The following is a 57,671-nucleotide window of genomic DNA, read 5'->3' as shown; positions in this document are numbered from 1 at the left end:
AGAGGGATATCAGCCGCGTATTGAGTCAGCATTACAAAATTGATTGCTGGGAATGCAGCACGCTCGAAGCCGTCAAATGCAGGAACGAATGCACGCGTGATTTGACGCGCACGGTCAGCACGGTAGTTCATGAAGATAACTGCATCGCCATCTTGCATGATTGCGTCTTCTTGACCTTCCGCTTTAATAGCTGTTGCTTTAACGAACTCATCGTTTTCGTCACGAGCGTAAGCCGCTTCTAGACCAGCAACCGCTGTTTCTGCAGTGAACTCAGCTTTCGCTTGAGTTAGAAGATCGTAAGCAACTTGAACACGATCCCAGTTGTTGTCACGGTCCATTGCATAGTAACGACCAACTAGAGAAGCAACACGACCTTTACCTAGTTTCGCAAATAGATCTTGGAAACGTTGTAGTGAGTTTTCGGCACTACGTGGTGGCGTATCACGACCGTCTAGGAAGCAGTGTAGGTAGATCTTTTCAGCGCCACGAGCTGCAGCCATTTCAACGGCTGCATAGATGTGGTCTTCGTGAGAGTGAACACCACCTGGAGACATAAGACCCATGATGTGTACTGCTTTTTCAGCTTTTACTGCAGAATCGATAGCTTCTACTAGTGCCGCTGTCTCAGCAAATTCACCATCAGCGATAGACTTAGTGATGCGAGTTAGATCTTGGTATACAACGCGACCTGCACCGATGTTGGTGTGACCAACTTCTGAGTTACCCATTTGACCATCAGGTAGACCAACGTCCATGCCTGAAGCAGAGATAAGAGTGTGTGGGTTATTCGCAATCAGTGCATCCATTACTGGTGTTTTAGCATTTGCAATTGCGTTACTTGCTGTGTCTTCACGGTAACCGTAACCGTCAAGGATAACTAGAGCCAATGGCTTCTTAGCAGACATAGTGATGACCTCATCAAATTTAAGTAACTTTCGGTGTAGAGCTTCGCTGCTCCATCTAACCTTGAAACAAAACTAGCGTAATTTTACTACACTTTTTAACCAAAACTGTAGGTTAAGATCAAATAATGTTTGCGATTTATTGTTGCTATCTTACAAGTTAGCAAGCAATCCGACCTAGTCAGCAAACGTGTTCCACAAGCATAGTCACTTTCAAGATGCTTTGTACGACCACCGAAATACTTTGTTGAAAAACTTTTTGTTGTAACCCATTGTGCGCTTTTTCGACCAGAAGTGAAGTCAATTACGCCGATTGAATTGATAGGAGGAAGTGATAATAAGATTGCATGAATGACTAGCTTCAACCAGTTTGCTGGGAGCGCTTAGATCTCAATTATTCGTTAGAAAATTTTAACCCTCTCGCCTAAGGCGGCTATCCCCGCTATACTCCTGCTTTATTTTTCCGCCAACAGTGTAAGAGCTCAGGACATGCAAGAGTACATTGATTTTTTCCAACAGAACATGATTCTATCTTTGGTTTGGGTAGGTCTTCTTGTCGCATTCATCATGAACATCGTGAAATCTGCGACGGCAGCATACAAAGAGATTAACGTGAACCAATTGACTCACCTTATGAACCGTGAAAACGGCGTTGTGGTGGATATCCGCTCTAAAGATGAGTTCAAACAAGGTCACATCACCGACGCACTTCACATTTTGCCGTCTGATATCAAAGCAGGTAACTTTGGTAGCCTTGAAAACCGTAAATCAGACCCAATCATTGTGGTATGCAAAACGGGTCAAACCGCTCAAGAAAGTGCAAACCTACTAGCGAAAGCAGGCTTCGAAAACGTAAGCCTACTGAAGAACGGTTTGATTGCATGGAACGAAGCGAACCTTCCACTAGTACGTGGTAAGAAATAAGGTCGCGGTAAAACAATTTTGCCAGCCTCGTTTATATAAACTGAGCAAATAGAAAGCAGTTGAAGCACTAAGTTGTGATGCTTTGCACGTAATACGCGCTTCATCTAGTCAAGGTAGATTTGCTCAGTTAGTCTCAGGACAAACCATATTTCTGGGTTTAGAAAATCCTAGACCCAACAAATGTTTATTAAGGATTTAAAAATGGCTGAAGCAGCACCACAAGACGCACAACAAAACTTTGCAATTCAACGCATCTTCCTAAAAGACGTTTCTTTCGAAGCGCCTAACTCTCCAGTAATCTTCCAAAAAGAGTGGAACCCAGACGTTAAACTAGACCTAGACACTCAAAGCCGTGAGCTTGGTGAAGGTGTTTACGAAGTTGTTCTACGTCTAACAGTTACTGTTAAGAACGAAGAAGAAACAGCGTTCCTATGTGAAGTTCAACAAGGTGGTATCTTCACAGCTGAGCAAATGGAAGCAGGTCAACTTGCACATTGCCTAGGCGCATTCTGCCCGAACATCCTATTCCCATACGCTCGTGAAACTATCTCTAGCCTAGTAGTTAAAGGTACGTTCCCTCAACTGAACCTAGCACCAGTTAACTTCGACGCGCTATTCATGAACTACCTACAACAGCAAGCTCAACAAGGCGAAGCTGAAGCGTAATTCACGTTTTGTAAGTGACGTGTTGCCCTTCCTAAGAACGAGCTCACGTCATATACCTGAAGAAAATGCACAAAGCGTCCTCTCTGCGATGCAATGTGCATTTTTTATTTCTGATAAAAGTTCCTAGTTCCTAATCCCTAGAGAGCGTAAACTCTGGCGATTATGAACTAGATTCTACTAGTAGAAAGGCAATTAGGCGGTAGCATGACACAAGCAAATACAAACAATGCTTACGGTAAAGACATCGCAATGACTGTGATTGGTGCAGGCTCATACGGCACTTCTTTGGCAATCTCCCTTGCTCGTAACGGCGCAAACGTCATCCTATGGGGTCACGAGCCAGAGCATATGGCACGCCTTGAAGCAGACCGTGCCAACCACGAATTCCTACCTGGTATTGATTTCCCAGAGAGCTTGATTATTGAATCGGATTTAGAAAAAGCCGTTCAAGCAAGCCGTGACTTGTTAGTTGTGGTCCCTAGCCACGTTTTTGGCATCGTACTGAACAGCTGTAAGCCTTTCTTACGTGAAGATTCTCGTATTTGTTGGGCAACCAAAGGTCTTGAGCCAGAAACGGGGCGTCTACTAAAAGAAGTAGCATTCGATATCATCGGTAACAGCTACTCGTTGGCAGTTTTATCCGGTCCTACATTTGCTAAAGAGCTTGCGATGGGAATGCCAACAGCAATTTCTGTAGCTTCTCCAGACGCGAACTTTGTTGCTGATCTGCAAGAGAAAATCCACTGCAGCAAAACCTTCCGTGTCTACGCAAACAACGACTTTATCGGCATGCAATTGGGCGGTGCGGTGAAGAACGTTATTGCCATTGGTGCAGGTATGTCTGATGGTATCGGTTTTGGTGCCAATGCCCGTACAGCACTGATTACACGTGGTTTGGCAGAAATGAGCCGTCTTGGTGCCGCACTAGGCGCACAACCAGAAACCTTTATGGGTATGGCTGGCTTGGGCGACCTCGTCTTAACTTGTACCGATAACCAATCACGTAACCGCCGTTTTGGTTTGGCACTAGGTCAAGGTAAAGACGTCGACACTGCGCAAGAAGAAATCGGTCAAGTCGTTGAAGGCTACCGCAACACCAAAGAAGTTTGGATGCTCTCTCAGCGCATGGGCGTAGAGATGCCAATTGTTGACCAAATTTATCAAGTATTGTATCAAGGAAAGGATGCACGCCTGGCAGCGCAAGATTTACTTGCTCGTGACAAAAAAGCCGAAGGAAAGTAGCAATCTACCGCCTTTTGCACCTCATCTGAGAAGAATAGAAGTTGTCGGGTCACGGAAGAACCACTCAGGATATTGAGAATGAAACACTGCGAAAAACAAAAAGTCTGGAACAAAATTGTTTCAGAAGCCCGTGAGATGTCAGAGCAAGAGCCTATGCTGGCGAGCTTTTATCATGCGACCATCATCAAGCATGAAAGTCTATGTGCCGCATTGAGCTACATTCTGGCCAACAAATTGAACACCGCTTCCATGCCAGCAATGGCAGTGCGTGAAGTGGTTGAAGAAGCCTTTGCCGCCGATCCAACCATCACCGACGGCGCGGCTTGTGACATTTGTGCCACGGTTAATCGCGACCCTGCTGTTTCAATGTACTCAATGCCATTGTTGTACCTGAAAGGCTACCATGCTCTGCAAGGGTACCGAGTGGCAAACTGGTTATGGAAGCAAGGTCGTCACGCTCTTGCGACTTACCTGCAAAATCAGATTTCTGTAGCATGTCAGGTCGATATTCACCCTGCAGCGCGTATTGGTAGTGGTATCATGCTAGACCATGCAACTGGCATCGTGATTGGTGAAACCGCCGTTGTCGAAAACGACGTATCTATTCTGCAAGATGTCACTCTAGGTGGTACCGGTAAAGAATGCGGTGACCGTCACCCGAAAATTCGCGAAGGTGTAATGATCGGCGCAGGTGCTAAAATTCTTGGCAATATCGAAGTGGGCGAAGGCGCAAAAATTGGCTCTTGCTCTGTGGTATTGCAAGCAGTGCCGCCACACACAACCGTGGCTGGTGTGCCTGCAAAAATTGTTGGTCGTCCGAAAACGGACAAACCTTCTCTCGATATGGATCAAGGCTTTAACGGTAAATCGCAAAGCTTTATCCATGGGGATGGTATTTAATCGTCATCTGATCCTTTGACAATAATGTGGTAGGTAACTCTCAAGTGCGAAAACAAAATCACCCAGTGCTACGCTCGGCTATTTTATTAACTTGTGCTTTATCTGCCACATATCCCCTCACCTCTTTCGCCGCAAGCCAACAAGAGCTCAAAGGCGTATCTAGCGAAATCAATCGCCAGAAAAAATCGCTAACTTCTCAAGAAAAACAGCTCAACGATCTGCAAAAATCGCTGAAAAGCCAAGAACTCGGTATCTCCAAGTTAGAACGCGAGATCAAACAAACCAAAGCAGACTTGGCACAAGCGGATCAAAACATCAGTAAGTTGGAAGAGAAGATTGCGCTGCAAGAAGCTCAACGCCAAGCACAAGAAGAAGAGCTCAAACAACTGATTCAAACCTACTACGTCACGGAGCGTGCGAAAGCCAATGGGCATCTCCTTAACGAAGGCGTAGAAGAAGATCGCATCAGCCAATACTTTCAACATCTTGCCAAAGCACGCGCGGAAGTCATTGATGCGATCACCAAAACCACCCAAGAGTTGGCGCACAACAAAAACCAACTCGAACTGGAAAAAGACCAAATTGAAACCTTGCTTAAGCAACAGTCGGAAAAGCGCTCGTCTTTAGCAAGCACGCAGTCGAAACGTAAAGGTACGCTGAGCAAGATTCAAAAGAGCATCAAAGATGACAAACGTTACTTAGCAGAACTGCAACGTAACGAAACCCGTCTAAAGGCCGAGATAGCGAAAGCAGCAAAACGTAATGCAGTACCGATGGACGGTATTGCAAAACAACGTGGAAAACTACCGTGGCCGTTGAAAGGTCGCGTACTGCACAGCTTCGGTACCAAACAAACAGGGCAGGTAAACTGGAAAGGTATGGTGTTGTCTGCCAGATACGGTCAGCAAGTCAAAGCCGTTTACCCAGGCACCGTAGTATTTGCGGAATACCTGCGAGGCTACGGCTTAGTCGTGCTGCTTGATCACGGGAAAGGCGACATGACGCTTTACGGTTACAACCAAGCTTTGACCAAGAAAGAAGGTGATAAGGTGACCGCAGGTGAAGTGATTGCACTTGCAGGTGATACTGGTGGTCAAGACAGACCTTCACTGTACTTCGAAATTCGCCGTAACAGTGAAGCGCAAAACCCGAAATCTTGGTTAAAGCGTTTATAACTGCCGTTTATCATCGCAGTTCTAAACTGCACTATCGCGACACAAAAACAAAGGAGCCACTCGGCTCCTTTGTCGTATTCGCATTCAGAAAAATGCTAGGCGTAGTAAGTCTCTACTGCGTCGATGAAAGCACTGACATCGTCTTTGCTTAGTGCATTGATGCCTGCTGCGGCTTCTCGCCCCCCACCTGTAGGGAACTGCCCACACACTGCCACCGCACCTTGCTTGTTATTCAGTGGCGCACGAAGAGAAACAGTGTAAGTGCCGTCAGCGTTTTCCGTTAACACCGCATGCGCAGAGTCTGGAGTTTGGTTTGCAAGCCAGTTGCCATAAACACCACTGATTCGGCGTGATGCCGCATTGTCTGGCAGTTCAAACAGCTTGAGCTTAGTGCTGTCGTGAGTCGCAGGGACGGCGAGTGCTGCGTCCATATCTTGCTGATAAGCCGATTGTAATTGATAGTAAGGTGACGCGTTATCTGCTATCGCATCGAATGGTGAAGCGTATTGCTTTAATGCTTGATACAAGTCCGCAGGATGGAAATGAAGGTCGTCTACTTTCGAGCCATAACCGTTGTAATTAATCAACGTCCCGAGCTCTTTTAACTGCGCTTTTTGCGTTTCATTGAGTCCGGCTTTATCCGCCAACACATCCGCCTTAGCAATCAAGTTATCGCCATAAGCAGCAGTGATTGCCCAAGTATGGAAACGTCCTTCCAACAACTGATCGACAATCAAAGCAGTACACATATTAGCATCGAGGTCGATGTGCGCGTCCAAATTACCATGCTGAGGGATCTCACCCGCTTTGTGGTGATCGGCGTAGAAAACATGCGCGCCTTGAGCTAAAGCTTGCTCTAAACCTACCATGTTCTTTTCCATTGAAATGTCCAACACCGTCAGTTCATCACCCGCTTGCACATCCACTTTCTCCACCAGCTTGATGTCGCGCTTTACGCCCGTCACCAACTCAGCGTTGATAGGATCCGCTAAACGCAATTGCAGCAATGCGATGATGCCGTCGGCATCGCCATTAAAAATGTCGTAATTCATTGAACGATAGTTCCTTTATCGAGAATCATACCCCAACGGATGCTTTTAGGGTGCATGAATCCTATTGTGCGAAATGAGCACAGCAAGTCAACTCAAGGAGGGAGTTGAAAATGAGAGCTGCGCTCTAAACTTTAAGCGTAGAACCATACTCTCATTTTCTAGATTTAATAAGGAGGGAAAATAGTATTAACTGTGCAGTCGGCTCACCGCTTCTTCAAGCAGTAGCAATTGCTCCATACCTTGCTCGGTTGCCACTGGTTTAACGACATTGAGCATTTGCAGCATACCTTGTTTTACCATTTGCTCGGTAATTTCGGTCTTTGGTGACATCGCTGACTGGTAAGCTAACCAACTACACGCGATAAGGTGCAGTGTACAAACCAATGATTTCAACTGCTCTTGATCAACATTCAATAGTTTCAAAGACACAAACTCTTGCATGATCGCGATCAGGTTGGCTTGCAGCTTCTCTTGAACATCAATGTATTCATCATGCAGTTGTTCGTCTCGAGAAAGGATTTCGGGAAGATTCGCGTAGAAAAAACGGTACTTCCACATCAAAGTGAAGATCGAGTCGAGGTAGCTTTTCAGCATGGTCAGGCTCTCTTGAGAACCTTGAATAGGGGTAAAGCGTTCTAGCAGTTCCGCAGAGTATAGCGCGAAGATCTCACGCACAATTTCCTGCTTATTACGGAAGTGGTAGTAAAGGTTGCCTGGGCTAATTTCAATATGGTCAGCAATGTGATTGGTTGTGATATTGCGCTCACCATGTTGGTTGAACAACTCCAGTGCGGCATAGACGATTTTGTCGCGCGTTTTCATGGTTATCGTATTCCCTCTTCATTAACGAATCGAGTATAGCGACTTCACCAACCTAGGTCGATAGAGGCTCCAAATACGGTAACATAGCAGACCAGTTAGAATACCAATCGAGTTCGCAATCAAGTCGTGCCAAGACGTTTGGCGCCCCACATAACCTTGTAATACTTCAATCACAGCGCTGAATAAAAGAATACTCAGTGCCACAATCCAACGCTGACGCCAATTTGCGACACAGAAGCCTCCCAAGAAACCAAAACCACTGTACGCCATCGCATGCTGCATCTTATCCAAATATGCAATGTTGCCCCAATCTTGCAACTCTCCCGAGCTCAGAGACAAGTACGCAATCAAAGTCGCATAACTAAGCAGCACCAAACGTCCAGCAGTCAGGTTCATTATTTATCCTTAAGCAATAGGGAATGGAAAAGCGGTCACTTGGTCGATATGGTCACAACCCAGCGCCAACATGATCAGGCGATCAACGCCTAACGCCACACCTGCGCAATCTGGCAAACCTGCTTCTAATGCGCCAATCAAATGGTAATCAATCGGCTGTGGTTTTAAACCCATTTCCAGACGCTTAGCATTATCTTGTTCAAAACGCGCCAATTGCTCTTTCGGGTTGTCCAGCTCGTGGAAACCGTTCGCCAGCTCAATGCCTTTGAAGTACACCTCGAAGCGATCCGCCACTCGGTTGTCTTGCGGGTTGATTTTTGCCAGCGCCGCCTGCGATGCAGGGAAGTCATACACAAATGCAGGCGCTTGTTGACCAATCTTAGCTTCGACACCAATACTGAAAAGTAGTTGCAGCAAGGTATCGCGATCCTCCTCAGGCTCAGCAATATCACTTAGCCCTAGCTTAGCTGCGACCACTTTTAGCTCTTGCATAGAGCCTTCTAAAGGGCACACACCTAGCACATCAATAAAAGCTTGCTGGTAAGTCATACGTTCTGCCGCACCACACTTCAGCACCAGTTGAAGTAGGTCATCCATCTCATCCATCAACTTATGGTGATCAAAACCAATCCGGTACCACTCCAGCATGGTGAACTCGGGGTTGTGATGACGACCATTCTCTTCGTTACGAAACGCTTTGTTAATTTGGTAGATACAGCCGCTGCCCGCCGCCAACAAGCGCTTCATATGGAATTCAGGGCTGGTCATAAAGAACAGTTTGCTGCCGTCGGCATAGCCCGGTCCAACAAACTCTGTTTGGAAGGTATGCAAATGAATGTCGGTCACCGTGGCGTGACTCATGGCTGGCGTGTCAACTTCCATCACCTTTCGCTCGGCAAAGAATTGACGAATAGCGGTGATCAACGCAGCACGTTGACGAAGTTGTTCCATAGAAGCGGTAGGTTGCCAGGTCGTTTGCATAACAAGAGTCTCAATACATTGGTGAGCGAGGAAAATAGCAATTTTGGCACGCTTTGCCTAGTTCATCGATAGGGGATTCCTCTTAATTTCATCCGTCTAAATACGAATAAAACTCGATTAAAACTGAAGCAAGCATTTCACGTTCCACAGTACAAAAAACACTCACAATTAATCCTATTATCAATGAGGGTAATGTCGTGCAACACCTATGTAACATTGACCGAGTTTACGTTTATCCCTCAACCGTTTCGTGCCGTGATAGCAGTCACATAACCTAGAATTTCTATGCTCTTGTGTGCATTACCGGAGAAAAAACCCAAATACATCAATTTTTCTGCCATAAGGCTCCCCTACACTAACCCTACTACTTTTGAGGGATTGCCTTAAAACCCTTCCCTCACACTCACAATAACAAGCGGATTTCCGCAATCACACACTGGAGGATAACTGTGCAAATTATCACCACAGATATCGCAGTCATCGGCGCAGGCGGCGCTGGTCTTCGTACTGCTATTGCAGCGGCTGAAGCAAACCCGGACTTAGAAGTAGCACTTATTTCTAAAGTTTACCCAATGCGCTCCCACACGGTTGCTGCAGAAGGTGGCTCAGCAGCAGTTATCAAGGATGAAGATAGCTTAGACAACCACTTCAACGACACTGTTGGCGGTGGTGACTGGCTATGTGAACAGGACGTTGTTGAATACTTTGTAGAGAACGCGACTCGCGAAATGATCCAAATGGAGCAATGGGGTTGCCCATGGAGTCGTAAAGAGAACGGTGAAGTCAACGTACGCCGCTTTGGTGGTATGAAGGTTGAACGTACTTGGTTCGCTGCAGATAAAACTGGCTTCCACATGCTTCACACGCTATTCCAGACGTCGATGAAGTACGACAACATCAAGCGCTTTGATGAGTACTTTGTTGTCGACTTGCTTGTTGATGAAGGTGAAGTACAAGGTCTGATTGCAATCCACATGTCTGAAGGTGAACTGGTTACGATTAAGGCGAAGTCTGTCGTACTAGCAACGGGTGGCGCAGGTCGCGTTTACCACTGTAACACCAACGGCGGTATCGTAACGGGCGATGGCATGGCGATGGCTTACCGTCACGGCGTTCCTCTACGTGATATGGAATTCGTTCAGTACCACCCAACAGGTCTTCCTGGCACTGGTATCCTGATGACTGAAGGTTGTCGTGGTGAAGGCGGTATCATCGTCAACAAAGACGGCTACCGTTACCTACAAGACTACGGTATGGGTCCTGAGACTCCAGTGGGTCAACCTAAGAACAAATACATGGAACTGGGTCCTCGTGACAAAGTTTCTCAAGCTTTCTGGCACGAACAACAGAAAGGCAACACCATCAAACACCCTCTTGGTGATGTGGTGCACCTAGACCTTCGCCACCTAGGTGAAGAGTATCTACAAGAGCGTCTACCATTCATTTGTGAGCTAGCGAAAGCTTACGTGAACGTTGACCCAGCAAAAGAGCCAATTCCAATTCGTCCAACGGTTCACTACACCATGGGTGGTATTGAAACCAACGGCGAATGTGAAACTCGCATTAAAGGTCTATTCGCGGTTGGCGAATGTGCGTCTGTTGGTCTTCACGGTGCAAACCGTCTAGGTTCTAACTCGCTGGCTGAGTTCGTGGTATTTGGTCGCGTTGCGGGTGAACAAGCGGTGAAACGTGCTGCAGAATTCAAAGGCTGGAACGAAGAGTCTATCGCGACTCAGGTGAAAGCAGTTGAAGACCGCATTGCCGCTCTAATGAACCAAGAAGGTGATGAAAACTGGGCAGATATCCGTACTGAAATGGGTCACACCATGGAAGCAGGTTGTGGTATCTACCGCCAAGAAGACTTGATGCAAGCAACCATCGAGAAAATCACTGAGCTGAAAGAGCGTTACAAGAAAATCAGCATCAAAGACAAAGGCAAAGTGTTCAACACTGACCTTCTTTACGCTATTGAAGTGGGCTACGGTCTAGAAGTCGCAGAAGCGATGGTTCACTCTGCAATCCTGCGTAAAGAATCTCGTGGTGCGCACCAACGTCTAGACGATGGTTGTACAGAGCGTGATGACGTGAACTTCCTGAAACACTCGCTTGCTTTCTTCAAAGAAGATGCAGCACCAAGTATCGACTACAGCAACGTGACAATTACTAAGTCACAGCCTAAAGCACGTCTATACGGTGAAGCAGCAGAGAAAGCAGCAGCAGCTGAAAAAGCCGCTGAAGCAGAAGCGAAGAAGGCAGAGGAGCAAGCATAATGTCATCAAACCGCATTCAAAAAGTCGACATTCTGCGTTACGACCCAGAGAAGGACGCAGAACCATATACTCAAACGTTCGAAGTACCTTTTGATGAAACCATGTCTGTGCTTGATGCGCTTGGTTACATCAAAGATCACCTAGACAAAGATCTGTCTTACCGCTGGTCTTGTCGTATGGCGATCTGTGGTTCTTGCGGCATTATGGTAAACAACGTGCCTAAGCTAGCTTGTAAGAGCTTCCTACGTGATTACCCGAATGGCGTGACTATCGAGCCACTAGCAAACTTCCCAATCGAGAAAGACTTGATCGTGGACATGACGCCGTTCATCGAGCGCTTAGAAGCTATCAAACCTTACATCATTGGTAACGACCGCAAACCAGAAGACGGCACAAACCTGCAAACGCCTGAGCAAATGGCGAAATACAAGCAGTTTGCTGGCTGTATCAACTGTGGTCTGTGCTACGCAGCATGTCCTCAGTTTGGTTTGAACCCTGAGTTCATCGGTCCTGCTGCTCTAACTCTGGCACACCGTTACAACCTAGACAGCCGTGACAACGGTAAAGATGAGCGCATGAAGCTGATCAACGGTGAAAACGGCGCTTGGGGTTGTACGTTCGTAGGTTACTGTTCTGAAGTTTGTCCGAAGAGCGTAGATCCTGCAGCGGCAGTAAACCAAGGCAAAGTAGAGTCTTCTATGGACTTCGTAATTGCTATGTTGAAACCTGATGGTTCACCGAAAAAAGTGGAGGCATAAGGATGAGCAACCGTAAACCTTACGTTCGTGAAGTAAAACGCACTTGGTGGAAGAACCATCCTTTCTACCGCTTCTACATGCTACGTGAAGCAACTGTGCTTCCTCTAATCCTGTTCACTATCTTCCTGACTTTCGGTCTAGGTTCTCTAGTGAAAGGTCCTGAAGCTTGGCAAGGTTGGTTGGAGTTCATGGCAAACCCTATCGTGGTAGCGATCAACATCGTTGCACTACTAGGTAGCCTGTTCCACGCACAAACTTTCTTCAGCATGATGCCACAGGTTATGCCAATTCGTCTGAAAGGCAAACCAGTGGATAAGAAAATCATCGTTCTGACTCAGTGGGCAGCAGTTGCGTTCATCTCACTGATCGTTCTCATCGTGATGTAAGGAGCTTGAGTAATGAAACCAAATTATAGTGTTAATACAGCACCGAAACGTTCTGATGAGCCAATCTGGTGGGGTCTATTTGGTGCCGGTGGTACTTGGTTCGCAATGATCACGCCAATCACGGTACTCGTACTCGGCATCCTAGTTCCACTAGGTGTGATTGATGCAGAAGCAATGAGCTACGAGCGCGTATCTGAATTCGCAACCAGCATCATTGGTGCACTGTTCATCATCGGTACGCTAGCACTGCCAATGTGGCATGCAATGCACCGTGTACACCACGGCATGCACGACCTTAAATTCCACACGGGGGTGGTAGGTAAGATCGCATGTTACGCGTTTGCAGGTCTTATCTCTGCACTGGCTGTCGTCTTTATCTTCATGATTTAAGACGCTGACGGAAAATGAAAAAAGCTGGCGCCTCGCCAGCTTTTTTATTGCCTGTTATTTGGTTTATCGTCAGCGCTATTCGTTTCAGACACTATTCAATAAAGGTCGCGATTTCATCCAGTGACTTTTTGTGCATTGCATGTTCTGGAATGGTTGCGTTTTCTTCCGGATAACCGGTCACAATCAACATGTATGGACGGTCAACATCGTTGTCTCGCCCACAAATCTTACTCAAGAAACTCATCGGCTTTGGCGTGTGAGTCAAGGTACCCAAACCGGCGTTATGCAATGCTTGAAGCAAAAAGCCTGTGGCAATCCCTACTGACTCGTGTACGTAATAATTGGTTTGTTCCCCATCATTGCTCATGCCACCTTTCTTTTGCGAAAACACAGCGATCAGCCACGGCGCTTTTTCCAAATACGGCTTACTGGCATTCGTGCCGAGTGGTTTCAGTGCATCTAACCATTCTTGCCCAGCTCGACCTTCATAGAAAGAACGTTCTAATTCTTCAGCGGCTTGGCGGATCTGCCCTTTCACTTCTGCACGGTTAATCGCAACGAAATGCCAAGGTTGATGGTTTGCCCCACTAGGTGCCGTACCTGCCGCTCTAATACAGTGCTCAATCACTTCTTTCGCAACTGGGCGATCAGAGAAACTTCGAATGGAATGACGGCGCTGAAGTTGCTCAAGATTATGTACAGCTCTTGCTGCCATTTCTTGCGGAGGGTATTCCACATAATCATTGAGTGGATGGTGTTGCTCTTGAGTAGACATAGTGCTTCCTTGCGCTTGTTGGATGTTGATTCACTATAGCCACAAATTTCACCCTCGCCTTTTTATCTTCATAAAATCAATGTGATATTGAGATAAAGCGCAAATATTCAGCCGTATTTCACCAACAAAAAAGAGAGGCTGATAACTCGTATCAGCCTTTGCGTTACTCTGATTTGTACAGTTATCAGAGCTTTTAGTCACCTATGATCTTTTTGCTTTTTGAGCTTTTGACCACCCATGATCTTATTGCTGTGTGACCTTCTTAGTTTGGTCCATTAAGCCCAACGCGCCAAAGCCAGTAATCACATCAAGGTTGGTTTTCAGACCTGTTTCTTCACCACCACCAATGTAGTTTTGTGGCATCTGCACTTGGAAGTTTTGCAGGTTGTTGTACAGCGAGTTCGCCACGTCTCGATTCAACTCGGCCAAGTACACTTCTCGGTTTGCACCCAGTGCCGCATACTTCGCTTTCAAGACTTCCGCTTCTGCACGACCTTTTTCAAGAATCGCTTTTGCTTCAAATTCCGCAGACAAAGCATTGGCTTTTTGAATCGCTAGGTTAGCTTCCGCTACTGCTAGCTCTTTCTCTTTTTCCACCTCAGCCAGTCGCTTAGTTTTCTCTACTTCAACAATTTCACGCTCCGCAATTTGACGCGCAACTTCGACTTCTTTTTGCTGTGCGATGATCGCGAGCTCTTTGCTACGCTGAGCATCTTGTACTTCACGAGTACGTTGAATCTCTTTACGTAACTGCTCAGTCTCTGCTTGTGCTTTGGAGGTCTCTTGCTCCTGAATCGCACGAATACGGTCGGCAACTAGACGCTTCTTATCTGCCAACAACTGATCAAGCTGTTTCTCTGGCTGCGGGTCACCGATGGTCACCTGCGTCACTTGAATACCGTATTGCTGTAGCGGGTTATCCTGTCGGATTGGTTGCCCTGTTCCATCCACAACCGGAACCGTCTTCCACACCAATTGGTTAGTACGTTGCAGTTGGTTCGCATTCGATTGGTTAGCACCTACTGGAGCAAGGTCTAGCTCTTCCACTTCTACCTGACGACGCTCAGTCAGATAAATGCCTTCACGCAGTTGATCACCCAATTTGGATTTGAACTGGTTCAAACCACCTTGGAAGAACTCTTCCCCCGTGTACTGGGTCGCGGTAATCACTGTCACGTTACGTGCGTTCTTCACCAACAGAGCATCGATAAGGTTGCTGTTGTTGCGGAACTCTTTGTGCATCTTCTTAACCGCTTCAGGATCATTGCTGAGCTTAAAGCGGAATGTCACCGGAATTTGACCAATGTAGGTATCGGCAAAGCGAACCTGCACCGCATCAAGGCGTTGATAAAAATCCTCGCCCTTGCTGTTACCAAATGACACTGTGATCACTTGGTCATACTTGGTGATCTTAGACAGGAACGGCATACGAAAATGAATGCCCGGCTCCGTGAATACATCCAATTCACCGGTGATGTTGTTCTGATGCACATAGCTGTAACCCGCATCGGTCATTAGCACTGAGCTGTTAATCGTTAAGCCTATGGCCAGCAGCGGGATACCAAATACGGCTGCTTTCAATCCTTTATGTAGTAACTGACGTCTCTCTTCCACTTTTAAACCTCGTCCTAAGCCTCTGCTTTCCATTTTGTTCTCCTTTTTAGGTTGTCATTGAGTTAAATCGATAAAAATCAAATTGCTATACAACTCGCTGACAACGAGGACTAATGTATCAAATTGTGACATTAAGAAATAATCGAAAGATTCATGAAATAAATAAGATTTTTACGAATAATATAAAATCATTAAAAATTTGCGGAGGATATCGATGTTTTGCACAGAAGCATTAAAGGGAGGGGAATTGCAGACAATAAAAAAGGCCGCCGAAGCGACCTTTTTCATCAAATACGTTTGAGTGAATTACTTCACACGACCTACGTATTCAGCAGTACGAGTGTCAACTTTGATCACTTCACCGATCGCGATGAATAGTGGAACACGTACAACAGCGCCAGTTGATAGCGTAGCTGGTTTACCACCTGTGCCTTGAGTATCACCTTTCAGACCTGGATCTGTATCTGTAACTTCTAGCTCAACGAAGTTTGGTGGAGTAACAGTAATTGGGTTACCGTTCCAAAGCGTGATCATACAAGTGTTGTTTTCTACCAACCACTTAGCGTTGTCGCCAACTGCTTTCGCGTCTGCAGCGATCTGCTCGAAAGTTTCGTTGTTCATAAAGTGGTAGAATTCGCCGTCTGAATATAGATAATCTAGGTCGATATCCATTACGTCTGCCACTTCACAAGTGTCACCAGACTTGAATGTTTTCTCTAGCACTTTACCAGAAAGAAGTTTACGAATTTTAACGCGGTTGAACGCTTGGCCTTTACCTGGTTTAACGTATTCGTTTTCCAGAATTACACAAGGCTCGTTATCAAGCATTAACTTAAGGCCGCCTTTAAATTCATTGGTGCTAACTGTAGCCATTTTTTCCTCTTACATTCTTAGAGCTAAATTCAATGCCGCACATAATAACCCGAAAAGTCGAATCTGTTGAGCAAAACTGGCTCAAACAGTTAGCGAATGGGATCTCTGATCCTGCAAAATTGCTGGAAATGTTGGAAATTGATCCATCGCCATGGCTGGACGGGTTTGCTGCGCGCAAGCTGTTTGCACAGCGTGTACCGCAAAGTTTTGTCGATAGGATGGAAAAAGGCAATCCTTACGATCCACTTTTACGCCAAGTATTACCTTTGAGCGAAGAATTTGAGGTCCATGAAGGCTATTCCAATGATCCGCTAGAAGAGCAAGACAATGACATTCCGGGATTGCTGCACAAGTATCGCAACCGCGCCTTGATGATTGTGAAAGGCGGCTGTGCGGTGAATTGCCGTTACTGCTTCCGCCGCCACTTCCCTTATCAAGAAAACAAAAGCGGCAAGCAAGCATGGACTAAGTGCCTTGAGTACATGGCACAACAACCTGAGCTAAACGAAGTGATCTTCTCTGGTGGCGATCCTTTGATGGCAAAAGACGATGAGATCCACTGGCTATTGGAGCACATCGCACAAATTCCACATATCAAACGCCTGCGTATTCACAGCCGTTTGCCTGTCGTGATTCCTGCTCGTATTACTGATGAGCTATGTCACCTACTTCGCGCTTCTCGTCTGCAAATCATCTTGGTGACTCATATCAACCACGCCAACGAAATCAACGCTGAGTTTGCCGCTCAAATGGCGAAGTTGAAGCAGGCTGGCGTTACCTTGTTAAACCAGGGGGTACTGCTGAAAGACGTTAACAACAGCGTTGAAGCACAAGTTGCACTGAACGAAGCGTTATTTGATGCTGGCATTTTGCCTTACTACTTGCACGTTTTAGATAAAGTCCAAGGCGCGGCACACTACTTTGTTTCCGATGAAGAAGCGAAAGAGCTCATGCGCGGCGTAATCACGCGAGTGTCTGGATATTTAGTGCCTAAATTGACCCGTGAAATTGGTGGTCGACCAAGTAAAACACCACTGGATCTGCATCTAGAGTAAGTTGCTTGCCGTATAAAGATTGTCGTTACGAGTAAAAGCTTTTGTTCGCTCAGGCGGTCTTATCTATGCATACTCCGCAAATTTGGAGGTTAAGATGCAAGCAACTTTTGAACACTATTTCGATCTTGGCCCATTCAGTTGGGCGGCATTACTTTGCTGCGCAATCAATGGTTTGATGATTGGCATTGAGCGTCAAACTCGAGGTAAACCCGTTGGTATTCGTACTGCAATTCTCGTCATATCAGGTACTTACCTATTTATGTCAATGGCGGTTTCGCTCTCACCGAACACATTAGACCAAGCTCGTGTTCTTGGGCAGATCATTACTGGTGTTGGTTTTTTAGGTGCAGGTGTGATGATGACTCAAGACGGCAAAATCCATGGTGTGACTTCAGCAGCAGTAATTTGGGTATTGGCAGGCTTGGGCTTGATGATTGGCTTAGGTTACTTATCGCAGTCGATCATTATTACCGTGTTGGCATTGACCGTTTTGCTCGGTGTAGACCGGGCAGAAAACCGCGTCAAAGCTTTGCGCCGCGGTGTGCACCAGAAAATGCAGCAGCGAAAAACATCCACACGTTTGATCAAATAATCCATTCAATAAAAAGACCCCGACGTCTCGCCGGGGTCTTTTTGTATCTGGCATTTATCGTGGAAGGTCGCGGAACTTATTTCGCAAAGTTCACGATAGGGAAACACTTGAAGAAACCGTTGTCCGCACAGTTTAGAAGACCAATTTGAACACCATCGATTTGATCAGTCATGTTGAAGACACCAAGCTGGAAGTTAGATTTTTTAGAGATACTTGCCAGACCAATATCTGCCATTGTGTAACCTTCAGAGTAGTTCACCGCACTCCAGTTCAAACCTTTCACATTGTTTGTTACGTTCACTGCACCCAAGTTAACACCGTTCGTCTGACCTTGGTTCCAGTTAAATAGACCCAGAGAAGCACCTGTCATTTCTTGGTTTACTTTTGATGCACCAAAGAAAAGACCGAAGTTCACACCGGTTGTACGATCTGTTTCAGACATACCAAGTAGAGAGAAATCGACACCTTTCACTTCGTTCACCTGACCGTGAAGAACAGCAAGACGCACACCACCAACTGAGGAGTTAGAAGGCGCGTTCGTGTTGTCGATTGTAGAGAACATAACTGGTGAGCTGTCAGCAAGAGCAACAGGTGAAGCGATAACGGCTGCAACAGCCAGTGACGTCATTAGCTTTTTCATTTTCATCTCCATGGGGATTTGTCTTTTACAACATAGTGTAGTGTTCAGAGTTTGCGCTATTTTTAGTTGATGAATGTTAGCGCTAAGTCATATTTAACTGAGTGAATATTTAACCCAATAATTCACACGCATTATTTATCCGCTTTTTTCCTAAACTCTGATGATTAGTAACCACTCAATTTCGAGTGTTTCCGTCAATGTTCTCAGCACTCAGCTCAATCCAATAACACCTTGCTCTGCTATGTCTAACGAAGAAGAATCAGAATTTCCCTACAACTCAATCTCACCCACAAACAGTCCCAATTCACAGACATAAAAAAGCCGAGGCATTCACCTCGGCTTCCTAGTTTGGTTTGGTCGGTTGTCTTTAAGCTATAACGTCTTAGAGCAAAGAGAAAGCGCAGAGTTTACGCACGTAAATGAGCACTTTCGATGCAGCTATAAGGCGTTAGAGCGACAAGACAAGCAGCAAATTACATCATGCCGCCCATACCACCCATACCGCCCATACCACCCATGTCAGGCATACCTGCGCCTTCTTTTTGTGGTAGGTCAGTAACCATCGCTTCAGTTGTGATCATTAGACCTGCAACTGATGCTGCAAATTGTAGAGCAGAACGCGTTACTTTAGTTGGGTCTAGGATACCCATCTCTAGCATGTCGCCGTACTCGCCTGTTGCTGCGTTGTAGCCGTAAGAACCTTCACCTGCTTTCACGTTGTTCGCTACTACTGACTCTTCATCACCCGCGTTCTTCGTGATTTGACGGATTGGCGCTTCCATTGCGCGTAGTGCAACGCGGATACCAACGTTTTGCTCTTCGTTGTCACCTTCTAGGTCAACAATCTTAGATGCTGCACGGATTAGTGCTACACCACCACCAGCAACAACGCCTTCTTCAACCGCTGCGCGAGTTGCATGCAGTGCATCTTCTACGCGGTCTTTCTTCTCTTTCATCTCAACTTCAGTTGCTGCACCAACTTTGATTACTGCAACACCGCCTGCTAGCTTAGCAACGCGCTCTTGTAGTTTCTCTTTGTCGTAGTCTGAAGTTGCATCTTCGATTTGCTGACGGATTTGAGCAACACGACCTTGGATCATTGCTTCTTCACCCACGCCATCGATGATGGTTGTGTTTTCTTTTGTGATTGCAACGCGCTTCGCCTGACCTAGGTCTTCTAGTGCTACTTTTTCTAGCTCTAGACCAACTTCTTCAGAAATCACGATACCGCCAGTTAGGATAGCGATGTCTTGTAGCATTGCTTTACGACGGTCACCGAAACCAGGCGCTTTCACTGCTGCTACTTTCACGATGCCACGCATGTTGTTCACAACAAGTGTTGCTAGTGCTTCACCTTCTACGTCTTCAGCGATGATAAGTAGTGGGCGAGATGCTTTTGCTACTGCTTCTAGTGCTGGAAGAAGTTCACGGATGTTCGATACTTTCTTATCGATCAGAAGGATGAATGGGTTTTCTAGATCAACAGAACCTGCTTCTTGGTTGTTGATGAAGTAAGGAGATAGGTAACCGCGGTCGAACTGCATACCTTCAACGACATCTAGCTCATCTTGTAGTGCTTGACCTTCTTCAACAGTGATAACACCGTCGCGACCAACTTTTTCCATTGCTTCAGCAATGATGTTACCTACGCTTGAGTCAGAGTTCGCAGAGATAGTACCAACCTGTGCGATTGCTTTGGTGTCGTTACACTCAACAGATAGCTCTTTTAGTTGCTCAACTGCTGCGATAACTGCTTTGTCGATACCGCGCTTAAGGTCCATTGGGTTCATACCCGCTGCAACTGCTTTTAGACCTTCATTTACGATTGCTTGCGCCAGTACAGTTGCCGTTGTTGTACCGTCACCCGCTGCGTCGTTTGCTTTAGACGCAACTTCTTTAACCATTTGTGCGCCCATGTTCTGGAATTTATCTTCCAGTTCAATTTCACGCGCTACTGATACACCATCTTTAGTGATCGTTGGTGCACCAAAAGATTTGTCTAGAACTACGTTACGACCTTTAGGACCCAGTGTTACTTTTACTGCGTCCGCTAGAACGTTTACGCCTTCTAACATTTTAACTCGTGCGTCATTACCAAATTTAACGTCTTTAGCAGCCATCTTTGATTTCCTTTCTAAATTCTGTTTTCGATTTCGTTTTTGAATCAGAGCAAAAAATTACTCAACGATTGCTATTAGTCGACAATAGCCATGATGTCGTTTTCAGACATTACTAGCACTTCTTTACCGTCGATTTTTTCAGTTTTAGTACCGTAACCTTCAGCGAAGATAACAGTATCACCAACTTTAACGTCCAGCGGTAGCACTGTGCCGTTCTCTAGGATGCGGCCTTTACCCACAGCTAGAACAACACCGCGAGTCGATTTTTCCGCAGCAGAACCAGTTAAAACGATGCCACCAGCTGACTTTGATTCAACTTCTTTACGTTCAACGATAACTCGGTCATGTAATGGACGAATGTTCATCGGTCGTCTCTCCTGAAAATTTCCATGTTTATTTGATAATTGCCCGCGCAGGGGCACGTGATCACTATATAAGGGGCAAAGCTAAGGATCCCAAGGGGTAGACGTGAATTTTTTGTGACTTAGTTAAAATAACCGGCAGCTAAGCAACGGTTTGCGCGCGAAATGCTCACTCGCCGAGGCAACGGCTTTCTTGTATCCTTGCCCTTCCCTCACCAGATAGATGTCAAAAATGCTGGAAAAGAATAAGCCGGACAATCAGACTCAAGACAAGCATGGTTTGTTGACCGCGCCCATTCCTGACACCTTACGCAAAATGACCGTCCCTATGACCATGGGCATGATCGCGATTTTGATGTTTAACTTGGTCGATACCTTTTTCATCTCGCTATTGGGTACCGAAGCGCTCGCGGCAATCAGTTATACCTTCCCAGTAACCTTTGCTGTGAACTGCATCACTATGGGCATTGGTATGGGTCTGTCGACCAATATCGGTCGCCTGTTGGGTCAAGGAGAGTCTTCTCAAGCAGCACGTTTTACTAGCCATGGTTTATTACTGGCAGTTGCTCTAGTTACGATTGCTTCAACGCTAGGTTTGTTTACCATCGAGCCATTATTCAGCTTCCTTGGCGCAAAAGAAGATTCCATTCCACTGATCAAGCAGTACATGCAAGTCTGGTATCTGACAATTCCCCTGCTGGTGATCCCAATGGCAGGCAATAGCGCTATTCGGGCGACTGGTGATACCAAGACTCCGGCGAAGATAATGATGCTCGCTGGATTGATTAACGGCATACTCGATCCATTACTCATCTTTGGCTACGGTCCTTTTCCTGAGCTCGGCATTCAAGGCGCTGCGATTGCTAGTGCATTCAGTTGGTTTGGTGCTTTGTGCGGTTCTTTCTATGTATTGATCAAACGCGAAAAGCTGCTTGCGGCCCCACAATGGCAGTGCATCAAACAAGATTGGCAACAAACGCTCAAGATCGGTACGCCCGCTGCTCTCTCGAATGCGATGACGCCGCTATCTGGTGCGATTCTGATGATGATTTTGTCTCACCATGGCACCGCAGCGGTTGCCGCTTATGGCGCTGCGCAGCGAATTGAGTCGATCTTGATTTTGGTGTTGATGTCACTGACTTCTGCACTCACCCCGTTTATGGCGCAAAACTTTGGGGCTAATAACCCTGCTCGTGCATTCGCTGGCTGGTTCCTGAGCATGCGCTTTGCGGTGGTGTTCCAAGGCTTTATCTTTTTGATGATGGTGCCCCTTAGCATTCCTCTCGCAGCACTCTTCTCCCAAGAAGCGGCAGTAAAAGACTTGCTGTGGCATTACCTCTTAGTCGTGCCGTTTAGCTATGGTTTCCAAGGTATTGTGATGATGCTGGTGAGTGGCTATAACGCGATGCACAAACCGCTGCGCGCTTTCCAATGGAGCTTTATGCGCTTGTTCGTCTTTACGCTGCCAGCGGCATGGATTGGCAGTCAGCTTTATAGCATCGAAGGTTTGTTCATTGGTATTGCTCTGGGTAACATACTAGGCGGTTTGTTAGGGTATCTCTTTGCCCTGCGCGAGCGTCGTATCACATTAGCAGAGCATGCGAGCTCTTAGTTCCACATAAAGCCAGTTTCAATCTCAGACGGACTTCAGCTTAGACAAGTTTCGGATAATAAAAAACCGCGGATAACCGCGGTTTTTTTAGATTTTGACTTTATCAAGCAGGCTTAGAATAGCTCTTCAGCAACTTGGTATAGGTCGTTGCGCACAGGACGCTTCATGTTCTCGATAGCATCGATGATGTCGTGGTGAACCAGTTGCTCTTTCACGATACCAACACAACGACCACCGTGGCCTTCCATTAGTAGGTGAACAGCATAGTTACCCATGCGAGACGCTAGAACGCGGTCAAATGCAGTTGGACGACCACCACGTTGGATGTGACCAAGAACCGTTGCACGAGTCTCACGACCTGTTGCCGCTTCGATCTCTTTCGCTAGTTCGTTTGCATCCATCATCAGCTCAGTTAGCGCGATGATTGCGTGTTTCTTACCTTTAGAGATACCGTCTTGGATGTTACCAATCAGCTTCTCTTTATCTAGACCAGTTTCTGGAGTAATGATGTACTCACAGCCACCTGCGATTGCAGACATCAGAGTTAGGTCACCACAGTGACGACCCATGATTTCTACGATAGAAATACGCTGGTGAGAAGAAGACGTGTCGCGTAGACGGTCGATTGCGTCGATAACTGTGTTTAGCGCTGTTAGGTAACCGATTGTGTAATCTGTACCTGCGATATCGTTATCGATTGTGCCTGGTAGACCGATACATGGGTACCCCATCTCAGTCAGTTTCTTAGCACCCATGTAAGAACCGTCACCACCGATAACAACTAGTGCATCGATACCGTGCTTTTTAAGGTTCTCAATCGCTTGTTCGCGTACTGCCACTTCCTTGAATTCAGGGAAACGTGCAGAACCTAGGAATGTACCACCCTTGTTGATCACATCAGAAACGCTAGAACGATCTAACCTTTCGATGCGGTCTTCGTAAAGACCTAGGTAGCCATCGTAAACACCGTAAACTTCCAATCCCTCAGATAGTGCTGTACGAACTACGCCGCGTACTGCAGCGTTCATACCAGGTGCGTCACCGCCACTTGTTAAAACACCGATCTTCTTAATCATGCTCACCCTCGATCTTTGGCAATCAATTATTTAATTTTCTTTTAGGCCCCTTGTTACCAAGCAACCTGCATAATCCAGAACTGTGCGTTATGTTACATTTCCTCTACAGGAATACCAATGAAAACACACTTTTTTATGTAACTTTTCTACTTATGTAAGAGTATTACAGTTTCTCTTTGCAACTTCGTTGATTCACATCAGGATCACGATTCTTAATAAGTAGTGATGGAAAGATAGTCAATAAGCGCCTATTTGTCGTCAGGCACAGCCCTATTTTTCGACCGTTACCAATCTTGCGCCTTCTGGTCTCTTTCTGGACCAAACACCACTGACAATGGATCTTGATGGATCAGCACATCCGCTTCCGGGAACAGCTCAAGTAGATTATCTTCTACTTTATCGGCAATGTGATGGGCCTCGATCAAACGTAAGTTATCATCCAATTCTAAGTGCAGTTGGATAAAGCGCGTTGGACCAGACATCCGTGTACGTAACTGATGCACACCCAATACCCCTTCCACTTTTAAGCACTCTTGGCGAATCTGTTCCAACTCTTCATCTGGCAGTTTTCTATCCAACAAGGTCTGAATCGCTTCGCTGACCATCTTGAATGCGCTGTATAAAATAAAGATACCAATACCCACCGCAAACACTGCATCGGCTTGCGTGACACCAAAGTAACTCAAACCTAATGCCACCATAATGGCACCATTCATATACAGGTCTGTTTGGTAATGCAGTGAGTCGGCGGCGATCGCCTGACTGCCCGTCACACGCACGACATGCTTTTGGAACATCACAAGTCCAAAAGTGACCACCATAGCAAATAGAGAAACGTAAACACCGAGCTCTGGAGCGTTTAATTCATGTGGGCGGAAGAAGCGCTCGACACCGTTCAGGATCAAGAACACCGCTGAACCAGAAATAAACATCGCTTGTGCCAGCGCCGCCAACGACTCGGCTTTACCGTGACCAAAAGTATGTTCTCTGTCGGCAGGTTGTAGGGAATAGCGCACCACAATGAGGTTCACCACCGAAGCGGCGATATCCAGCATGGAGTCAATTAAAGAGGCAAGTAAGCTGACTGACCCCGTCACCCACCAAGTGATGACTTTGACAATCAAAAGAAGCGTCGCAACGATGGTTGCCGTCCAAGCTGCCATCGTCACTAAACGTGCGTATTGCTGTTTCATAATCAAATAGTTAACTCAAACCGTGCTTTGAGTATACCTTGAGAATGATTTAATGAGTATGAAATCGCCAAGATCAAAAAGAGGCAGCACTCTGGCTACCTCTCTTACGTTATCTTTCAGCGATTAGCTGTTGTGGTGCTTTTCCATGCGTTTTTGCATTTTTTCGCCACACTTTTGTTGACGCTCTTTTTGTAGCTCAACAAATTTTGTTTTTTGCTCAGGAGTCAGAACACTCAGCATTTGGTGCTTTTTCTCCATCATCTTAACGCGACGCTCAGTTTGCTTCTCAACCATCTCTTTTGCTAGGTCGTTTGCCGCTGCTGCATCGAAGTTATCAGCCAATAGCAGTGCTTGAACCTTTTCGTGGTGCGCTTGACGCTCAGCCATACGTGCTTCTTTACCATCCGCGAATTTTGCTTTCATTTCCGCTTTGTTCGCTTCACGCATTTCTTTTAGTTGGTCTTTTTGTGCATCAGTTAGGTCTAGTTGACGCATGATACCGCGGTCCATACCCATACCACACTCACCGCGATGACCTTTGTGGTCTTTACCGCCGAATGCGAATGCACTCGCTGTACCTAGAGTTAGAGGTAGAACAACAGCCGCTAGTACCAGTTTCTTTGCAGTTTTCATAATACGATTCCTTACACAGGTTAGTGATTCTTCTGAGCTGTTCTCACAGCGCTTGAGTGTAGAATACGACCTACTAGGTAAAGCGACGTATAGAGACCGTAAAGAATCGTAAAGAGTGATTTTTACACTCATTCTTCACCGTCATTACCATGTAATATTAAAACAACTACGAATGATAAATAGGTACTCATATGGCGAACATTCTTTTGATTGATGACGATACCGAGCTAACCAGCCTACTTAAGGAAGTGCTGAGCTTCGAAGGTTTTAACGTCAACGAAGCCAACGATGGAGAAGCTGGTCTCGCGGCAGTCACTGACGAAATCGACCTTATTTTGCTCGATGTCATGATGCCAAAACTCAATGGAATGGAAACCTTAAAGCGCCTGCGTGAAAACTGGGAAACGCCTGTTCTAATGCTGACAGCTAAAGGCGAAGAAATCGATCGCGTGATCGGTCTTGAACTGGGTGCGGATGATTACCTGCCAAAACCATTCAGCGACCGCGAACTACTGGCACGTATCCGAGCAATTTTACGCCGCACAAGCAGCACTCAAAAGAGCACTAAAAACGGTGACTGCATTGAGTATCAAGAAATCAAACTCTATCCAGGCAAACAGGAAGCCTATTGTGAAGAGGTTCTGCTGGATTTAACGACCACAGAGTTCGCCTTGTTGACTCACTTTGTACAAAATCCGGGGCAAGTCCTCACTAAAGAAACCCTGAGTCTTGACGTGCTTGGTAAGCGCCTTGCAGCCTTTGACCGCGCGATCGATATGCACGTGTCCAACCTACGGAAGAAACTGCCAGATCAGAGTAACGGTAAGCCACGCATTAAAACCCTACGAGGGCGCGGCTACATGTTGATTGAGGAGGATTAATGCGAGCACCACGCTTCAAACTACCGAAGATAAACAGCTTGTATGGACGCATCTTTGCCATCTTCTGGTTCACCATGTTTTTGGTTCTGATGGCTGTGCTGTCACTACCTCATCTTGATCCACGGAAAGCGCGCGACATTCCAAAAGAGCATTATCAACGTATGCTTGAAATACGTGACGGTATTGAGAAGAAGTATCGCAACCAAGATAACCTCGGCAAAATCTTATTTAGCCTTGAAGGACAACGACGCAGCAAGCATGACCCACGTCCAAGGATCTTCTTTTCAGATCACGAAGGGAATGTCTTAAGCACCTCGAGCCACAAAGACTTTAAGCTGCGTGCACTGCAAAATTTTGTCACCAGTATTGAAGATCAGTCACAGCCGAAACAAAAACTCTACGGTCGTTACATGATTGCAGGTCCAGTGCCAATCAATGTCGCTAATTCAGATCTACTGATGTACGTCGGCTTTAAGTGGAACGAGCCGCCACCAATCATGTTGCGCCTGTTTGACCACCCATTGCAGTTGCTGCTCGCCGTTATGTTGGTGAGTACACCGCTATTATTATGGTTAGCATGGGCATTGAGCCAACCAGCTCGACGATTGGAAACCGCAGCACAACGCGTTGCTAAAGGTGAGTTTGTCATCGATCCGAATCTAGAGAAAGGCACCACCGAGTTTCGCCAAGCAGGTACGAGCTTCAACCAAATGGTCGAGGCTGTGAATCAAATGATTTCTGGTCAGCAGCGTTTACTCTCAGACATCTCACACGAGCTGCGTTCCCCACTCACTCGCCTGCGTATGGCAAGTGCGTTGGCGACTCGTAAACAAGGTGAAAGCCCAGAACTAACTCGCATTGATACCGAAGCACAGCGTTTAGAGCAGATGATTGCCGAGTTGCTTGAACTGTCGCGCATGCAGGTAAACAGTCACATGACGCGCGAGACTCAGCCAATTGTCAGCTTATGGGAAGAGATCATCAAAGACGCGCAGTTTGAAGCCGAGCAAATGGGTAAAACCCTTAGCTATTCAACCTTACCGGATCGCAGTATCTCTGGTAATCCTAAATTGTTGATGAGCGCGGTAGAAAATATCATCCGCAACGCGATTTACTACGGCAAAGATGAAGTAAGAATCGACATTCAGGATTCATTCGATACCCTCAGCATCGTGGTTGACGACAATGGGGAAGGCGTACCTGACGAAGAATTGGAAGCAATTTTCCGCCCGTTTTACCGTGTATCTACAGCACGAGATCGTCATTCAGGTGGTACTGGCTTAGGATTAACCATCACCGACAGTGCAATTCGTCAGCACAGCGGTTCGATTGTTGCTAGCCGTAGCCCACTCGGCGGTTTACGTGTCACCATCACCCTACCATTGATCAGCGCAGGCAAATAACCTTACAAAGATCAAAGTTGATAATGATTTTCATTAACATTAAAGTAAATCCTCCATAAAGGAGGATTTACAATGTCGCACATTTTCCCAGAGCTTCCATACGAATACGATGCGTTAGAGCCGTACATCGATGCGAAAACAATGGAAGTTCACTACAGCAAACACCATAAAACTTATTACGACAAATTCATGGCTGCCGCAAAAGGCAGCGCTCTCGAGACCCAAAGCCTTGATGACATCTTCGCTTGCATTTCTCAACACAGTCCAGCTATCCGCAACAACGGTGGCGGCTATTACAATCACATCATTTACTGGAACTGCATGTCACCAAACGGTGGCGGTGAACCTCAAGGTGCTCTAGCGCAAGCCATCAACGACAAATATGGTAACTTCGAAAATTTTAAAGATGAGTTCGCACAAGCTGCTATCAATACTTTCGGCTCTGGCTTTGCTTGGCTAGTCGTAAAAGATGGCGATATTCACATTACGTCAACGAGTAACCAAGACAACCCTCTAATGGACGTTGCCGCGGTACAAGGTGAACCAGTCCTAGCATTGGATGTGTGGGAACACGCATACTACATCAGCTACCAAAACCGTCGTCCTGAATACATCGACGCATGGTGGAATGTGGTCAACTGGCGCGCAGTTGAAGAGAACTACACTCGCGCTCTAAGTTAATCCGTAACCATTAGGGCAACACGCTGAGAGGTTGCCCTCTTCTATACCCAGTCATTGTGTTGAATCTCGCTTCTCATGGTGACTTGGGTATATACTGCTCGCCTGTTTTGACCAATCTAATTCAATACCATGTTTGATATCGCTCTATACGAACCAGAAATCGCGCCGAACACCGGCAACATCATTCGCCTGTGTGCTAACTGTGGTGCGAATCTGCACCTGATTGAGCCACTGGGTTTCGATCTAGAAGAGAAGAAAGTCCGCCGCGCAGGTTTGGATTACCACGATTTGGCTCGCGTGACGCGTCATAAAAATTATCAAGCATTCTTGGAATACTTAGAGAAAGAGAAACAAGGCAACTACCGCCTGTTTGCATGTACGACCAAGACCACAGGTCATCACGTCGATGCAAAATACCAAGAAGGCGATGTTTTGATGTTTGGTCCGGAAACGCGTGGTCTGCCAGCAGACGTGATCGATAGCCTGCCAATGGAGCAACGTATCCGCATTCCAATGATGCCGGACGCACGCAGCCTAAACCTATCTAATGCCGTAGCTATCATTGCGTTTGAAGCGTGGCGCCAGATGGGCTTTGAAGGCGCGTTGTAAGCACAGCAAATGACAGATACTAAAAAGGGCGCTGAATGCGCCCTTTTGCTTTTCTTACTGACCGATTGAATCAGTTGAGCTTGTTACGATCATTGTCGTCTTTACGCTCGTATTCACCTTCGAAGGTGTTGCCGTTATCCGATTGAGAATTGAATGGGTCACGACGGAACGGGTCTTGCTCAAATGGACCTTGGCTTGAGAAGCCGCCTTGAAAGCCGCCACCATTTACCGTCTTCACCACCATCTTGCTCATTAAGTATTTCGCAATCGCCGCTCGTGGGGCTGGCAATAATACCAACATACCCAATGCATCGGTCATGAAACCTGGGGTTAACAACAGCACACCGGCAACCGCCAGCATCACACCTTCAAAAATCTGTTGAGCAGGAAGCTCACCTTGCTCTAAGCGACCTTGCACCGACATTAGCGTCTGGATGCCTTGGCTACGTACCAAAGACGCACCAACAAATGCAGTAATCAACACCAAAGCAATCGTAGGCCAGAGACCTAAGAAGCCTCCCACCTGAATAAATAGGCCGATTTCGATGATCGGGACGAAAATAAACGCCAATAATAAGATAGGAAACACATGCCCTCCTTTGTTGAATTCAGTGTAATGGCAAAAGCCTACTAAGCTCAAACGAATCGTTGTAAAAAAGCGTGTTCACCCTGGGGAGAATGCATTGTGCAAAAAACGCCCTTTGAACAAAGGTGCATATACAAAAATTGATCGTTGAAAAGTGCTATTTTCGGACTCTTAAAATCCATGTTTGTCGAGGAAAAACATCTACCCATAAAGGGTTATTAATATCCCGTTCATACTTTGCAAATTATTGACGCATTAAAAGCGAAAAAGGTGATCCACTTACTATTTTTATGCGCTAGGTGCAGTATGATGTGCCACATAAGTCAGGACGGTTTTTCCAGCCAAAAACTCTGATGAATGGATTCTTGATTGCAGAAATGGCTAATAAATAACTTAAATATCAGAATTATTATCTAAGGATCCTGTTATGGCTACACTATCTGATGCTCCAAAGACAGCAAACCAAGCCACTCGTATTGAAGAAGATCTATTAGGCCAACGTCATGTCCCTGCCGATGCTTACTACGGCATCCACACACTTCGCGCTATCGAAAACTTCAACATTTCAAGCACTACCATCTCTGACGTACCTGAATTTGTACGTGGCATGGTAATGACTAAGAAAGCCGCTGCACTAGCAAACAAAGAGCTAGGTGCGATTCCAAAAGACGTTGCTAACTACATTCTAGAAGCGTGTGATTTGATCCTTGAAACAGGTAAGTGCATGGATCAGTTCCCTTCAGACGTATTCCAAGGTGGCGCAGGCACGTCAGTTAACATGAACACAAACGAAGTTATCGCGAACGTTGCACTTGAACTGATGGGCAAGGAAAAAGGCCAATATGAGTTCATCAACCCGAACGATCACGTTAACAAGAGCCAATCAACAAACTGTGCGTACCCAACGGGCTTCCGTATCGCGGTTTACAACAGTGTTCATCAGTTGATGGAAGCGATCGAATACCTAAAAGGCGCATTCGAGCTTAAAGCACAAGAATTCAAAGATGTATTGAAGATGGGTCGTACTCAGCTTCAAGACGCGGTTCCTATGACTGTAGGTCAAGAGTTCCACGCATGGGCAGTAACACTAAACGAAGAAATTCGTGCCCTAGATTACACATCCAAACTACTACTAGAAATCAACCTAGGGGCAACGGCAATCGGTACAGGTCTAAACGCACCAACTGGTTACCAAGCACTAGCAGTGAAACACCTAGCGGAAGTCACTGGCGTTGAAGTGGTTGCAGCAGAAGACCTAATCGAAGCAACCTCTGACTGTGGTGCCTACGTGATGACGCACGGTGCGCTGAAACGTCTAGCAGTGAAACTATCGAAGATCTGTAACGACCTTCGTCTACTTTCTTCTGGTCCACGTGCAGGTCTTAACGAACTGAACCTACCAGAAATGCAAGCAGGCTCTTCAATCATGCCAGCTAAAGTAAACCCAGTTATCCCTGAAGTAGTAAACCAAGTTTGCTTCAAAGTTCTAGGTAACGACAACACGGTTTCTTTCGCAGCAGAAGGCGGTCAGCTACAGCTTAACGTAATGGAACCAGTTATCGCACAAAGCGTGTTCGAGTCTATCTCTCTACTACACAACGCGTGTGTGAACCTACGTGACAAATGTATCGATGGCATCACTGTGAACAAAGAAGTTTGTGAGAACTATGTTTACAACTCTATCGGTATCGTAACTTACCTAAACCCATACATCGGTCACCACGAGGGCGATATTGTGGGTAAGATCTGTGCTGAAACAGGTAAGAGCGTACGTGATGTGGTTCTAGAACGCGGTTTATTAACTGCAGAAGAGCTAGATGACATCTTATCGGTTGAAAACTTCATGCATCCGACTTATAAAGCGAAACGCTACGAGTAATCGTATATGTAAAGGGGTCCCTAACGGGGCCCTTTTTTAGGCTCTGATACGGTTAACCACATTTTTTATGCGCTTTTTATTGCCGTAAGCCGATCAGGTTCTGATTTTCTGAACACTTACTCCTGTTCCTGAGTGCTCAAAAAATCAGAATCATTAAAAAACTAAAAGAGGTATCAATATGGTAATGGTCGAACTCTTCGTGGTTCTGCTCTTCATCTATTTGGGGGCAAGAATCGGTGGTATCGGCATTGGTTTTGCCGGTGGTGCTGGGGTAATTGCATTGTCTTTAATCCTAGGTGTACCGACAAGCCAAGCTTACATCCCTGTCGACGTAATCCTGATCATCATGTCTGTAATTACCGCTATCGCAGCAATGCAAGTTGCAGGTGGTTTGGACTGGATGGTTCAAGTTGCAGAAGACTTTTTGCGTAAACATCCCGAACGCATCACTTTTTACGCGCCTATCGTGACATTCCTAATGACACTAATGGCGGGTACAGGTCATACCGCTTTCTCTACTCTACCTGTAATTGCAGAAGTAGCAAAAGGTCAAGGCGTTCGCCCTTCTCGTCCACTGTCTATCGCGGTAGTTGCATCGCAAATCGCTATCACAGCATCGCCAATCTCAGCGGCAGTTGTAGCGTTCGCAGCAATGCTTCACCCATTCGGCGTTGACTACTTGACGCTACTAGCGATCTGTATCCCAACAACGTTCATCGCTTGTATGATCGGTGCATTCGTAGCGAACTTCATGGGTAGCGAGCTTAAAGACGATCCTGAATACCAAGACCGTCTAGCAAAAGGCTTGATCAAGCTAAACACAGAATCTAAGCGCGAAATCCTGCCAACAGCGAAGAAAGCAACTTTCATCTTCCTAGGCGCTATCGCATTCGTAGTGTGTTACGCAGCAGCAATCTCTGGCTCTGTTGGCCTTATCGAGAACCCTGCTCTAGGTCGTAACGAAGCAATCATGACAGTAATGCTCGCAGCTGCGGCAGCTATCGTAATGAGCTGCAAAATCGATGCTGGCAAAATCCCAGCAGCAGCGACATTCCGCTCTGGTATGACAGCGTGTGTGTGTGTTCTTGGTGTAGCATGGCTAGGTTCTACGTTCGTTAACGCGCACGTTGACGGCATCAAAGAAGTGGCTGGTGCGCTACTAGCAGACTACCCATGGATGCTAGCACTTGTTCTATTCTTTGCTTCAATGCTGCTTTACTCGCAAGGTGCAACTACCGTTGCGCTTATGCCAGCAGCACTAGCAATCGGTGTGGCACCACTTACCGCAGTTGCGTCTTTCGCAGCAGTAAGTGCATTATTCGTACTACCAACCTATCCAACGCTGCTTGCGGCAGTTGAGATGGACGACACGGGTTCAACTCGTATCGGTAAATACGTATTCAACCACCCATTCTTTGTACCTGGTGTGGTAACCATCGCTTCTGCGGTAGCACTTGGCTTCGCATTCGGTGGTCTGCTGATCTAGTAGAAACAGAGTCTTACTCGGGGAGCTTCGGCTCCCTTTTTTATTGCCTGTCGCATTGGAGAGCGCTTAACAAATCTTCACTTCCATGAAACTTATTGGCTAGTCAGCAGGTCTGATTGAGTTACACTAACGGCAATTATCTAAGATGAATTGAACCTTTTATGCGTGCATTACTCTCCGTCTTACTCTTAGGGCTTATTACCTTTTCTGCGCCTTCTTTTGCGCTGTTTGGCAAAGACACCCAAAACACCTTTGGCAGCAGCAACGATACCTTTGTGTCTGTCGATCAGGCTTTCCCATTCAACTACTACCAACAAGACGGCAAACTGATGCTGGACTGGCAAGTACGTGATGGTTACTACCTGTATCAAGAACGTTTGTCGGTAGCGGGCGAGAAGGTGTCGTTAGGCGAACTGCAAATGGAAGATGGAACGCCGCATAAAGATGAATTCTTTGGTGACGTACATATCTACACTCAGCCTCTGTTCGTTAACGTCCCAATGCACGACTGGCAAGACGGAGCACGCGTGGTAGTACAATACCAAGGTTGTGCGAAAGCAGGCTTCTGTTACCCACCAGAAACTCGCGTGATTCCTATCAGCGCGTTTACTTCATCGAACTCAGATTCAACAGCGGCGACGACTGCACCAAAAGCAGAACAAGCGCCAACAGCAACGCCACCAGCGGCGCAATCATCTAGTTCTAGCGACACATCATCGGCTCCAGTAACACAGCAAGATAGCCTTGCCGCAAACCTAGCTGATAACTGGTGGACGCCACTTCTGTTCTTGGCGCTTGGTGTGGGCTTAGCATTTACGCCATGTGTTCTACCGATGTACCCAATTCTGACCAGCATCGTGCTTGGCAGCGGCAAACTAAGCCAAAGTCGCGCGCTAGGTTTGTCGTTTGTCTACGTGCAAGGCATGGCGCTGACTTATACCCTACTGGGCCTTGTGGTGGCGTCTGCGGGCATGCAATTCCAAGCAGCGATGCAACACCCTTATGTGTTGATTGGTTTGAGTGTGCTGTTCGTGACACTCGCATTGTCTATGTTTGGCGTTTATAACCTGCAACTGCCAAGCGGCGTACAAACGTGGTTAAACAACCTCAGCAACAAACAACAAGGTGGTAGCAGCGCAGGTGTATTCGCCATGGGTGCGATTTCTGGTCTGGTGTGCTCCCCATGCACCACGGCTCCTCTGTCTGGTGCGCTACTTTACGTTGCACAAAGCGGTGACTTACTGACAGGTGGTATCGCGCTCTATGCACTAGCAATGGGTATGGGTATTCCACTCATTCTTGTTGCAGTATTCGGCAACAAACTTCTGCCAAAAGCAGGAGGTTGGATGGATCGCGTTAAGACTCTGTTCGGCTTCATTCTACTGGCTGCTCCTATCTTCCTACTTGAGCGCATCTTGCCAGAAATGTGGGCTACGGCATTGTGGTCAGCACTGGGTATCGCGGCTTTTGGTTGGCTATACCACATCAAAAACAGCCTAGAATTTGGCGGTTGGAAGCAAAGCGCAGTAGGCATCATTGCTGTGCTTGGTTTGTTTGCTTCTGCTCAACCAGCATTGAACTATTGGTTTGGTGGCAACACCACTACACAAACTCAGCAAGCAACAGTGAGTTTTACTCGTATTGCTAACGTGGCTGAGCTTGAGGCTGCACTTGCTCAGGCGAAACAAGTAGGTAAACCAGTGATGCTGGATTTCTACGCCGACTGGTGCGTAGCATGTAAAGAGTTCGAGAAGTACACCTTCCATGACCCAAGCGTCGAAGCCAAACTACAAGACTTCGTTCTTCTGCAGGCGGACGTGACCAAGAACCAAATTCAGGACATCGAGCTGCTTAAACATATGAATGTACTGGGTTTACCAACGATTGAGTTCTGGGATGCCAATGGCGAACATGTTTCAAACGCTCGTTTGACGGGCTTTATGCAAGCCGAGCCTTTCTTAGAGCACATCAACCGATTCTGATGATGAATCATTCAAACGCCAGTGATTATTCACTGGCGTTTTTTGTTGTCTCAATAAAACTGAGAAAGTTGCGTTTATATGCAATTTTTCTAATAAAAGTCGATTTAGTTCAGACTTTTAGCGGATAAATATTGTCCACATTCTTAAAGGTGGACAATAATTCCATTAACGAAATAGTCAAAAGTGTTTAACGTCATGGATTCGACCTACACCATTATCATCGCTGATGATCACCCGCTGTTCCGCAATGCCTTGTTCCAATCGGTACACATGGCTGTGAGTGGTGCTAACCTTCTCGAAGCGGATACGCTGGATGCTCTACTCGCGTTGCTGGAAAAAGAAGAAGAGCCAGATTTGGTGTTGTTAGATCTCAAGATGCCAGGCGCAAATGGCATGTCGGGGTTGATTCACCTTCGTGCTGAATACCCAGATATCCCAGTGGTGGTGGTATCTGCCAGCGAAGAAGCAAGCGTGGTCACACAAGTGAAAAGCCACGGTGCGTTCGGCTTTATTCCAAAATCGAGCGACATGCGTGAGCTAGTCAATGCCCTTAACCAAGTCCTTAATGGCGACCCATACTTCCCAGAAGGCTTGATCACCAATAACGCAGCTTGTAATGACTTGGCAGAAAAAATTGCCGCACTTACCCCTCAGCAATACAAAGTGTTGGGCATGCTTTCCGATGGCTTACTCAACAAACAAATCGCTTACGAGCTCAATGTCTCAGAGGCCACCATCAAAGCCCACATGACCGCAATTTTCCGCAAACTGGGTGTGAAAAACCGAACTCAAGCCGTCATCCTACTGCAGCAAATGGAACCCGAGCAGTAATGTGTTAGTAAATATATCTAATTCACATTTATATGACGCAAAAAGAACAACAGACGTTAAAATAAACAGGCTGTCACAAACAGCCTTTTCATCCCTCTGTTAAACCGCTAACTCTGGGAGGTCATACTTTGCTAAGTATTCTCGTCACTCAATTCGTCGTACTCTGGGCCGTCATCGACCCGATTGGTTCAGTACCCGTTTATCTATCACAAACTCAGCACCTTACGGCAAAACAGCGTCGTCTCGTCGCGTTAAAAGCGATCGCTATTTCAATGGGTGTGTTGCTGTTCTTTCTTATTGCCGGTCAGTTGTTGCTGGAAGCAATGCAAATCCCATTACCCGCGTTCCAAGCCGCTGGTGGCTTAGTGTTATTGCTGTTTGCATTGTCGATGATTTTTGGTGAGAGCAAGCCAGAACAAGAACAAAAACTGGGTGAAGAAGTCAGCCACTCCGATCTCGCTGACTTAGCTGTTTACCCTCTTGCGATTCCTTCGATTGCGTCGCCGGGTGCCATGATGGCCATAGTGATGCTCACCGATAACAACCGCTACTCTTTCATCGACCAAGCGATGACCGCAGGCGTCATGATCGCGGTACTTCTGGTTACCCTATTCTTGTTGCTGGGTGCAAACACGATTCAAAAAGTGATTGGTAACGTAGGCGCAGCCATCATCAGCCGCGTAATGGGGCTTATCCTTGCTGCTGTTGCACTGAATAATTTGCTGCTTGGTATAAAAGATTTCTATGTTAATTGATAAAACTCTTAGACCTTTGGCTAATTTAACATCAAATTAACATCACACTTTTATTCCCACCTCCTCTCAAACGCCCTAAAAACGGGCGTTTTTGCTTTTTAGCATCCCGACTAAAGTTGAAAAGAGTTCTTGCTAGTGCCTTGCTAATGTACATGTTGAAACATTTTTTTAACAACAATACCAATCGTAAGGAGACGGCAATGGCATTTGAAAGCGAAGAAAGAGCCAAAGCCTACTGGGACAAGAACGTGAAGCTCATGATTACCCTGATGGTCATCTGGTTCGTAGTGTCTTTCGGCTGCGGCATTTTATTTGTCGACGTACTTAATCAATTTCAATTAGGTGGATACAAACTAGGATTCTGGTTTGCTCAACAAGGCTCCATCTATGCCTTCCTAGGTATTATTTTCTACTACGCGTGGAAAATGCGCCAAATCGACCGTGAATTCGGCGTAGATGAGTAAGGAGTAACTCAGATGGATTTGAAAACTATTACCTATCTGGTGGTTGGCGCGACATTCGTCCTCTACATCGGTATTGCGATTTGGGCTCGTGCGGGCTCAACTAAAGAATTCTATGTAGCAGGCGGCGGTGTCAACCCTATCGCTAACGGCATGGCAACCGCAGCAGACTGGATGTCAGCAGCATCGTTCATCTCAATGGCAGGCTTGATTGCCTTCATGGGCTACGGCGGCTCGGTATTCCTGATGGGGTGGACAGGCGGTTACGTACTGCTTGCACTTTTGCTTGCGCCATACCTACGTAAGTTCGGTAAGTTTACCGTGCCAGAATTCGTAGGTGAGCGTTTCTACTCTAACGCAGCACGTATCGTAGCGGTTGTGTGTCTTATCATCGCATCAGTAACTTACGTTATCGGTCAGATGAAAGGCGTGGGCGTGGCGTTCGGTCGTTTCCTAGAAGTGGATTACTCAACAGGTCTACTGATCGGTATGTGTATCGTATTCATGTACGCCGTTATGGGTGGCATGAAAGGCATTACCTACACGCAGATTGCTCAATATTGCGTACTCATTCTTGCTTACACTATTCCTGCAATCTTTATCTCTCTGCAACTAACAGGTAACCCACTACCACAGATCGGTCTGGGTAGTACTATCCAAGGCACCGATGTTTATCTACTCGATCGGCTCGACCAAGTGGTCACCGAGCTCGGCTTTAGTGAATACACCACCCAAGTCCGTGGCGACACACTAAACATGTTCGTGTACACCATGTCATTGATGATCGGTACGGCGGGTCTGCCACACGTAATCATCCGTTTCTTTACCGTACCTAAGGTTCGTGATGCACGTACATCAGCAGGTTGGGCACTAGTTTTCATCGCTATCCTTTACACAACAGCACCTGCGGTATCTGCAATGGCGCGTCTAAACCTAATGGATACCGTTAACCCAGCTCCGGGTCAGCACCTTGCTTATGATGAGCGTCCTGACTGGTTCAAGAACTGGGAGAAAACAGGTCTACTAGGCTTTGATGATAAGAACGGCGACGGTCTGATTGAGTACACATCGAACCCAGCAACCAACGAGCTGAAAGTTGACCGTGACATCATGGTACTAGCAAACCCAGAGATTGCTAAGCTACCTAACTGGGTTATCGCACTTGTCGCAGCAGGTGGTCTGGCAGCAGCACTATCGACGGCTGCAGGTCTACTACTGGCGATTTCGTCCGCAATATCTCATGACTTAATCAAAGGCGTGATAAATCCGAACATATCCGAGAAGAAAGAGCTGCTCGCGAGCCGAATCTCCATGGCAGTCGCCATCGCAGTCGCCGGTTACTTAGGCTTGAATCCGCCAGGGTTTGCAGCCGGTACGGTAGCGCTCGCCTTCGGTCTGGCGGCATCCTCCATCTTCCCTGCGTTGATGATGGGTATCTTCAGTAAGAGCATCAACAAAGAAGGCGCAATCGCGGGTATGATTGCAGGTATCAGTATCACGCTATTCTACGTATTCCAGCACAAAGGCATCCTATTTGTTGCTGACTGGACGTACCTACAAAGCTGGGGTCAGAACTGGTTCCTAGGCATCGAACCAAACGCATTTGGTGCAATTGGTGCTGTGTTCAACTTTGTCGTGGCATTTGCAGTATCGAAAGTTACGGCAGAAACACCACAAGAAGTAAAAGACCTAGTCGAGCACGTACGTGTACCAGCAGGCGCTGGCGGTGCGGTAGACCACTAAAATATAACGCAAACCACAAAAGCCCCGCTTGGGGCTTTTTTATTCGCTAGATTAGGTTAATTTAACCTTATGAAGTTGTAGCAAGGAAGCCAACATGTTCAAAAACAAGCACTTTATTATCGCTCTGTTGATCGCCCCAATTCTGTCTTTAATCGCTTATTTCGGTACAGACATGGCTCTGAGTGAAAAGCCTCATGCCGCTAAAGAAGGGGAAAGCTACAAACTGGCCAGCAAGTCGAATTGCCGTTATACCAGTGGCTTGTGTGATATGGAGAATGGTGACTTTAAAGTGAAGTTTCGCTCAGAAAAGCTGACTCAAGATAGCCTAGAGTTGTCTTTACATGCGGCTTACCCACTGGAAGGAGTGAAGCTTTCAGTCGTGGATAGCCAAGAGCAAAACGCACAACCAATTGACATGAAGCCAGCGGATCAAGCCAGACAAAACTGGACCATCACTTTGCCTAAGCCTGCATCAGCCGAGAGTTGGCTACGTGTTGCGATTCAATCTGAAGGCACGCTCTACTACGGAGAAACGCAAACGGCGTTTGTGAAATACGAAACCCTGTTTACGGACAAATAAGTTACCTGCTCCATAAGGCTTGAAGACGCATTTGAGCCGACCTTATCTCACGGAAGAATACCGAGCTTGATTGTAGGGATTGAGCTCTCCCACTTCAGCCGATACTGAGTCCGAGTATCGGCTTTTTTTGTTGTGTTATTTCCTTAAAAAAGCCGTGGTTGCTAATCGACAATTAATTGATAATAATTATCATTATCTTAAGTGTCGAGGTAACTATGGACAGCAGCCAAGCCATCTACAACGCCTTTTTTAAAGCGCAAGACCGATTCCTTCATGTGTATGCGCCAAGCGGATTCGAACCCGATGTGATTCATGATTACATCCATTGGGGTATGGTGCTGTCGTCCATCTACGATCACGATGCAGAGCATGAAAACCTGTTGCTGTGCGAGCTGTATTTGCGCCAAGTCTACTTCCATCTTCTCGACGCGATTCAAGACCCTACTCGTAGCCGCATCTTCCGCCGAGTCTGCCTCGATTCTATTCACACTCCGCTACTTTGTCTCAAACGTTACTACTACCAATTTGAGGATGGCGATGTGAAATTTCTCTCATTACAACAACAATTACGTCTGATACAGACGCCACTCGATTAAACAAAAGGAACCTACCATGACCACGGAATTCCGTATCGAAGCGGACAGCATGGGCGAAGTCAAAGTCCCAGCCAACGCTTTGTATCAAGCCCAAACTCAACGCGCTGTCGATAACTTTGCTTTCAGCAAACACACCATGCCGACGGGGTTTATTCAAGCACTCGCTCACATCAAACAAACCGCAGCGCTTACCAATGCTCAACTTGGCTTACTGGAAGGCGATATTGCCAATGCCATCGCTGATGCCGCGCAAGCCATCATTGATGGTAAACACCTCGACCAATTCCCTATCGATGTATTCCAAACCGGCTCGGGCACCAGTTCCAACATGAATGCCAACGAAGTGATTGCAACATTGGCGTCTGAGCACCTAGGCGGAACGGTCAATCCAAATGATCACGTCAATATGGGTCAAAGCAGTAACGACGTAGTGCCTACTGCGATTCAAGTTAGCTCTGCAATTGCGATTGAGAAACAGCTACTGCCTGCACTGTCCCACCTAAGTGAAACACTAGAGACTAAGCAACAAGCCCTGAAAGATGTGGTGAAAACAGGTCGTACGCACCTCATGGATGCGATGCCAATTACCTTCGCCCAAGAGCTTGGTGGCTGGCAATTCCAAATCGAACACGCTAAACAAGCCATTGAGCAAACACTGTCAGCTGTGAAAGCATTAGCCCAAGGCGGAACAGCGGTGGGGACAGGGATCAACGCCGATCCACGCTTCGCCGAGCTTTTTGCCGATAACCTAACGCAATCAACGCGCATCGAGTTTGCTTCAAGCAAAAACTTCTTCTTCAATCTCAGCAGTCAGGATGCGATCGTTGCCCTATCGGGACAGCTCAAAACAGCAGCAGTTGCGATCATGAAGATCGCAAACGATCTTCGCTGGATGAACTCAGGTCCACTAGCCGGCTTAGGTGAAATTGAACTGCAAGGCTTACAACCGGGCTCTTCTATCATGCCGGGCAAAGTGAACCCTGTGATTCCAGAAGCAGCAGCCATGGCGTCGGCACAAGTGATTGGTAACGACGCGACAATTACCGTTGCAGGTCAATCGGGTAACTTCCAACTTAACGTGATGCTGCCAGTGATAGCTCACAATGTACTAGAAAGCATTGAACTGCTGTCGAACAGCGCCGTTGCTTTGGCAGACAAAGCCATCGCGACGTTTGAAGTGCGCCAAGACAACCTTGATGTGGCACTGGCGAAGAACCCGATTCTGGTCACCGCACTTAACCCTGTGATTGGCTACCTAAAAGCAGCGGAAGTGGCGAAGAAAGCCTACAAACAAGGTCGCGCTATCATTGATGTAGCGGAAGAAGAAACGGACTTAGATCGTGCCACATTAGAAAGATTGCTCGATCCAGCCAAACTGACTCAAGGCGGCGTTGCAGAATAAGCCACCGACCGATCACCCCCTTAAAGCAAAAGACCTCCAATCGGAGGTCTTTTTTTCTAGGCGACTCGATTGAGAACCGAGCGCAGCTTCAAAGGCTTTATAGGTTTGGCGATAAAACTAAACCCATTGGCTTTAATGCCTTCCATCATGTCATCGGTTCGGTCGGCACTGATGATCACCCCCTCAAAGCGATTACCCAGACGCAAGCGGCATTGCTGCAACACTTCTAATCCTGTTCGACCATTGTCTAAACGATAATCGGAGAAAATCACATCCGGCAGCCAATCGTCTTCGATCGCTTTCAGACTCTCAACGATATCGGTCGCAATGCGAATATCACAGCCCCAGCGTGAGAGTAGATTCTCCATTCCAACTAGGATATCCGGCTCATTATCGACACACAGCACACGAATATGGCTCAAGTCAGATTGTGCACTCTTCACCGCTTTAACTGCCGGAATATGCACCTTCTCTGCTTTATCTAGGGTAATCGAGAACACACTGCCTTGACCAAACCAAGAACGCATGGAAATTTCATGCCCTAGCACTTGGGCAATCCCTTTCGAAATAGCCAAACCTAACCCTAAACCTTGGTCAGAACGGACTTGCGTACCACGATTAAATTCTTCGAAGATCTCTTGTTGCTTCTCTTCTTCGATACCCATGCCGTTGTCCCATACATCAATACGCACTCGCCCTTGTACGCGACGCACACCGAGCACAACTTTGCCATTCGGGCTATATCGGAACGCATTGGTAAGGAAGTTCTGTACCACGCGGCGTAGCAATTTCGGGTCAGACTTCACCATCAAAGACGATGGGATCATGGTGAACTCAATGCCTTGTTGTTTCGCCAGCGCGCTGAATTCCGCATTCAAGTTTGCCAACACATCATTAACCGCAAAGCCATGCACATTGACGTCCAACTTGCCCGATTCCAAACGCGAAATATCCAGCAAGTCGCCAATCAAATCTTCCGCCGCCCCTAATGCACTCTCAATGTGGGTCGACAGCTTTTGGGTTTCACTGTCTTTGGCAACTTCCGACAACGAAGAAGCAAACAGTCGTGCGGCGTTCAGCGGCTGCATCAAGTCATGACTTACTGCGGCTAAGAAGCGCGACTTGGATTGTGACTCATGCTCAGAACGTTGGGTCGCTGCCACCAGCTGTTTGTTCAGTTGTTCCAATTCACGAGTCCGAGCACGAACGCGTTCTTCTAGTGTCTCATTAGCATCTTTCAGAGCTTGCTCCGCATCGCGGAACACGGTGATATCGGTAAAGCTCATAACGAAACCGCCACCGGGCATTGGGTTACCTTGCACTTCAATTACGCGACCATCTGGACGCACACGGGAAGAAGTATGTCGCGTGCCTTGTTCAAGGTGATAAACACGGCGACGAACGTGATCTTCAGGGTCACCCGGACCACACAAACCTTGCTCAGCATTATGACGAATCACATCCGCAATCGGACGCCCGACTTGAATCAATCCCGGCGGGAAGACAAACAACTCCAGATAACGTTGGTTCCACGCCACCAACCTTAGTTGCTTGTCGACCACGGCGATGCCTTGTCCAATATGTTCAATCGCACCTTGCAATAAGCCACGGCTGAAATCGTACAGCTCTGAGGCTTCATCAACGATGGTCGCTACTTCCTCAAGCTGCATGTTTCTGCCTTGTAAAGCAGAAGTAAGTACTAACTTAGCTGAAGAGGCACCAAACACACCGGCAAGTACGCGCTCGGTATGTCGAATCAAGGTAGAGGGAGCTTGTTGATTGGGAAGCAGCTCTTCGCGTTGCTGACTCCAATAGGTTTGGAAGGCGGATTTCACTCGTGTTCGTCCGACAAATCGTGACGCTAACATCTCCAGTTCACTGACCGTCACACGGCTCTGATACAAGCTGATATTTTCACTTTCAGGCAACGGCGTACCAACGAATGACGCCGATTGTAAGCGTTCACTTATGCTTGGGCGCGTAGCTAGTGATACCGCGACAAAACACGCGGTATTCGCCACTACGCTGAGGATCATACCCCAGTCAGAAACAGCAATACCAAAGCCTGCCAATAAATCAGGCGGAGTGATCAACCAAATCAGCAAGTTGTTACTTGCATCGCCTGCCAGCATGTCGGTTTGGCTCATCAAAGTAATCAACCAAATGGTGAAACCCACCAGCAAACCAACATACACGCCTTTCTTGTTGCCCTGACGCCAGTACATCCCACCAAGCAGAGACGGAGCGAACTGGGTAATCGCTGCAAATGAGAGAAAACCTATCGCAGAAAGTGAGTGGATACTATCTAAAGCCTGATAAAAGCCCCATGCACCAATCAAAAGAAGCAGAATAAGTCCGCGACGTATACGTAATAACAGCGTAGAGAAGTGATGATGATTGCGTTTTGATAACTTCATCCGGCGCAAAATCAGCGGCATCACCAAGTCGTTAGATACCATGATAGCTAAGGCAATGGTCGAGACGATGACCATGCCGCTTGCCGCGGAAGTACCGCCCAAAAATGCCAACAAGGCGATGTCATTCGCGCCCACCGCCATCGGCACGCTGATCACGTACGTATCGGCAGGGCTGCCACTCAACAGGCTTTGCCCTACCCACGCGATTGGCAGAACGAAAATTCCCATCAGAATCAGATACAGTGGGAACAACCAACGAGCGACGTGCAAGTCTTGCGCGCGTTCATTCTCAACCACCATGGTATGGAACTGACGTGGCAAACAGACAATCGCCAGCATGGTCAGAATGGTATGAATCAGCAAGGTCGGAATGTTGGGTGATTCATAGGTTTCAGCGGCAATATCGGCAAGATGGAAGCTCTCGGTATCCATCGCGAGCCAAACAATAAACACGCCCACCACTAAAAACGCCACCAACTTGAGTACTGATTCAAACGCAATCGCCATCATCATGCCGCGGTGATGTTCGGTGTTATCGATATGACGCGTACCAAACAGCATGGTGAAGATCGCCATCGCCCCGACCACAAACCAAGATACGCTGTAGTTTTGATAACTGAGATCAGATGCCAAGTCCGGTGCGATGATCTCCAATCCCATGGTGATGCCGCGCAATTGCAAAGCGATATACGGAAGGATTCCTGCCACCGCAATTAAGGTGACAACCACCGCCAAGCCTTGTGATTTGCCATAGCGGGCGGCAATGAAATCGGCAATGGAGGTGATGTGCTCGCGCTTGGCAATCAAGATAAGCCGAGCGAGGACGCGCCAGCCGATAGTAAACACGATGATCGGTGCGATATAGATGGGTAGGAAGGACCAAGGATTGTTGCTCGCCTGTCCGACCGTGCCGTAGAAGGTCCACGACGTACAGTACACCGCAATCGACAAACTGTAGATCCATGGTCGCCAACGCGCTAACCATCTCTTTTGTTTGTCACCGTACCAAGCGATTAAAAACAGGATTCCCAAATACGCCAAAGAAACGGGAATCACTAGCCATCCTTGCATCCGATATCCTTTCTTACTTTTCTTGCCTTTCTTGCTGTTTTTAAAGCAAGGAATAAAAAAACCTCTCCATAAGGGAGAGGTTTCATTTAACACTGCTTTCACAACAGAGACAAAGGTTAGTTTTTAATCTCTGTCACAGAAGCTTAATTCTGTGCTTCGGGCGCATTAGCTGAGAGATCAACCACATGACTTTCATCATTTTGAGGATCAACTTTGATAAACAGTGCAATAAAGCCCATAGCCGCCATCAACCAGAAGATATTCGCCCCCCAGTGCTCATAGCCCCAACCACTGATCACTGTCATCAACGCGATAAACGCACCCAGTGGGATTGCGTTATATAGTGCCTGCAATGCCACCATCTTGTTCTCGGCTGAGTTCTGGATGTATTGAATCGCAGCAATGTGCGCCATGGCAAACGTCACGCCGTGAAGCATTTGCACTACCACCAACGCCAAAATAGAGGTCGTAGACGCTGTCATGCCCCAACGTAGCATCACACCACCAGCCGCAACCACAAACAAAGTACGCAAAGACCAGCCAGCGAACAAACGCTTACTCAGAGCAAACACAGCAACTTCAGCTGCCACGCCCAAGCTCCATAAGTAGCCAATCACATCTTCTGAGTGACCAGCCGCTTTCCAGTGAATCGCACTAAAACCGTAGTACGCCGCGTGGCTACCTTGGATTAACGCCATCAGCACAAGGAACTTCACGACCGGTTTATCCGTCAGTAACGCTGAGAGTTTTGGACGCTCAGAGTGTTGACCATCACGTGTCACTGGCATTGGATTGGTGTTACGCATTGCAAACAAGAGCGAGATAAACACACCGATCATCGCCGTGTACAAAATCATGTCAGAGCCAAACTCTGCCACCAAGTAACCCACCACAGTCGAGCCTGCAATAAAGGCAACCGAGCCCCACAAACGGGTACGACCGTAATCGAGCATTTTCAAACGAGCGTAGTAGTTCGCCATCGCATCAGACAGAGGCACGACAGGACCACAACACAAGTTGAACAAGACGGTGGCAAGCGCCATTAACCAGAAGTTGCCGCCAGTGAAAAAGTGGAAACCAACAAATATAAGGGCAGCAAAGCTCAACCAGCGTAATGCAGGCATAAGGTGTTCGACTTTATGCAAACGTGGGGTAAGTACCATGTTCGCCACACAGCGCGTCGCTAAACCTAGACCCACTAACAGACCAATATCTGTTGGAGAAACGCCCTGCTCTTTAAACCACAACGACCAAAATGGCAGATACACGCCATACGCAAAAAAGAATCCGAGAAAGTACTGGGAAATCCAGCCATACGGAGAGGGTTTCAACATCACTGACATCCTAAAAAACGACAAAAACTAACGACTTCCGCCACGTAAACGTTTGGGACGCGGAATTATGGATCGCAATGCGTAATAGAAAAAGGGAAGAATCGGCAACTTACCGTTTCCTCAATGGCACAGGGTCTCGAAATGCAAAATTAGATTGTGACGATTTAGACCAAAGTCGTCTGGCTTCGGCAGGGAAATTTGTCAGACTTAGAATGTGTTCCCACCAAATTTAGGTGCTCTCATGCCTGACAAATTTAATATGCAATCTCCACCGTTCGACCGCCTGACTGACGCACAGCAAAATCGACTGCGCTCGTCTCTTGATGTGGCGTACTACCGAACGCGAGATGTCATTTTAGCTTGTGGGCAAGACAACTCTCACCTGCACGTGCTGATTAAAGGTGCCGTAGAAGAGCGCTCAAAAGATCAAGACGAAGTGTTTGCTCACTACGCTAACGACGACATGTTTGATGTGCGCTCTTTGTTTGAAGAAAGCGTGCGCCATCAGTATGTGGCACTGGAAGATACCCTCTCGTACTTGCTGCCCAAAGAAGTGTTTCTTGAGCTGTATAACGAGAACGGACAGTTCGCCGCCTACTTCGATAACAACTTATCCAAACGCCAAGCCCTCATTGAAGCGGCTCAACAGCAGCAAAACCTCGCGGAATTCATTCTGACTAAAGTCGATAGCAGCATCTATCATCCACCGATGCTATTGGCACCTGATATGCCAATTAATCAGGTCACTAAAACACTTAAAGACAATGGCATTGATGCCGCTTTGGTTCAGCTTAACCAAGATGACCCACGCCTAGAGCAATATCCATCGGCGCATCCCTACGCGATAGTGACGCGAACCAATATGCTCCATGCCGTGATGCTTGACGACCACCCACTCGATACACCAGTGAGTGAGATCGCAACCTTCCCTGTTTATCACGTGGATGATGGTGACTTCTTGTTTAACGCCATGATCACCATGACGCGCAATCGCATGAAACGTCTAATGGTGTGCGAAGGCAATCAAGCGGTCGGTATGTTGGACATGACGCAAATCCTCAGTGCGTTTTCCACTCACTCACACGTACTGACACTCAGCATAGCGCGAGCCAGCAGCGTGGAGGAGTTAGCCCTAGCTTCCAATCGACAGCGTCAGTTGGTGGATAGCTTGCTGACCAACGGCATCCGCACTCGCTTCATCATGGAGCTGATATCTGCCGTGAACGAGCAAATCATCGAAAAAGCGTTTGAGCTTGTGGTGCCACCAGCCCTGCACGATCACTGTTGTCTGATTGTGCTTGGCTCGGAAGGTCGTGGAGAGCAAATCCTCAAAACCGATCAAGATAACGCACTGATCATCCAAGATGGGCTGGAATGGGAACATTGCACCGAAGTGATGCAAACCCTCACCCACACCTTGCAGCAACTGGGCTATCCACTCTGCCCAGGCAAAGTCATGGTTAACAATCCGAAGTGGGTTCGAACACAGCAAGGCTGGATCAAAACGCTCGATGGTTGGATTGCCAAAGCGCAGCCAGAACAAATCATGGATTTAGCCATCTTCAGTGACGCCCATGCGGTCGCAGGCAATCGAGAGTTGCTCACGCCTATCGCCGAGCACCTCAGAGACAGCATGAAAGATCGCATGTTGATTCTGTCCGATTTCACTCGACCTGCGCTGCAGTTTTCCGTGCCTCTTACTCTGTTTGGCAACGTAAAAAGTGCTAAAGACGGGCTGGATATCAAGCGCGGCGGCATCTTCCCAATTGTACATGGCATTCGCACTTTGGCATTGGAATACGCGATTGAAGAGAAGAACACCTTCGAGCGTATCGAAGCACTGAGAAACAAACGTATCTTAGAACCAGAAACCGCCGATAATCTCAATGAGGCGCTGAAGCTGTTCTTCAAGATCCGTTTGAACCAGCAATTGAGTAAGCAAGAAGCACTGAACAACATCGACATCAAACAGCTAGACAGGACAGAACGAGACTTGCTACGCCACAGCTTACATGTGGTGAAGAAGTTTAAGCAGTTCTTAGGCTTCCATTATCAAATCCGTGATTAGAGTCTTTTAGGCAAATAAGACGAGAGGTAACAGGGATGAATTGGCTACAAAGGAAATACTGGCATTACAAGCTGAAGGGCTCACCTTATCAGCCACTGTTTTGTTCGCCGCAAAAAGGCGAATTTGTCTCTCTCGATTGCGAAACCACCAGCTTGGACCCAAATCGAGCCGAGCTGGTCACCATCGCTGCGACCAAAATCATCGATAATCGCATCATCACCAGCAAACCATTCGAAGTTCGACTTCGCGCCCCGCAATCACTCGATTCAGGCTCAGTAAAAATTCACCATATCCGCCACCAAGATTTGGTGGATGGCATCAGCGAAAAAGAAGCGCTCATCAAGCTACTCGACTTTATCGGCAATCGTCCTTTGGTTGGCTACCACATTCGCTACGACAAAAAGATCCTCGACCTCGCTTGTCTGAGGCATTTAGGCTTTCCACTACCTAACCCGCTCATCGAAGTGAGCCAAATTTATCACGACAAGCTCGAACGTCATTTGCCCAACGCCTACTTCGACTTAAGTCTTGATGCGATTTGTAAGCACCTCGAGCTACCGATTCAAGACAAACACGATGCCCTGCAAGACGCAAAATCCGCCGCTTTGGTGTATGTGCGTCTAACCAAAGGCGATTTACCAAACCTGAGCGTGCCTTATACCCAATAGGCTTAAGACTCAGCTTTCGATCCACCTCCCACATTCGCTTTAAATTCAGCAATATCGCGGCGCATTCCTCACTCTCATCCTAAAGTCTAATTGTGGAAATACGCGCTGTGACTGACAGTTATATGCACAGCAACGTTCTTGATGAATCACAGACGAAAGAACGGAAACAGCCCTACAAAAGACGAAGGTCGAGAATTAAAGGCACAAGGAGAGAAGCCATGAGCGAAGCCCACGTTTATCCGGTAAAAGAAAATATTAAAAACCATACGCATGCGGATAATGACACTTACCTAGCCATGTATCAGCAGTCGGTAAGCGACCCTGAAGGCTTCTGGAGCGAACACGGTAAAGTTGTCGATTGGATTAAGCCATTCACTCAAGTTAAAAACACCTCTTTCGATACTGGTCACGTCGACATTCGTTGGTTCGAAGATGGTACGCTGAACGTATCTGCAAACTGTATTGACCGCCACCTTGCCGAGCGTGGCGATGAAGTCGCGATCATCTGGGAAGGCGATGATCCTGCTGACGACAAAACCCTTACATTCAACGAACTACACAAAGAAGTGTGTAAGTTCTCTAACGCACTAAAAGAGCAAGGCGTACACAAAGGCGACGTGGTTTGTCTTTACATGCCAATGGTGCCAGAAGCGGCTATCGCAATGCTGGCATGTACCCGTATTGGTGCGGTTCATACCGTGGTATTTGGTGGCTTCTCGCCAGAAGCACTGTCCGGTCGTATCATCGACTCAGATGCGAAAATCGTTATCACCGCTGACGAAGGCGTTCGTGGTGGTCGCGCAGTTCCACTGAAGAAAAACGTTGATGAAGCACTGACAAACCCAGAAGTAAAAACCATCGACAAAGTTGTCGTTCTAAAACGCACGGGTGGCAACATTGATTGGCACGAGCACCGTGACGTTTGGTGGCACGAAGCAACGGCTGTCGTTTCTGACGTATGTCCACCAGAAGAGATGAAAGCGGAAGACCCTCTATTCATTCTTTACACTTCAGGCTCAACAGGTAAGCCAAAAGGTGTGCTGCACACTACAGGTGGTTACCTAGTGTACGCAACCATGACCTTCAAATACGTGTTCGATTACCAAGAAGGTGAAACGTTCTGGTGTACTGCGGATGTGGGTTGGATTACAGGTCACACTTACTTAATTTACGGTCCACTGGCGAACGGTGCGAAGACCATTCTTTTCGAAGGTGTACCAAACTACCCAAGCACGGCTCGCATGAGTGAAGTGGTTGATAAGCATCAAGTAAACATTCTCTACACTGCACCAACAGCGATTCGTGCACTAATGGCAAAAGGTAACGAAGCGGTAGCCGGAACATCTCGTTCAAGCCTGCGTGTAATGGGCTCAGTAGGTGAACCTATCAACCCTGAAGCATGGGAGTGGTACTACAAGACCATTGGTAATGAAAACTCACCTATCGTTGATACTTGGTGGCAAACAGAGACAGGCGGTATCTTGATAGCGCCACTACCAGGTGCAACCGATCTTAAGCCAGGCTCAGCAACTCGCCCATTCTTCGGCGTACAACCAGCGCTAGTGGACAACATGGGTAACATCATTGAAGAGACCGCAGCAGAAGGTAACTTAGTGATCCTTGATTCATGGCCAGGTCAGATGCGTACTGTTTACGGCGACCATGAGCGCTTTGAGCAAACCTACTTCTCTACCTTCAAAGGCATGTACTTCACCAGTGATGGCGCACGTCGTGACGAAGACAGCTATTACTGGATCACAGGTCGTGTAGATGACGTACTGAACGTTTCAGGTCACCGTATGGGTACCGCAGAGATTGAGTCAGCACTGGTTGCACACGATAAAATTGCGGAAGCAGCGATTGTCGGTATCCCTCATGACATCAAAGGTCAGGCAATTTACGCATACGTCACGCTTAATGATGGTGAGTTCCCATCAGCTGAGCTGCACAAAGAGGTGAAAGACTGGGTACGTAAAGAGATTGGTCCAATCGCGACACCAGACGTGCTGCACTGGACAGATTCTCTACCAAAAACTCGCTCCGGTAAAATCATGCGCCGCATCCTACGTAAGATTGCAACGGGTGATACCAGCAACCTAGGTGATACTTCGACACTGGCAGATCCAAGTGTTGTAGACAAGCTAATTGCAGAGAAAGCAGAACTGGCATAACACCCAGCCCCTGTTTTAAACGCTAGCCCTAAAAGCCACCATTGCATATGGTGGCTTTTTTGTGCGTGGACGCAAAATAAACCACAGAAAGCACATGGCAATTATGTTGTTTTTGTTAACTTGGTTACAGAAACGGCGGGGGTTATTGGGAGATTAGACCAGTAAATTGCTGCTAATTGCTGTGAATTAGCTATAATCTTGGTCGATTTTTTAAAATTTGCTCGGTTTTAACAAAAAAATCGTGCTGAATTATCGTATATTTGGGAATATAAACGTTCCACTCACGATAAAGGAAGATAGCAACATAATGTCTGCAAAGTCACGGATTCTAGTTCTAAACGGACCAAATCTTAATCTATTAGGTCTGCGTGAACCGACACATTACGGTAACAACACCCTAGCACAGATTGTTGACGCATTGACTGAACAAGCTCACAACTCTGGGGTGGAACTTGAACACCTGCAATCGAATCGTGAGTACGAACTGATTGAAGCTATCCACGCTGCATATGACAAAGTGGACTTCATTATCATCAACCCAGCGGCTTTCACTCATACCAGTGTCGCGCTGCGTGATGCATTACTTGGCGTAGCCATCCCATTTATCGAAGTGCACCTATCGAACGTTCACGCTCGTGAGCCGTTCCGTCATCACTCTTATCTGTCTGATAAAGCAGAAGGAGTGATTTGTGGCTTAGGTGCACAAGGTTATGAATTCGCTCTGTCTGCAGCAATCACGAAATTGCAGGCAAAGTAAACCAAACACTCTGCAGCCCTTTGGGGTTGTCTTAATCACAAGATAAAAGAGAAAGAAAAGATGGATATTCGTAAAATCAAGAAGCTAATCGAGTTAGTTGAAGAATCTGGCATTGCTGAGCTAGAAATCTCTGAAGGTGAAGAGTCAGTACGCATCAGTCGTAGTGGCCCTGCAGCTGCTCCAGCACCAGTTCATTACGCAGCAGCTCCAGTAGCAGCACCTGCACCAGTGGCAGCAGCTCCAGTAGCAGACGCACCAGCAATGGCAGCAGAAGCGCCAGCAGCAGTTCCTGCAGGTCACCAAGTTCTTTCTCCAATGGTTGGTACTTTCTACCGCTCACCAAGTCCAGACGCGAAATCATTCGTTGAAGTTGGTCAGAGCGTAAATGCTGGCGACACACTATGTATCGTTGAAGCAATGAAAATGATGAACCAAATCGAAGCGGACAAATCAGGTGTTGTAACTGCAATCCTAGTTGAAGACGGCCAACCAGTTGAATTCGACCAACCACTAGTTGTAATCGAATAAGCGGGGCTTGCCTTATGCTAGATAAAGTAGTCATCGCGAACCGAGGTGAAATTGCACTTCGTATCCTTCGCGCTTGTAAAGAATTAGGCATTAAGACTGTGGCAGTTCACTCAACAGCTGACCGCGATCTTAAGCACGTACTACTTGCAGACGAAACAGTATGTATCGGTCCTGCTCGTGGTATCGACAGCTACCTAAACATCCCTCGTATCATTTCTGCAGCAGAAGTGACGGGTGCAATTGCGATTCACCCAGGTTACGGCTTCCTATCTGAGAACGCAGACTTTGCTGAACAAGTAGAGCGCAGCGGTTTCATCTTCGTTGGTCCTAAAGCAGACACCATCCGCATGATGGGTGACAAAGTGTCAGCAATCAACGCAATGAAAAAAGCAGGTGTTCCTTGTGTACCAGGCTCTGACGGTCCACTAGATAACGACGAAGACAAAAACAAAGCTCACGCGAAGCGTATCGGCTACCCAGTAATCATCAAAGCCTCTGGTGGCGGCGGTGGTCGTGGTATGCGTGTTGTACGTTCTGAAGCAGAACTTGTTCAAGCTATCGCTATGACGCGTGCAGAAGCAAAAGCGGCGTTCAACAACGACATGGTTTACATGGAGAAATTCCTAGAAAACCCTCGTCACGTTGAAGTACAAGTGATTGCTGATGGTCAAGGCGGTGCTATCCACCTAGGTGAACGTGACTGTTCTATGCAGCGTCGTCACCAGAAGGTTGTTGAAGAAGCTCCAGCACCAGGTATCACTGAAGAGATGCGTAAATACATCGGTGAACGTTGTACACGTGCATGTCTAGAAATCGGTTACCGCGGCGCAGGTACGTTCGAATTCCTATACGAGAACGGTGAGTTCTACTTCATCGAAATGAACACTCGTATTCAGGTTGAGCACCCAGTAACAGAAATGGTTACCGGTGTTGACCTAATTAAAGAACAGCTACGCGTAGCAGCAGGTCAACCACTGTCATTCACTCAGGATGACATCAAGATCCGCGGCCATGCGATTGAGTGTCGTATCAACGCAGAAGACCCTGAGCGCTTCCTACCTTCACCAGGTAAGATAGAACGCTTCCACGCACCAGGCGGTATGGGTGTTCGTTGGGAGTCTCACATTTACACAGGCTACACAGTACCACCTCATTACGATTCAATGATTGGTAAACTGATCACTTACGGTGAGAACCGTGATGTAGCGATTGCACGTATGAAGAACGCACTAGGCGAGATGATCATTGAAGGCATCAAGACTAACGTTACTCTACAAGAATCAATCATGAATGATGAGAACTTCCAGCACGGTGGTGCAAACATTCACTACCTAGAGAAGAAGCTAGGCCTACAATAAGCCTTCGCTAACCTCATGATAAATGCCCACATCTGTGGGCATTTTTGTTTTGTATAAAGTCTATACTCAAACAAATCGTAGAGTTCTGGTAAACTCTGCGCCACTTCATTCACTTTAAGAGCAAAAACAAATGCCTTGGATTCAAATCAAACTCAACGCGACCAATGAAAACGCTGAGCAAATCGGCGACATGCTAATGGAAGAGACTGGTGCGCTGTCTGTAACATTCCTAGACGCGCAGGATACGCCTGTATTCGAACCTCTACCTGGCGAAACTCGCTTATGGGGCGATACTGACATTCTGGCACTGTACGATGCAGAAGCTGATACAAACTTCATCATCACTCAAATCAAAGCAAGCGGCATGCTTACTGACGATTTTGCTTACAAAGTAGAACAGCTAGAAGACAAAGACTGGGAACGCGAGTGGATGGAAAACTTCCACCCAATGAAGTTCGGCGAACGCCTATGGATTTGCCCAAGCTGGCGTGAAATTCCAGAGCCAGACGCAGTAAACGTAATGCTAGATCCGGGTCTTGCATTCGGTACAGGTACTCACCCAACTACGGCATTGTGTCTTGAGTGGCTAGAAGGTCTCGATCTATCAGGTAAGACGGTTATCGACTTCGGGTGTGGCTCAGGCATCCTAGCGATCGCAGCGATCAAACTAGGTGCAGAAAAAGTTATCGGGATCGACATTGATCCTCAAGCACTACAAGCATCTCGCGACAACGCTGAACGTAATGGCGTTGCCGATCAACTTGAAGTGTTCCTACCTCAAAACCAACCTGAAGGTCTAATTGCAGACGTTGTGGTTGCGAACATTCTTGCTGGTCCTCTACGTGAACTAGCACCAATAATTAAAGGTTTGGTGAAACCAAATGGTGACCTTGCGATGTCGGGTGTTTTAGACACTCAAGCAGAGGATGTAGCAAACCATTACCGTGACGAGCTTCACATTGACCCAATTGTGGAGCAAAGTGAATGGTGTCGTATCTCTGGTCGTAAGCAAGGCTAGACAAGGTTTTCAGGGCTAATTGTTTGAATTTCATACAAATTACAAAAACAATTTGTAAATGCTCAAATATTAGTCTTTTCACGCAGTAAAAAAATGCGTAAAATGCGCGCCCTTGCTGGTACAGAACTGTGATGACGTTTTGAAAATCGGAAACTATCAACTTAAGAACAATCTAATCGTAGCCCCTATGGCTGGTGTAACGGATAGACCGTTTCGCGAGTTGTGTCTTCGCTATGGTGCGGGAATGGCCGTCAGTGAAATGATGTCTGCTAACCCGAAACTATGGGGAACGTCAAAGTCGAAACAGCGCATGGTACATGAAGGCGAATCGGGCATTCGCTCTGTACAGATTGCCGGTTCCGATCCACAGCTTATGGCCGATGCGGCTCAATTCAGTGTTGAAAACGGTGCGCAAATCATCGACATCAACATGGGCTGCCCAGCAAAGAAAGTGAATAAGAAGCTGGCGGGTTCTGCACTGCTTCAATACCCAGACATCATCAAAGAGATTTTGACTGCGGTAGTGGACGCGGTAGACGTTCCTGTAACGTTAAAGACCCGTACTGGCTGGAACACAGAAAATAAAAACTGTGTTCACATCGCTAAATTAGCCGAAGACTGCGGCATACAGGCTCTTGCACTGCATGGCAGAACAAAAGCGTGTATGTACAAAGGTGAGGCCGAATATGACAGCATTAAAGCGGTTAAACACGCTATATCCATTCCGGTTATCGCAAACGGTGATATCGATAGCCCGGAGAAAGCGAAGTTTGTACTGGAGTACACCGGTGCAGACGCTTTAATGATTGGACGCCCTGCCCAAGGTCGTCCTTGGATTTTCCAGGAAATCCATCACTATTTGGAAAACGGCACCACAATGGATGAGCTTCCAAGTGAGGAAGTGAAAGCCATTATGCTTGGTCATGTTAACGCTCTGCATGATTTCTATGGAGAGTTCTTAGGTCCACGTATCGCGCGCAAGCACGTTGGGTGGTATCTAAAGGAACATGAACAAGCAAGTGAGTTTCGCCGTACCTTCAACGCTATCGACGCAGCTGAGCTGCAACTTGAGGCGTTAGAAGGTTATTTTGATAACGTTGCATCATAATTAAGAGAAGAGCTAGACCGAATATGTTCGAACAAAATCTGACTTCAGAAGCATTAACAGTAACTACAGTAACGTCACAAGACCAGATTACTCAAAAGCCTTTACGTGACTCTGTTAAAGCGTCTCTTAAAAACTACCTAGCTCAACTAAACGGCCAGGAAGTAACAGAACTATACGAATTAGTTCTAGCTGAAGTTGAACAGCCACTATTAGATACCATCATGCAGTACACTCGCGGTAACCAAACTCGCGCAGCAACTATGATGGGTATCAACCGCGGTACTCTTCGCAAAAAACTTAAAAAGTACGGCATGAACTAATAGGTTCATACAGTATTTTTGTAAAAAAGGCTTGGTCAGCAATGATTAAGCCTTTTTTATTTTTTGTTCCTCGCAATCCTGTATTTCATCCTCCCTTACCTTCTCTTACCAAGCCTTTGTACAAACATTAGTCAAGCCTGATACATTGAACTGTGATCAGTATTGATTGTGAACTCAATATAAACAGATATAATCAAAGACTTACATTGGATAAAGGAACTAACCTCATGATTTACAAAGAAAGGGAAGATTGGCTTCACGCCATTCTGAATACTCTCCCTGATCATGTCTTTATCCTCAATGAAAACGGTCGCTATATTGAAAGCTTTGGTGGCACTTACCACTCAAAGAAATTCAATGCCGAAAGTTACACTAACCTCTCGTTAAACGATGTTTTGTCATCAAGTAAAGCTTCTGAATTAATAAGTTATATTGATGATGTAATTCGCTCTAATGAGCCAAAAGTCGTCAAATACAGCATCGCACTACAAGACCACCTACTAATGCCAATAGAAGAGCTAGAAGCGTTAGACAACCCAGAGGAAACCTGGTTTGAAGCGATCATCAAACCTGTTGAAAGCTTACAAAACGACGAAAGTTGGGTAATTTGGTCTGTTCGTGACGTAACGAAAACACACCTACTTGAAAAGCGCCTGAAAGAGCTCTCAGAGACTGATGAGCTAACTGGTGTAATGAATCGACGAGCATTCTTAACCAGCCTAGATAAAGCTCTGAACTCGCATTCTCGCCTATCTCAAACACTCTCCTGCGTCATGATCGATATTGACCACTTTAAAGAGATAAATGACCAAGTCGGTCACTTCTCCGGAGATCAGGTGATCAACCATGTAGCAAAGATATGCCAACGAGCAATCCGTGGCACTGACTTTATTGGTCGCTTAGGAGGAGAAGAGTTTGCAGTGATTTTAGTCAACACCAGCGCGATTCAAGCCTATGATGTAGCAGAAAGGATCAGAGGTGCGATTCAAAACGCCCCATGCCAAGTTGATGGTATCGAAATCAGCACAACCGTAAGTATTGGTGTCGCAGAATATGACGGACAAGTATCTAGTGCTAAAGAGCTCATGATTAACGCTGATAAAGCCATGTATTACTCAAAGCACTCTGGACGCAACCAAGTAACACTTCATCACGACTGTATTCCTGATGTCAAAATACAGCACTCCTTAAACCTAAATATCCAAAAGGTTTCTTAGCCCTTCGCTCTTCATCCCCCTTACCTTACATCACCTTATCCACGCACCCTCCAAAACACTCACACGCAGTTCTTTTGCCTAATCGAGTCATAGGACTAGACATAAGCTCGATGTGTTTTAATAGCGAGTTTGAGGCTGTTCTAAAGACAATGGGAAGTAGTGGCATTGTGAGAGGTTAGGTAATGCGTTAGCACTATCTCATGATCAAGTTAGTCACAGGAAAGATATACAGGGATTGGAAAGTGGTGCGACTTTATAAGAAGGGCTCTAGTGATCAGATTTACTTTGCTCCAAATGTAAAAAAGCCCACTCTCTCGAGTGGGCTTCTTCAAATTTAAAGCCTGGCGATGTT

Annotated in this window: 53 protein-coding genes (1 of these 53 running past the window's edge); 36 read left to right on the top strand and 17 right to left on the bottom strand. The window is 46.8% G+C overall.

Features of this window, described 5'->3' with window-relative positions; all coding sequences use genetic code 11:
- Nucleotides 1-905, bottom strand: partial view of a 2,3-bisphosphoglycerate-independent phosphoglycerate mutase gene (gene gpmM, locus VHA02S_RS16955; RefSeq protein ID WP_005448323.1) — the 5' portion only. 628 nt of this gene lie to the left of the window's left edge; only the first 905 of its 1,533 coding nucleotides appear in the window; its start codon is at nucleotides 903-905; its stop codon lies off the left edge, out of view.
- 486 nt (nucleotides 906-1,391) lie between these two features.
- On the opposite strand from gpmM, the gene VHA02S_RS16950 reads away from it, so the two are divergent.
- From VHA02S_RS16950 to VHA02S_RS16930, 5 genes are all read left to right on the top strand, one after another.
- A complete protein-coding gene (locus VHA02S_RS16950; protein ID WP_005448321.1) occupies nucleotides 1,392-1,826 on the top strand; it encodes a rhodanese-like domain-containing protein in 435 nt (144 codons plus the stop codon).
- A 201-nt stretch (nucleotides 1,827-2,027) separates the two neighbouring features.
- A complete protein-coding gene (secB, locus tag VHA02S_RS16945) occupies nucleotides 2,028-2,492 on the top strand; it encodes a protein-export chaperone SecB (RefSeq protein ID WP_005386410.1) in 465 nt (154 codons plus the stop codon).
- A 204-nt stretch (nucleotides 2,493-2,696) separates the two neighbouring features.
- A complete protein-coding gene (gene gpsA / locus VHA02S_RS16940; protein ID WP_038898562.1) occupies nucleotides 2,697-3,734 on the top strand; it encodes an NAD(P)H-dependent glycerol-3-phosphate dehydrogenase in 1,038 nt (345 codons plus the stop codon).
- Between the two features lie 78 nt (nucleotides 3,735-3,812).
- On the top strand, nucleotides 3,813-4,634 hold the full coding sequence (cysE, locus tag VHA02S_RS16935) for a serine O-acetyltransferase (protein WP_005381475.1): 822 nt from the start codon (nucleotides 3,813-3,815) through the stop codon (nucleotides 4,632-4,634).
- A gap of 26 nt (nucleotides 4,635-4,660) precedes the next feature.
- The gene (locus tag VHA02S_RS16930; protein WP_005448319.1) at nucleotides 4,661-5,809 is read left to right on the top strand and encodes a murein hydrolase activator EnvC family protein; all 1,149 of its coding nucleotides are present in this window, start codon (nucleotides 4,661-4,663) and stop codon (nucleotides 5,807-5,809) included.
- Between the two features lie 95 nt (nucleotides 5,810-5,904).
- Here VHA02S_RS16930 and VHA02S_RS16925 read toward each other — a convergent pair whose 3' ends face one another.
- The 4 genes from VHA02S_RS16925 to epmA form a co-directional block, all read right to left on the bottom strand.
- On the bottom strand, nucleotides 5,905-6,861 hold the full coding sequence (locus VHA02S_RS16925) for an acetyltransferase (protein ID WP_038898561.1): 957 nt from the start codon (nucleotides 6,859-6,861) through the stop codon (nucleotides 5,905-5,907).
- 186 nt (nucleotides 6,862-7,047) lie between these two features.
- Complete coding sequence (locus VHA02S_RS16920; protein WP_005448317.1) at nucleotides 7,048-7,683, bottom strand: TetR/AcrR family transcriptional regulator; 636 nt, start codon at nucleotides 7,681-7,683, stop codon at nucleotides 7,048-7,050.
- Between the two features lie 21 nt (nucleotides 7,684-7,704).
- Nucleotides 7,705-8,079 carry a VanZ family protein gene (locus tag VHA02S_RS16915; protein ID WP_038898560.1) on the bottom strand — a complete coding sequence of 125 codons (375 nt, stop codon included), beginning with the start codon at nucleotides 8,077-8,079 and terminating at the stop codon, nucleotides 7,705-7,707.
- 9 nt (nucleotides 8,080-8,088) lie between these two features.
- Nucleotides 8,089-9,060, bottom strand: a complete 972-nt coding sequence (gene epmA / locus VHA02S_RS16910) for an elongation factor P--(R)-beta-lysine ligase (RefSeq protein WP_038898559.1) — start codon at nucleotides 9,058-9,060, stop codon at nucleotides 8,089-8,091.
- A gap of 449 nt (nucleotides 9,061-9,509) precedes the next feature.
- On the opposite strand from epmA, the gene frdA reads away from it, so the two are divergent.
- From frdA to frdD, 4 genes are read left to right on the top strand one after another with little or no spacing between them, the layout of a single operon-like run.
- Nucleotides 9,510-11,330: a fumarate reductase (quinol) flavoprotein subunit gene (gene frdA, locus VHA02S_RS16905; RefSeq protein ID WP_005448312.1), complete on the top strand. Its 1,821-nt coding sequence runs from the start codon at nucleotides 9,510-9,512 to the stop codon at nucleotides 11,328-11,330.
- Entirely contained in the window at nucleotides 11,330-12,088 is a 759-nt protein-coding gene (locus VHA02S_RS16900; RefSeq protein WP_005425032.1) for a succinate dehydrogenase/fumarate reductase iron-sulfur subunit, read from the top strand. The genes frdA and VHA02S_RS16900 overlap by 1 nt, the downstream gene beginning before the upstream one ends.
- Nucleotides 12,089-12,090: 2 nt before the next feature.
- Nucleotides 12,091-12,474, top strand: a complete 384-nt coding sequence (gene frdC, locus VHA02S_RS16895; protein WP_005425044.1) for a fumarate reductase subunit FrdC — start codon at nucleotides 12,091-12,093, stop codon at nucleotides 12,472-12,474.
- Nucleotides 12,475-12,486: 12 nt separating this feature from the next.
- Nucleotides 12,487-12,864, top strand: a complete 378-nt coding sequence (gene frdD, locus VHA02S_RS16890) for a fumarate reductase subunit FrdD (protein ID WP_005425034.1) — start codon at nucleotides 12,487-12,489, stop codon at nucleotides 12,862-12,864.
- Between the two features lie 91 nt (nucleotides 12,865-12,955).
- Here frdD and VHA02S_RS16885 read toward each other — a convergent pair whose 3' ends face one another.
- The 3 genes from VHA02S_RS16885 to efp all read right to left on the bottom strand — a co-directional run bounded on the left by VHA02S_RS16885 (nucleotide 12,956) and on the right by efp (nucleotide 16,126).
- Nucleotides 12,956-13,639: a nitroreductase family protein gene (locus tag VHA02S_RS16885; protein WP_005448309.1), complete on the bottom strand. Its 684-nt coding sequence runs from the start codon at nucleotides 13,637-13,639 to the stop codon at nucleotides 12,956-12,958.
- A gap of 243 nt (nucleotides 13,640-13,882) precedes the next feature.
- On the bottom strand, nucleotides 13,883-15,286 hold the full coding sequence (locus VHA02S_RS16880) for an SPFH domain-containing protein (RefSeq protein WP_005425046.1): 1,404 nt from the start codon (nucleotides 15,284-15,286) through the stop codon (nucleotides 13,883-13,885).
- Nucleotides 15,287-15,559: 273 nt separating this feature from the next.
- The gene (gene efp / locus VHA02S_RS16875) at nucleotides 15,560-16,126 is read right to left on the bottom strand and encodes an elongation factor P (protein ID WP_005425036.1); all 567 of its coding nucleotides are present in this window, start codon (nucleotides 16,124-16,126) and stop codon (nucleotides 15,560-15,562) included.
- Between the two features lie 32 nt (nucleotides 16,127-16,158).
- Here efp and epmB point away from each other — a divergent pair, with 32 nt between their 5' ends.
- Both epmB and VHA02S_RS16865 read left to right on the top strand, forming a co-directional pair.
- The gene (gene epmB, locus VHA02S_RS16870) at nucleotides 16,159-17,181 is read left to right on the top strand and encodes an EF-P beta-lysylation protein EpmB (RefSeq protein ID WP_009698894.1); all 1,023 of its coding nucleotides are present in this window, start codon (nucleotides 16,159-16,161) and stop codon (nucleotides 17,179-17,181) included.
- A 94-nt stretch (nucleotides 17,182-17,275) separates the two neighbouring features.
- On the top strand, nucleotides 17,276-17,773 hold the full coding sequence (locus VHA02S_RS16865; protein ID WP_005425045.1) for an MgtC/SapB family protein: 498 nt from the start codon (nucleotides 17,276-17,278) through the stop codon (nucleotides 17,771-17,773).
- A 76-nt stretch (nucleotides 17,774-17,849) separates the two neighbouring features.
- On the opposite strand, the gene VHA02S_RS16860 is transcribed toward VHA02S_RS16865, so the two are convergent.
- From VHA02S_RS16860 to VHA02S_RS16850, 3 genes are all read right to left on the bottom strand, one after another.
- The gene (locus VHA02S_RS16860) at nucleotides 17,850-18,413 is read right to left on the bottom strand and encodes a VC2662 family protein (protein ID WP_005448292.1); all 564 of its coding nucleotides are present in this window, start codon (nucleotides 18,411-18,413) and stop codon (nucleotides 17,850-17,852) included.
- A 473-nt stretch (nucleotides 18,414-18,886) separates the two neighbouring features.
- Nucleotides 18,887-20,533 (bottom strand): chaperonin GroEL, encoded by a 1,647-nt coding sequence (gene groL / locus VHA02S_RS16855; RefSeq protein ID WP_009698895.1) that lies wholly within the window; start codon nucleotides 20,531-20,533, stop codon nucleotides 18,887-18,889.
- A 74-nt stretch (nucleotides 20,534-20,607) separates the two neighbouring features.
- Nucleotides 20,608-20,898: a co-chaperone GroES gene (locus tag VHA02S_RS16850; protein ID WP_005448290.1), complete on the bottom strand. Its 291-nt coding sequence runs from the start codon at nucleotides 20,896-20,898 to the stop codon at nucleotides 20,608-20,610.
- Nucleotides 20,899-21,127: 229 nt separating this feature from the next.
- On the opposite strand from VHA02S_RS16850, the gene VHA02S_RS16845 reads away from it, so the two are divergent.
- Nucleotides 21,128-22,507: an MATE family efflux transporter gene (locus VHA02S_RS16845; RefSeq protein ID WP_038898558.1), complete on the top strand. Its 1,380-nt coding sequence runs from the start codon at nucleotides 21,128-21,130 to the stop codon at nucleotides 22,505-22,507.
- Between the two features lie 113 nt (nucleotides 22,508-22,620).
- Here VHA02S_RS16845 and pfkA read toward each other — a convergent pair whose 3' ends face one another.
- From pfkA to VHA02S_RS16830, 3 genes are all read right to left on the bottom strand, one after another.
- Entirely contained in the window at nucleotides 22,621-23,583 is a 963-nt protein-coding gene (gene pfkA, locus VHA02S_RS16840) for a 6-phosphofructokinase (RefSeq protein ID WP_005448288.1), read from the bottom strand.
- A 284-nt stretch (nucleotides 23,584-23,867) separates the two neighbouring features.
- On the bottom strand, nucleotides 23,868-24,776 hold the full coding sequence (gene fieF / locus VHA02S_RS16835) for a CDF family cation-efflux transporter FieF (RefSeq protein ID WP_005448287.1): 909 nt from the start codon (nucleotides 24,774-24,776) through the stop codon (nucleotides 23,868-23,870).
- 123 nt (nucleotides 24,777-24,899) lie between these two features.
- Nucleotides 24,900-25,409 (bottom strand): CpxP family protein, encoded by a 510-nt coding sequence (locus VHA02S_RS16830; protein ID WP_005448285.1) that lies wholly within the window; start codon nucleotides 25,407-25,409, stop codon nucleotides 24,900-24,902.
- A 191-nt stretch (nucleotides 25,410-25,600) separates the two neighbouring features.
- Here VHA02S_RS16830 and VHA02S_RS16825 point away from each other — a divergent pair, with 191 nt between their 5' ends.
- The 4 genes from VHA02S_RS16825 (at nucleotide 25,601) to trmL (ending at nucleotide 28,983) form a co-directional block, all read left to right on the top strand.
- Nucleotides 25,601-26,290 carry a response regulator gene (locus VHA02S_RS16825; protein WP_005448283.1) on the top strand — a complete coding sequence of 230 codons (690 nt, stop codon included), beginning with the start codon at nucleotides 25,601-25,603 and terminating at the stop codon, nucleotides 26,288-26,290.
- Nucleotides 26,290-27,693, top strand: a complete 1,404-nt coding sequence (gene cpxA / locus VHA02S_RS16820; RefSeq protein ID WP_009700534.1) for an envelope stress sensor histidine kinase CpxA — start codon at nucleotides 26,290-26,292, stop codon at nucleotides 27,691-27,693. The genes VHA02S_RS16825 and cpxA overlap by 1 nt, the downstream gene beginning before the upstream one ends.
- 72 nt (nucleotides 27,694-27,765) lie before the next feature.
- Entirely contained in the window at nucleotides 27,766-28,374 is a 609-nt protein-coding gene (locus VHA02S_RS16815) for a superoxide dismutase (protein WP_038898557.1), read from the top strand.
- A gap of 129 nt (nucleotides 28,375-28,503) precedes the next feature.
- The gene (trmL, locus tag VHA02S_RS16810) at nucleotides 28,504-28,983 is read left to right on the top strand and encodes a tRNA (uridine(34)/cytosine(34)/5-carboxymethylaminomethyluridine(34)-2'-O)-methyltransferase TrmL (protein ID WP_009698900.1); all 480 of its coding nucleotides are present in this window, start codon (nucleotides 28,504-28,506) and stop codon (nucleotides 28,981-28,983) included.
- Between the two features lie 70 nt (nucleotides 28,984-29,053).
- Here trmL and VHA02S_RS16805 read toward each other — a convergent pair whose 3' ends face one another.
- Entirely contained in the window at nucleotides 29,054-29,572 is a 519-nt protein-coding gene (locus VHA02S_RS16805) for an FxsA family protein (RefSeq protein ID WP_009698901.1), read from the bottom strand.
- Between the two features lie 424 nt (nucleotides 29,573-29,996).
- Between VHA02S_RS16805 and aspA the strand changes: the two genes are divergently transcribed.
- The 10 genes from aspA (at nucleotide 29,997) to VHA02S_RS16755 (ending at nucleotide 41,284) form a co-directional block, all read left to right on the top strand.
- Nucleotides 29,997-31,448, top strand: coding sequence for an aspartate ammonia-lyase (aspA, locus tag VHA02S_RS16800; RefSeq protein WP_005428778.1), 1,452 nt, complete (start codon nucleotides 29,997-29,999; stop codon nucleotides 31,446-31,448).
- A gap of 178 nt (nucleotides 31,449-31,626) precedes the next feature.
- Nucleotides 31,627-32,934, top strand: coding sequence for an anaerobic C4-dicarboxylate transporter (locus tag VHA02S_RS16795; protein WP_017190954.1), 1,308 nt, complete (start codon nucleotides 31,627-31,629; stop codon nucleotides 32,932-32,934).
- Between the two features lie 161 nt (nucleotides 32,935-33,095).
- Complete coding sequence (locus VHA02S_RS16790; RefSeq protein WP_038898556.1) at nucleotides 33,096-34,916, top strand: protein-disulfide reductase DsbD; 1,821 nt, start codon at nucleotides 33,096-33,098, stop codon at nucleotides 34,914-34,916.
- A 195-nt stretch (nucleotides 34,917-35,111) separates the two neighbouring features.
- The gene (locus VHA02S_RS16785; RefSeq protein ID WP_005448275.1) at nucleotides 35,112-35,747 is read left to right on the top strand and encodes a response regulator; all 636 of its coding nucleotides are present in this window, start codon (nucleotides 35,112-35,114) and stop codon (nucleotides 35,745-35,747) included.
- A gap of 128 nt (nucleotides 35,748-35,875) precedes the next feature.
- The gene (locus VHA02S_RS16780; RefSeq protein WP_005440423.1) at nucleotides 35,876-36,502 is read left to right on the top strand and encodes a MarC family protein; all 627 of its coding nucleotides are present in this window, start codon (nucleotides 35,876-35,878) and stop codon (nucleotides 36,500-36,502) included.
- Between the two features lie 200 nt (nucleotides 36,503-36,702).
- Nucleotides 36,703-36,966, top strand: coding sequence for a DUF4212 domain-containing protein (locus VHA02S_RS16775; RefSeq protein WP_005448273.1), 264 nt, complete (start codon nucleotides 36,703-36,705; stop codon nucleotides 36,964-36,966).
- A 12-nt stretch (nucleotides 36,967-36,978) separates the two neighbouring features.
- Complete coding sequence (locus tag VHA02S_RS16770) at nucleotides 36,979-38,706, top strand: sodium:solute symporter family protein (protein ID WP_005440419.1); 1,728 nt, start codon at nucleotides 36,979-36,981, stop codon at nucleotides 38,704-38,706.
- Between the two features lie 94 nt (nucleotides 38,707-38,800).
- Nucleotides 38,801-39,286: a hypothetical protein gene (locus VHA02S_RS16765; protein WP_038898555.1), complete on the top strand. Its 486-nt coding sequence runs from the start codon at nucleotides 38,801-38,803 to the stop codon at nucleotides 39,284-39,286.
- A 215-nt stretch (nucleotides 39,287-39,501) separates the two neighbouring features.
- Nucleotides 39,502-39,882: a hypothetical protein gene (locus tag VHA02S_RS25435; protein ID WP_005440416.1), complete on the top strand. Its 381-nt coding sequence runs from the start codon at nucleotides 39,502-39,504 to the stop codon at nucleotides 39,880-39,882.
- Between the two features lie 16 nt (nucleotides 39,883-39,898).
- On the top strand, nucleotides 39,899-41,284 hold the full coding sequence (locus VHA02S_RS16755; RefSeq protein WP_038898553.1) for a class II fumarate hydratase: 1,386 nt from the start codon (nucleotides 39,899-39,901) through the stop codon (nucleotides 41,282-41,284).
- A gap of 56 nt (nucleotides 41,285-41,340) precedes the next feature.
- Here the strand turns inward: VHA02S_RS16755 and VHA02S_RS16750 are convergent, their stop codons facing one another.
- A complete protein-coding gene (locus tag VHA02S_RS16750; RefSeq protein ID WP_038898552.1) occupies nucleotides 41,341-44,772 on the bottom strand; it encodes a hybrid sensor histidine kinase/response regulator in 3,432 nt (1,143 codons plus the stop codon).
- Nucleotides 44,773-44,915: 143 nt separating this feature from the next.
- On the bottom strand, nucleotides 44,916-46,106 hold the full coding sequence (locus VHA02S_RS16745; RefSeq protein ID WP_020194817.1) for a 3-phenylpropionate MFS transporter: 1,191 nt from the start codon (nucleotides 46,104-46,106) through the stop codon (nucleotides 44,916-44,918).
- A gap of 241 nt (nucleotides 46,107-46,347) precedes the next feature.
- On the opposite strand from VHA02S_RS16745, the gene VHA02S_RS16740 reads away from it, so the two are divergent.
- From VHA02S_RS16740 to VHA02S_RS16695, 10 genes are all read left to right on the top strand, one after another.
- A complete protein-coding gene (locus tag VHA02S_RS16740) occupies nucleotides 46,348-48,174 on the top strand; it encodes a DUF294 nucleotidyltransferase-like domain-containing protein (protein ID WP_038898551.1) in 1,827 nt (608 codons plus the stop codon).
- A 35-nt stretch (nucleotides 48,175-48,209) separates the two neighbouring features.
- The gene (locus VHA02S_RS16735) at nucleotides 48,210-48,842 is read left to right on the top strand and encodes a 3'-5' exonuclease (RefSeq protein WP_005440406.1); all 633 of its coding nucleotides are present in this window, start codon (nucleotides 48,210-48,212) and stop codon (nucleotides 48,840-48,842) included.
- 218 nt (nucleotides 48,843-49,060) lie between these two features.
- Complete coding sequence (acs, locus tag VHA02S_RS16730; RefSeq protein WP_038898549.1) at nucleotides 49,061-51,013, top strand: acetate--CoA ligase; 1,953 nt, start codon at nucleotides 49,061-49,063, stop codon at nucleotides 51,011-51,013.
- A 307-nt stretch (nucleotides 51,014-51,320) separates the two neighbouring features.
- The gene (gene aroQ / locus VHA02S_RS16725) at nucleotides 51,321-51,770 is read left to right on the top strand and encodes a type II 3-dehydroquinate dehydratase (RefSeq protein WP_038898548.1); all 450 of its coding nucleotides are present in this window, start codon (nucleotides 51,321-51,323) and stop codon (nucleotides 51,768-51,770) included.
- Nucleotides 51,771-51,830: 60 nt separating this feature from the next.
- Nucleotides 51,831-52,298 (top strand): acetyl-CoA carboxylase biotin carboxyl carrier protein, encoded by a 468-nt coding sequence (accB, locus tag VHA02S_RS16720; RefSeq protein ID WP_009698908.1) that lies wholly within the window; start codon nucleotides 51,831-51,833, stop codon nucleotides 52,296-52,298.
- A 14-nt stretch (nucleotides 52,299-52,312) separates the two neighbouring features.
- The gene (accC, locus tag VHA02S_RS16715) at nucleotides 52,313-53,656 is read left to right on the top strand and encodes an acetyl-CoA carboxylase biotin carboxylase subunit (protein WP_005440401.1); all 1,344 of its coding nucleotides are present in this window, start codon (nucleotides 52,313-52,315) and stop codon (nucleotides 53,654-53,656) included.
- 130 nt (nucleotides 53,657-53,786) lie between these two features.
- On the top strand, nucleotides 53,787-54,674 hold the full coding sequence (gene prmA, locus VHA02S_RS16710) for a 50S ribosomal protein L11 methyltransferase (protein ID WP_009698909.1): 888 nt from the start codon (nucleotides 53,787-53,789) through the stop codon (nucleotides 54,672-54,674).
- A gap of 139 nt (nucleotides 54,675-54,813) precedes the next feature.
- On the top strand, nucleotides 54,814-55,782 hold the full coding sequence (gene dusB / locus VHA02S_RS16705) for a tRNA dihydrouridine synthase DusB (protein ID WP_005448258.1): 969 nt from the start codon (nucleotides 54,814-54,816) through the stop codon (nucleotides 55,780-55,782).
- 23 nt (nucleotides 55,783-55,805) lie between these two features.
- Nucleotides 55,806-56,102: a DNA-binding transcriptional regulator Fis gene (gene fis / locus VHA02S_RS16700; protein ID WP_000462885.1), complete on the top strand. Its 297-nt coding sequence runs from the start codon at nucleotides 55,806-55,808 to the stop codon at nucleotides 56,100-56,102.
- Between the two features lie 227 nt (nucleotides 56,103-56,329).
- The gene (locus VHA02S_RS16695; RefSeq protein ID WP_038898547.1) at nucleotides 56,330-57,319 is read left to right on the top strand and encodes a sensor domain-containing diguanylate cyclase; all 990 of its coding nucleotides are present in this window, start codon (nucleotides 56,330-56,332) and stop codon (nucleotides 57,317-57,319) included.
- Nucleotides 57,320-57,671 lie beyond the last annotated feature (352 nt).

The sequence above is a fragment of the Vibrio harveyi NBRC 15634 = ATCC 14126 = KCTC 12724 genome, from assembly GCF_001591145.1.
Taxonomy (GTDB): Bacteria; Pseudomonadota; Gammaproteobacteria; order Enterobacterales; family Vibrionaceae; genus Vibrio; species Vibrio harveyi.
Note: the sequence above shows the minus strand (reverse complement) of the source record. Positions and strands in the feature narration are given on the sequence as shown.

Excerpts from the sequence above, each read along its gene's own strand:
- VHA02S_RS16950 (WP_005448321.1), top strand. The coding sequence starts at position 1,392 with ATGCAAGAGTACATTGATTTTTTCCAACAGAACATGATTCTATCTTTG.
- secB (WP_005386410.1), top strand. The coding sequence starts at position 2,028 with ATGGCTGAAGCAGCACCACAAGACGCACAACAAAACTTTGCAATTCAA.
- gpsA (WP_038898562.1), top strand. The coding sequence starts at position 2,697 with ATGACACAAGCAAATACAAACAATGCTTACGGTAAAGACATCGCAATG.
- cysE (WP_005381475.1), top strand. The coding sequence starts at position 3,813 with ATGAAACACTGCGAAAAACAAAAAGTCTGGAACAAAATTGTTTCAGAA.
- VHA02S_RS16925 (WP_038898561.1), bottom strand. The coding sequence starts at position 6,861 with ATGAATTACGACATTTTTAATGGCGATGCCGACGGCATCATCGCATTG.
- VHA02S_RS16920 (WP_005448317.1), bottom strand. The coding sequence starts at position 7,683 with ATGAAAACGCGCGACAAAATCGTCTATGCCGCACTGGAGTTGTTCAAC.
- VHA02S_RS16915 (WP_038898560.1), bottom strand. The coding sequence starts at position 8,079 with ATGAACCTGACTGCTGGACGTTTGGTGCTGCTTAGTTATGCGACTTTG.
- epmA (WP_038898559.1), bottom strand. The coding sequence starts at position 9,060 with ATGCAAACGACCTGGCAACCTACCGCTTCTATGGAACAACTTCGTCAA.
- VHA02S_RS16900 (WP_005425032.1), top strand. The coding sequence starts at position 11,330 with ATGTCATCAAACCGCATTCAAAAAGTCGACATTCTGCGTTACGACCCA.
- frdC (WP_005425044.1), top strand. The coding sequence starts at position 12,091 with ATGAGCAACCGTAAACCTTACGTTCGTGAAGTAAAACGCACTTGGTGG.
- frdD (WP_005425034.1), top strand. The coding sequence starts at position 12,487 with ATGAAACCAAATTATAGTGTTAATACAGCACCGAAACGTTCTGATGAG.
- VHA02S_RS16885 (WP_005448309.1), bottom strand. The coding sequence starts at position 13,639 with ATGTCTACTCAAGAGCAACACCATCCACTCAATGATTATGTGGAATAC.
- VHA02S_RS16880 (WP_005425046.1), bottom strand. The coding sequence starts at position 15,286 with ATGGAAAGCAGAGGCTTAGGACGAGGTTTAAAAGTGGAAGAGAGACGT.
- efp (WP_005425036.1), bottom strand. The coding sequence starts at position 16,126 with ATGGCTACAGTTAGCACCAATGAATTTAAAGGCGGCCTTAAGTTAATG.
- epmB (WP_009698894.1), top strand. The coding sequence starts at position 16,159 with ATGCCGCACATAATAACCCGAAAAGTCGAATCTGTTGAGCAAAACTGG.
- VHA02S_RS16865 (WP_005425045.1), top strand. The coding sequence starts at position 17,276 with ATGCAAGCAACTTTTGAACACTATTTCGATCTTGGCCCATTCAGTTGG.
- VHA02S_RS16860 (WP_005448292.1), bottom strand. The coding sequence starts at position 18,413 with ATGAAAAAGCTAATGACGTCACTGGCTGTTGCAGCCGTTATCGCTTCA.
- groL (WP_009698895.1), bottom strand. The coding sequence starts at position 20,533 with ATGGCTGCTAAAGACGTTAAATTTGGTAATGACGCACGAGTTAAAATG.
- VHA02S_RS16850 (WP_005448290.1), bottom strand. The coding sequence starts at position 20,898 with ATGAACATTCGTCCATTACATGACCGAGTTATCGTTGAACGTAAAGAA.
- VHA02S_RS16845 (WP_038898558.1), top strand. The coding sequence starts at position 21,128 with ATGCTGGAAAAGAATAAGCCGGACAATCAGACTCAAGACAAGCATGGT.
- pfkA (WP_005448288.1), bottom strand. The coding sequence starts at position 23,583 with ATGATTAAGAAGATCGGTGTTTTAACAAGTGGCGGTGACGCACCTGGT.
- fieF (WP_005448287.1), bottom strand. The coding sequence starts at position 24,776 with ATGAAACAGCAATACGCACGTTTAGTGACGATGGCAGCTTGGACGGCA.
- VHA02S_RS16830 (WP_005448285.1), bottom strand. The coding sequence starts at position 25,409 with ATGAAAACTGCAAAGAAACTGGTACTAGCGGCTGTTGTTCTACCTCTA.
- VHA02S_RS16825 (WP_005448283.1), top strand. The coding sequence starts at position 25,601 with ATGGCGAACATTCTTTTGATTGATGACGATACCGAGCTAACCAGCCTA.
- cpxA (WP_009700534.1), top strand. The coding sequence starts at position 26,290 with ATGCGAGCACCACGCTTCAAACTACCGAAGATAAACAGCTTGTATGGA.
- VHA02S_RS16815 (WP_038898557.1), top strand. The coding sequence starts at position 27,766 with ATGTCGCACATTTTCCCAGAGCTTCCATACGAATACGATGCGTTAGAG.
- trmL (WP_009698900.1), top strand. The coding sequence starts at position 28,504 with ATGTTTGATATCGCTCTATACGAACCAGAAATCGCGCCGAACACCGGC.
- aspA (WP_005428778.1), top strand. The coding sequence starts at position 29,997 with ATGGCTACACTATCTGATGCTCCAAAGACAGCAAACCAAGCCACTCGT.
- VHA02S_RS16795 (WP_017190954.1), top strand. The coding sequence starts at position 31,627 with ATGGTAATGGTCGAACTCTTCGTGGTTCTGCTCTTCATCTATTTGGGG.
- VHA02S_RS16790 (WP_038898556.1), top strand. The coding sequence starts at position 33,096 with ATGCGTGCATTACTCTCCGTCTTACTCTTAGGGCTTATTACCTTTTCT.
- VHA02S_RS16785 (WP_005448275.1), top strand. The coding sequence starts at position 35,112 with ATGGATTCGACCTACACCATTATCATCGCTGATGATCACCCGCTGTTC.
- VHA02S_RS16775 (WP_005448273.1), top strand. The coding sequence starts at position 36,703 with ATGGCATTTGAAAGCGAAGAAAGAGCCAAAGCCTACTGGGACAAGAAC.
- VHA02S_RS16770 (WP_005440419.1), top strand. The coding sequence starts at position 36,979 with ATGGATTTGAAAACTATTACCTATCTGGTGGTTGGCGCGACATTCGTC.
- VHA02S_RS16765 (WP_038898555.1), top strand. The coding sequence starts at position 38,801 with ATGTTCAAAAACAAGCACTTTATTATCGCTCTGTTGATCGCCCCAATT.
- VHA02S_RS25435 (WP_005440416.1), top strand. The coding sequence starts at position 39,502 with ATGGACAGCAGCCAAGCCATCTACAACGCCTTTTTTAAAGCGCAAGAC.
- VHA02S_RS16755 (WP_038898553.1), top strand. The coding sequence starts at position 39,899 with ATGACCACGGAATTCCGTATCGAAGCGGACAGCATGGGCGAAGTCAAA.
- VHA02S_RS16750 (WP_038898552.1), bottom strand. The coding sequence starts at position 44,772 with ATGCAAGGATGGCTAGTGATTCCCGTTTCTTTGGCGTATTTGGGAATC.
- VHA02S_RS16745 (WP_020194817.1), bottom strand. The coding sequence starts at position 46,106 with ATGTTGAAACCCTCTCCGTATGGCTGGATTTCCCAGTACTTTCTCGGA.
- VHA02S_RS16740 (WP_038898551.1), top strand. The coding sequence starts at position 46,348 with ATGCCTGACAAATTTAATATGCAATCTCCACCGTTCGACCGCCTGACT.
- VHA02S_RS16735 (WP_005440406.1), top strand. The coding sequence starts at position 48,210 with ATGAATTGGCTACAAAGGAAATACTGGCATTACAAGCTGAAGGGCTCA.
- acs (WP_038898549.1), top strand. The coding sequence starts at position 49,061 with ATGAGCGAAGCCCACGTTTATCCGGTAAAAGAAAATATTAAAAACCAT.
- aroQ (WP_038898548.1), top strand. The coding sequence starts at position 51,321 with ATGTCTGCAAAGTCACGGATTCTAGTTCTAAACGGACCAAATCTTAAT.
- accB (WP_009698908.1), top strand. The coding sequence starts at position 51,831 with ATGGATATTCGTAAAATCAAGAAGCTAATCGAGTTAGTTGAAGAATCT.
- accC (WP_005440401.1), top strand. The coding sequence starts at position 52,313 with ATGCTAGATAAAGTAGTCATCGCGAACCGAGGTGAAATTGCACTTCGT.
- prmA (WP_009698909.1), top strand. The coding sequence starts at position 53,787 with ATGCCTTGGATTCAAATCAAACTCAACGCGACCAATGAAAACGCTGAG.
- fis (WP_000462885.1), top strand. The coding sequence starts at position 55,806 with ATGTTCGAACAAAATCTGACTTCAGAAGCATTAACAGTAACTACAGTA.
- VHA02S_RS16695 (WP_038898547.1), top strand. The coding sequence starts at position 56,330 with ATGATTTACAAAGAAAGGGAAGATTGGCTTCACGCCATTCTGAATACT.